Source organism: Microbacterium sp. NPDC056003, from assembly GCF_042274785.1.
Classification (GTDB): domain Bacteria; phylum Actinomycetota; class Actinomycetes; order Actinomycetales; family Microbacteriaceae; genus Microbacterium.
The window spans coordinates 1,879,467-1,933,534 of record NZ_JBHJXQ010000001.1 but is presented as its reverse complement, the minus strand read 5'-3'; the positions used below and the strand labels follow the sequence as shown (position 1 = coordinate 1,933,534).

Sequence of the window (54,068 nt, the reverse complement as noted above, 5' to 3'; positions counted from 1 at the left end):
CGTTCGGCACCGCGCTGATCTTCACCGTCGGCATCGTCTTCGGGCTGATCTGGGGCCAGCTGCTCGTCGGACTGTTCCTGGCGCTGGCCGTCTCGATCGGCTGGCTGATCGCCTACGAGTCGTGGCGCGGCCGCAACGTCGGTCTCGAGAACCGCGACGACGACGGCGCACAGCTGTAGCAGGTCACGCCTACCGCTCCCGGCGTGCGCGTCGTATCGTGAGCGCCAGGAGGTGATCTGAATGCAAGCCAGCGTGGGCGACCGCGTGATCATCCACGGCCGCATCGTCGGTGCGGCCGAACGTGCAGGCGAGGTCATCGAGGTGCGCGGTGACGGTGACACCCCGCTGCTCGTCGTCCGGTTCGACGACGGGCACGAGGCGATCCTCTCACCGGGCAGCGACTGCGAGATCCGCCACGAGTCCTGAGCGAGCGGCGATGGTCAGCCGAGCAGCTCGGGACGCGTCGGCTCCTTCCCGAGCACGTGCTCCGCGAGGAAAGCGAACACCGTCTCGTACCAGATGACGGCGTGCTGCGGCTTGAGGATCCAGTGGTTCTCGTCGGGGAAGTACAGGAACCGGTGCGGCATGCGACCGTCGTCGTCGGCGTGGTGCTCGGCGAGCTCCGACCACAGCCGCAGGCCCTCGCCGACCGGCACGCGATAGTCCTTGTCGCCGTGCACGACGAGCAGGGGTGTCCGGATGTCGCGCACGAACCGGTGCGGTGAGTTCTCGCCCATGGCCTCGGGCGTGAAGATCTCCTGCCAGTACACCGACATGTCGGTGGTGCCGGCGAACTGATCGAGCGCCCACAGGCTCGCGTGAGTCACGATCGCGCGGAAGCGGTCGGTGTGCCCGGCGACCCAGTTCGCCATGTAGCCGCCGAACGACCCGCCCATCGCGGCCGTGCGCTCGGCGTCGATGTCGTCGCGCGCCTCGACCGCGTCGGTGATGGCGAGCAGGTCGGTGTACGGCGCCACGCCCCACGCGTTCCACCCGCGGGCGATGAAGTCCAGGCCGTACCCGGTCGACAGCGCGGGGTCTGGCAGCAGCACGGCGTAGCCGCGCGCGACCGCGAGCAGCGGCGCCCAGCGCCAGCTCCAGGCGTTCCAGCTGCTGAGCGGGCCGCCGTGGATCCACAGCAGCAGGGGCGCGGGGGCGTCGGCCGAGGCGCCGTCGGGAAGCAGCAGCCAGCCGCGCACGCGGACGCCGTCCTCGGCGGTGGTCTCGACCTCGACGATCGAGCCGGGGCCTTCGGGAGGCGCGGCAGGCGTCGCGAGCGGGGTGACCGCGCCATCGCGCGCGATCCGCACCGGGTGCGGCGGTGTCACCCACGACGATCGCAGGGCGACGAGGTCGCCGGACGCCCGGTCGACCGACACGTGCGAGTAGGTGAAGTCGTCCGCGGTGAGCGCCTCAGGTGCGCCGCCGTCGAGCGGGATGCGGAACACGGGGCCGCGGCCGTCGTCGTCGGCGGTCGCGATGAGCGCCGCGTCGCCGGCGTCCCACGCGAGACTCGTCGCCCAGCGATCCCAGTCCGCGGCGAGGCGGCGCGGATTCGAGCCGTCGATGCCGGCCACCCACACCTCGGCGTCGGTGGGCCCCTCAGGGGTGGACTTGGCCGAGCGCAGGTACGCGACGGCCGATCCGTCGTGGCTGACGACCGGGCTGTCGAAGTCGACTCGCGCTTCGTCGAACAGCACCGTCTGGCCGCCGGTCCCGGTGTCGATCGACACGATGATGTACCGGCCGCCGCGCTGCTCGTGCCGCTGCATCGCTGCGATGAGCGTCGTGCCGTCGGGCGTGAGCGATGCACCGGCGATGTCGGCCGATCGGCCCGGACGCGGGGTGAGATCGCGCGGCCGGGGCAGCGTCGCGGGGTACGGCTTCTCGTCGGAGTCGGCGGCCTTGGGCGCGTGGGCCGCGGCGGCCGCGGCATCGGCCTTCTCCTCCGTCTCGGCGGCGGTGTCGGCCACCGCTGCGGCGATCGTGTCGGCGAGCGTGGCGGTGTCGAGGGAGAGCAGGTGCGGCTCGGCCGGCCCGAGGTCGTGGTCCCAGAACCGCACCGGGTAGGTCTCGTGCAGGATCGCCGAGACCTTCTTCTCCTTGCGGCGCGCCCGCAGGCGGGCCTCGGCCTCGAGAGTCTCGGCGCCGGGGAGCAGGGATGCCGAGACCACGATGCGGTCGGATGCCTCGGCGGTCGCGGCGACGGCGTCGACGCCGCCCGCGAGCCTCGTCACCGGGCGCGCCTCGCCGCCCGCGGCGGGCAGCAGCCATAGCTGGCCCGACTCGTCGTCGGCGTCGCCGTCGGCGTCGGGACGGGCCGATACGAAGAGCAGGTCGCCGCTCGCTGTGAACGCCGCTCCGGTCTCGCCCTTCGCCGAGCGCGTCAGCCGGCGGGGGGTGCCCGAGCCGTCGGCGGGGACGCTCCACAGCGAACGGTCGTAGCCGGTGCCGTCCTTCTTCAACGCCGCCACCGTCAGCACGGCGGCGCGGCCGTCCGGAGAGAGCGCCACCGCCTCGGTCCGGGGAAGCGCGATGAAGTCGTCGAGGGAGTCGAAGGGTGTCGCCATCCGTCCACGCTAACCCGCGGGCGTGCGGGCGTCAGCGCCAGAGGGTCAGCTTGTGGGGATTCCGCACGATGTACACGCCGGTGACGCGGTCGCCCGAGACCTCGAGCGTCATCACCGAGTCGGCCCGCCCATCGACCGTCACGAGGAAGGCGAGCCCGTCGGCCGTCACCGTCGGCTCGACCTGCGCCTCGGGCAGCAGGTGCGGCAGGCCGAGCAGGAAGCGGGCGACACGGTCGGCGCCGAGCACCGGGCGCCGTGCCGCCGAGACGAGGCCGCCGCCGTCGGCGCGCAGCACCACGTCGGGGTCCAGGAGGGCGACGAGGGCGGCGAGGTCTCCGGTCGTGGTGGCGGCGGCGAACGCCCGCGCTACGGCGTCGTGCTCTTCGCGCGTGGCCGCGCCGGCGCGGCGCTCGCGGACGCGGCGGCGCGCCTGCGAGGCGAGCTGGCGCGCGGCATCCGGTGTGCGCCCCACCGCCTCGGCGATCTCGGCGAACGGCACGCCGAAGACGTCGTGCAGCACGAACGCCACGCGCTCGGCCGGCGTGAGCGACTCGAGTACCACGAGCAGCGCCGTGGACACGGAGTCGTCCAGGGTCACGCGGTCGAGCGGGTCGAGCGGAGCGGATGCGGCGATCGCCGACTCCCCCGGCACAGGCTCGGGCAGCCATTCACCGACGTACGACTCGCGGCGCGCCCGCGCAGAGCCCAGCATGTCGAGGCACACCCGGCTCGCGACGCGCGTGAGCCAGGCACCGGGATTGCGGATCGCGGCGCGCTCCTCGCCGGTCATCCGGTACCAGCGCACGTACGTCTCCTGCACGGCGTCCTCGGCGTCGGTGACCGTGCCGAGCAGGCGATACGCGAGGCCGAGCAGGCCCCGCCGCTCGCTCTCGAGCTCATCGACGTCTTCCATGTCGGTCTCCTCCCGCATCATCGACGACGCTGCGACCCCGGATGTGAGCCCGCACCTCACATTCTGGGGCCGTGCATCGTCGGAGTGGCAGGAGCGCACACCAGCGCCGAAGGGAGAAGACCTGATGAGAGTCGCCGTCGCCGGAGGATCCGGCACCGTGGGAGGACCGACCGTCGACGCCGTCCGGGCGGCCGGGCACGAGCCGGTCGTGCTCACGCGCGGCGCCGGGGTCGACCTGATGAGCGGGGACGGAGTGGATGCCGCGCTCGACGGCGTCCACGCCGTGATCGACACCGCGAACGTCACGACGCTCTCGGCCGACGTCGCCACGGAGTTCTTCACGACGGCGACGGGGAACCTGATCGCGGCAGCAGGGCGTGCGGGCGTCGGACACGTGGTGCTGCTCTCGATCGTGGGCATCGACCGGATCCCGTACGACTACTACGCGGGCAAGGTCGCGCAGGAGGGCGTGGTCGAGGCATCCGCGGTTCCGTGGACGATCCTGCGGGCGACGCAGTTCCACGAGTTCGCCGGCCAGCTCTACGACCGGGCGAAGCTCGGCCCGCTCCACATCGCACCGCGCGCACGGGTGCAGCCGGTGGCCGCGGCCGAAGTGGGTGCGCGGCTCGCGGCGCTGGCCGCAGCCGCGCCTCAGGGCCGCGCAGACGACTTCGCCGGTCCGCGCGAGGAGCGGCTCGACGAGATGGTGCGCGCCTACGCGCGCCACCTCGGCAACCGCGGCTGGGTGCCGTCGATCAGCCTCCCCGGACCGCAGATGAAGGGCATGCGCGCCGGCGCGGCGCTGCCCGGGCCCGGCGCCGCGCTCGGCACCGAGACCTTCGCGTCGTGGCTCGCGCGCCAACCGGGGAAGGCGTAAGAGGGTGCGGCGCTCGCCTCCGTCGCAGGGGCGGGGAATGCCGGGCTCGGTCAGCGCGCCGGTGGGGGGCCGCTGCTCTCGCGCACGACGAGTTCGGTGGGGATCAGCGTCGTCTGGGACGGGGCATCCGGATCATCGATCTGCGCCAGCAGACGCTCCATCGCGATCCGGCCCACCTCGCGGAAGTTCTGGCGCACGGTCGTGAGCGGAGGCCAGAAGGCACGCGACTCGTCCATGTCGTCGAACCCGACCACGCTGACCTGATTCGGGATGTCGCGCCCGAGCTCGTGCAGCGCCTTCATGGCTCCGAGGGCCATCTGGTCGTTCGCGGCGAAGATCGCGGTGACGTCGTCGCGGCCGGCCAGCTCGAGGGCGGCGCGGTGGCCCGACTCGGTCGTCCAGTCGCCGTGGACGAGCGGCGGCGGGATGATGCCCGCCTGCTCGAGCGTCGCCCGCCACGACTCGACGCGGTGGCCCGCCGAGAAGGACGAGGTCGGCCCCGCGATGTGCCACACCTGACGGTGGCCGAGACCGAGGAGGTGCTCGGTCGCCTGGCGTGCACCGAGTGCCTGATCGGTGTCGACGACGGCGAAGCCCGAACCCGCGTTGGAATCGATGACCACGACGGGCAGTCCCGGCGGCAGCGTGATCTCGACCCGGTCGAGCAGGCTCGCCTCGAAGATGATGATGATGCCGTCGACGGCCTGTTCGCTGAGCCGGCGGTACGCGCCCGACACAGCACCCATCGTGGGATCCGGCACGGGCATGAGCGTCACGGTGTAGTCCGCGGCGGCGGCCTCGGTGGCGATGGCGTCGAGGGTGCGCACGTTGCCCAGCGTCTCGAGCGTGAACATGATCACGCCGATCGTGTGGAACCGCCCGTACTTGAGGGCGCGGGCCGCGCCGTTCGGACGGTAGCCCACGGCGCGCATGGAGGACAGCACGCGCTCGCGCGTGGCGTCGTCGACGTTGGTGAGCCCGTTGGCCACGCGTGACACCGTCTGCGACGACACTCCCGCGTGGCGTGCGACATCCGCCATCGACGCAGGTCGCCGCCGCGCGGCCTCGATGTACCCGTTCCCCGTCATCTCTCCCCGATCCGTTCCCCGTGTGCACCACAGTCTTGCATGGTTACGCAAACATGCTAGGCTCGCCCGCATCATGTTCGCGTAAACATGCCTGCAAGTCGACGAACGGACTTCGAGATGACGACGGCGTCAGCACCACCCACCGCACGCCCCCTCCCACGGCGGTCGTCGCGTGCGCGCCGCGATTGGCGCGGCTGGGCCTTCGTCGGCCCGTTCATGATCGTGTTCCTCGCGGTGCTCGTCGCACCGGTCGTCTACGCGCTCATCCTCACGCTCTTCCGCCAGCAGCTGGTCGGCGGCACCGCGTTCGTCGGTCTCGCCAACTACGCGCAGCTCTTCCAGGACCCGAAGTTCTGGGAGTCGCTCTTCCGGGTGACGCTCTTCCTGCTCGTCCAGGTGCCGATCATGCTCGCACTGTCGCTCATCGCGGCGCTCGCGCTCGACAGTGCGCGGCTCCACGGCACCGGGTTCTTCCGCATCGCGATCTTCCTCCCCTATGCGGTCCCCGGCGTGGTGGCTGCCCTCATCTGGGGCTTCATCTACGGCAACCAGTTCGGCCTGACGGGCTCGCTCAACGACCTGCTCGGCGCCGAGATCCTCCGCCCGTTCAGCGCCGACTGGGTGCTCGCCTCGATCGGCAACATCGTCACCTGGGAGTTCATGGGCTACAACATGCTCATCTTCTACGCGGCTCTCAAGGTCGTGCCGACCGAGCTGTACGAGGCCGCGGAGATCGACGGCGCCGGGCAGTTCCGCATCATCTCGGGCATCAAGATCCCCGCGCTGCGCGGATCGATCGTGATCGCGACGATCTTCTCGATCATCGGCAGCTTCCAGCTGTTCAACGAGCCCAACCTGCTGAAGAACCTGGCCCCCAACGTGATCTCGAGCTACTTCACGCCCAACATGTACGCCTACAACCTGTCGTTCGCCGGCCAGCAGTTCAACTACTCGGCCACCGTCGCGATCGTCATGGGTGTCATCACGGCGACCATCGCCTACATCGTGCAGTTGCGCGGCTCCCGACAGGAGGTGCGCTGACATGACCACGACCGCCACCCTCACGGCTCCCCCGCAGCGCCGCTCGTCGACCCGACGCCCGAACTACGTACGCCGCACGCCGTCGCGCCAGCGCAGGTCGATCGTCCTCACGATCGTCATGGCCGTGTTCGTCATCTACTCGATCGTGCCGCTCGTCTGGCTGCTCGTGAACGCCACGAAGGACCAGGGCGACCTGTTCTCCACCTTCGGACTCTGGTTCGGCTCCGACTTCAACCTGTGGCAGAACATCGTCGACACGCTCACCTACCGCGACGGCATCTTCGTCCAGTGGTTCGGCAACACGCTCCTCTACGTGATCGTCGGCGCCGGCGGAGCGACGCTGCTCGCCACGGTCGCCGGCTACGGCATGGCGAAGTACAACTTCCCCGGGCGGCGCGCGGTCTTCGCGGTCGTGCTCGGTGCGATCGCCATCCCGGGCACGGCGCTCGCCGTGCCGACGTTCCTGATGTTCAGCCAGCTCGGTCTCACCAACACGCCGTGGGCGGTCATCCTGCCGTCGCTCATCAGCCCGTTCGGCCTGTACCTGATCTGGACGTACGCGGTCGACGCGGTGCCGACCGAGCTGCTCGAGGCGGCGCGCATGGACGGGTCGGGCGAGTTCCGGACGTTCTTCACCATCTCGCTGCGTCTGCTCGCCCCGGGCATCGTGACCGTGCTGCTCTTCGCCGTCGTCGCCACCTGGAACAACTACTTCCTGCCGCTCATCATGCTGAGCGAGCCCACCTGGTACCCCCTCACCGTCGGCCTCAGCCAGTGGAGCGCGCAGGCCAGCGGCGTCGCCGCCCAGCCCATCTACAACCTGGTGATCACCGGCTCGCTTCTCACGATCGTGCCGATCGTCGTCGCCTTCCTCGTCCTCCAGCGCTTCTGGCAGTCCGGCCTGAGCGCGGGAAGCGTCAAGCAGTGACCGGGAGCTCACCGCTCGAACCCGCATCCGCTCCCACGGGCCCACAGCCCACCCGCTCCGCAACGCACTGAACCAATGAAAGGAACACCGATGTCGACAATCACACGGTCTCGTCGCCTCCGCACGGTCGCGGTGGCCACAGCATCCGTCTTCGCCCTCGGCCTCACCCTCGCCGGCTGCGCCGGCGGCGGCGACGGCCCGGCCGCCGGCGGCAGCGCCGACGAGCTCGAGGCGGCGCTCGAAGAGGGCGGCGAGCTCACGTACTGGTCGTGGACGCCCTCGGCCGAAGCGCAGGTAGCGGCGTTCGAAGAGGCCTACCCGAACGTGGACGTGAAGCTCGTCAACGCCGGCACCAACACCGAGGAGTACACGAAGCTCCAGAACGCGATCACGGCCGGCTCGGGTGCGCCCGACGTCGCCCAGGTCGAGTACTACGCCATCCCGCAGTTCGCGCTGTCGGACTCGCTCGTCGACCTCGCGCCGTACGGCTTCGGCGACCTCGAGGACCAGTACACCCCCGGCCCGTGGGGCGCGGTCACGGTGGGCGACGCCGTCTACGGCCTGCCGCAGGACTCGGGCCCGATGGCGATGTTCTACAACGCCGCGGTCTTCGACGAGTTCGGCATCGAGGTGCCGACGACCTACGACGAGTACGTCGCGGCAGCCGAGAAGCTGCATGCGGCCGACCCGACGAAGTTCATCACGTCCGACACCGGCGACGCCGGCTTCACGACGAGCATGATCTGGCAGGCGGGCGGGCGCCCGTTCTCGGCCGACGGCACCGACGTGTCGATCGATCTGCAGGACGAGGGCTCGAAGAAGTGGGCCGACAGCTGGAACCGCCTCGTCGAGGGCGGCCTGCTCTCCGACACGCCCGGCTGGAGCGACGAGTGGTACCGCGCCCTCGGCGACGGCACGATCGCCACCCTGCTCACCGGCGCCTGGATGCCCGGCGTGCTCGAGTCGTCGGTCGCGGACGCCGCAGGCGACTGGCGCGTGGCTCCGATGCCGACCTACGACGGCACCCCGGTGACCGCCGAGAACGGCGGCGGCGGCCAGGTCGTGCTCAAGCAGAGCAAGAACCCGGCCCTCGCGGCGGCGTTCCTCAAGTGGCTCAACTCGGACCCGGCCTCGATCGAGGTGTTCCTCGCGTCGGGCGGCTTCCCCGCGACGACCGCCGAGCTCGAGTCGGACGAGTTCCTCAACGCCGAGTCGGAGTACTTCGGCGGCCAGAAGATCAACGAAGTGCTCGTGGAGGCCGCGAAGAACGTGCCGAGCGGATGGCAGTACCTCCCCTACCAGGTGTACGCGAACAGCATCTTCGGCGACACCGTCGGCCAGTCTTACCTGAACTCCGGCGACCTCAACGAGGGTCTGCAGGCGTGGCAGGACCAGCTGGTCGACTACGGCAACCAGCAGGGCTTCACCGTCGAGTGACGCCTGGCGGAGGCGGCGGCCCTTGGGGACGCCGCCTCCGCTCCCCTGCCCTCCGGCGCACACCGCGCCCGCACGGACGACACGAGAGAACGGTTCGATGAGCGAGTTCCGCATCGGCGACGACGACTTCCTGCTCGACGGGAAGCCGCTGCGCATCCTGGCCGGGGCGCTGCACTACTTCCGGGTGCATCCCGACCAGTGGCGGGATCGCATCCGCAAGGCCCGGCAGATGGGCCTCAACACCATCGAGACGTACGTCGCCTGGAACGCCCACGCACCGCGCCCGGGCGAGTTCGACCTCACGGGGGGCCTCGATCTCGGCCGCTTCCTCGACGAGGTAGCCGCCGAGGGCATGTACGCGATCGTCCGGCCCGGCCCGTACATCTGCGCGGAGTGGACCAACGGCGGCCTCCCCGCCTGGCTCTTCGCCTCGGAGTCGGTGGGCGTGCGCCGCGACGAGCCGCAGTACCTCGCCGCCGTCGAGGACTATCTGCGCCGGCTGGCGCCGGTGCTGGTCCCCCGGCAGATCGACCGGGGCGGGCCGATCATCCTGGTGCAGATCGAGAACGAGTACGGCGCGTACGGCTCCGACCCCGTCTACCTCGAGAAGCTCGTCGACCTGAACCGCGCGATCGGCATCACCGTGCCGCTCACGACCGTCGACCAACCCGAACCCGCGATGCTCGACGGCGGCAGCATCCCCGGCCTGCACAAGACCGCGTCGTTCGGCTCTCGGTCGGTCGAACGACTGGCCACGCTCCGCGAGCACCAGCCGACCGGACCGCTCATGTGCTCGGAGTTCTGGGACGGCTGGTTCGATCACTGGGGGGCGCACCACCACACGACGTCCGTCGCCGACTCGGCGAAGGACCTCGACGATCTCCTCGCCGCGGGCGCCTCGGTGAACATCTACATGTTCCACGGCGGCACGAACTTCGGCTTCACGAACGGCGCCAACGACAAGGGCGTCTACCAGCCGATCGTGACGAGCTACGACTACGACGCCCCGCTCGACGAGGCCGGACACCCGACCGCGAAGTACTGGGCCTTCCGCGAGGTGCTGCGCCGCTACAACCCCGAGGCCGTCGCAGAGGCGCCGGCCGAGGCATCCGCTGCCCCCGCTCTTCGCACCCGGCTCACCCGCACCGTTCCACTCTCTGCCGTGGCCGACGCGCTCGGCGACTGGTCGACGCACGCCGACGTCCCGACGATGGAGGCCCTCGGCCGCTACGAGGGCCTCGCGATGTACCGCACCGAGATCGACGCGACCGGTCCTGCTGTCCTCGAGTTCGGCGAGGTGCGCGACCGCGCGCTCGTGTGGCTCGACGGGCGCCCGATCGGCGTTCTCGCCCGCGACCACCACGACCGCACGCTCGCCCTTCCGGCCGACGCGCGCGGCACGCTCGAGGTGGTGCTCGAAGACCAGGGCCGCGTCAACTACGGCCCGCGCATCGGCGAGCCGAAGGGCCTCATCGCCCCCGCTGCCCTCAACGGCCGCCCGCTCGGGCCATGGCGCGCGGCAGCGCTCGATCTCACCGACCTGACGGCGGTGCGGGATGCCGCGTCCCCGATCGATCCGGCGCTGCCGGCGATCCCGGGGGCGACGTTCGCCGTGGGGGCGTTCGCGCTCGATCAGCCCGCCGATCTGTACCTTGCGACGCGCGCATGGGGCAAGGGCTCCGTCTGGATCAATGGGTTCCACCTCGGCCGCTACTGGTCGCGCGGACCGCAGCACACGCTCTACGTGCCCGCGGGGGCGCTGCGCGCGGGCACCAACGAGATCATCGTGCTCGAGCTGCAGTCCGGCTCCGCGGACGTCGAGTTCGTGCCATGGCCCGACCTGGGGCACACCGACTTCTGAGCGGGTCGCGGGCGCGGCATCCGCTCGGCCGGCGTGCGTGCGCCGGCGCTACATCTCCTCGTGGATCTCGGGATCGCCGTCCCACAGGCGACCGCGCTCGAGCGCCGAGATCGCGGCGACGTGATCGTCGGAGAGCGTGAATCCGAACACGTCGGCGTTCTCGCGCTGACGGTCCGGGTCGCTCGACTTGGGGATCGGGGTGCTGCCGAGCTGCACGTGCCACCGCAGCACGATCTGCGTGGGCGTGACGTCGTGGACGACGGCGAGCTCCTGAAGCAGCTGCTCGGTGAGCAGCTCGCTCCGGCGGGCCAGGGGGCTCCAGCTCTCGGTGCGGATGCCGTGCTCGGCGTGGAACGCGCGCAACGCCGCCTGCGGGAAGTAGGGGTGCAGCTCGACCTGGTTCACGACGGGCGTGACGCCGGTGGCGTCGATGAGCTCGGTCAGCATCGCCTCGGTGAAGTTCGACACCCCGATCGAGCGCACCAGGCCGCGCTCGCGGGCCTCGATCATCCCGCGCCAGGTGTCGACGTACCTGCCGACGCTCGGATTCGGCCAGTGGATGAGCTGCAGGTCGATGCGATCGAGCCCGAGCAGTCCCAGCGAGCCCTGGATGCTGTCGATCGCCTGCTCGAACCCATGATGACGACCGGGGATCTTCGAGGTGACGATGAGCTCGTCGCGGGCAACCGGGCTGCGGCGCACCGCCTCGCCGACCTCGTGCTCGTTCTCGTAGTTGACCGCCGTGTCGAGCAGCCGGTACCCGGCGCCGACGGCCTCGACCATCGCCTCGATCCCCTCCTCACCGCGGAGGTTGTAGGTGCCGAGCCCGAGTTCGGGGAAAGCGGTGCCGTCGTTCAGGGTCACGCTGGGGATGGCGATCATGGATCCATCCTGCCGTGCTCCGGGCGCTGCCGGGCGGAGGTCTCTGCAGCGGCGTGGGGGCGTGATGTCGACGGGCCTGCGGTTGCCGGTGTCGGCGCCCGCGGCTATCGTCTCGGCGGGCGCACGCCGCACACGAGACGGAGGACGACGATGACCGACGCACAGAGCGAGCAACGCGACGAAGCGGATGCCGCGGCCCCGCCGCGGTCGAGAGTCACGGCGAAGGAGTTCCACGACTCCCCCGGCGTCGAGGACTGGCGGGTGCTGTTCTGGGGTGCGCACGTCCACTACTCGACGTCGTCGTTCGCGCAGGCCGCTGCGCTGGTCGCCGCGATCGCCGAGGTGGTGGACGAGGTCGGGCACGAGCCCGACGTCGACGTCCGGCCGCACGGCGTCACCGTCCGCACGTTCTCGCGTATGGACGGCGCGTTGAGCCCGGTCGATGCGGAGCTCGCGGCCGCGATCTCGCGAGCAGCCCGCGGGCTCGGCCTCGAACCCGATCCCTCGCACCTCCAGACGGTCGGCATCGCGGTCGCGGAGGGAGAGGGGGTCGACACGCGTCCCTTCTGGGCGGCTGCGCTCGGCTACGAGAACAACGGCGACGAGGACGCGACCGACCCGCTGCGCCGTGGCCCTCACCTGTGGTTCCACCCGCTCGATCCGGCCAAGCCCGGGCGCGGGCGCACGCACATCGACGTGTCCGTCCCGCGCGACGTCGCCGAGGCCCGGGTGGCAGCGGCCGTCGCCGCGGGTGGACGGATCGCGCGGTCGAACGCACCCCACTGGTGGACGATCGCCTCGCCTGACAACCACGGCATCGACGTCGCCGCGTGGGCCGACTTCGAGGACGGCGAGGAGGGCTGAGCGCCGAGCCGGCTCCGTCCCGGACGGGTCCGTCCGCGACGGGTCCGGCCGCGGACTCCCTGAGGGGGAGGCCGCGGCCGGATCCTCGACGTCAGCGCCGAGCTTCGATGATGAGGTTGAACGGCGTCTCCGCGACGACTCGCACCCGCGAGAAGCCCGCTTCATGGAGCACATCGGCGAGGCGCAGCCGCCCGGCCTGGGCACCGAGGACGAGCTGCCCGCCGTCGTACAGGGAGTGCGCGGTGCAGATCATGCTCGACGCCGCGTAGTACGTCTGCGCGACCACCGAGAGGTTGTCCTCGAGACGGTCAGCCGCGTTCGGTTCGACGAGGAGCAGCGTGCCCTCGGGAGTGAGCGCCTCCGCCGCGTGCCGGAGGACGCCGACGGGGTCGCCCATGTCGTGCAGCGAGTCGAAGAAGCAGATCAGGCCGAATCCCAGCGGCTCGTACTCGTCGGCGCGGACGTGCGAGAACACGGCGCGATCCTGCACACCTGCTTCGCGGGCGTTGCGACGAGCCTCCGACACGGACGGCGCGTGGTTGTCGTACCCGTGGAATCGCGAGTTCGGGAACGCCTCGGCCATGAGCACGGTGGTGTGCCCGTGGCCGGCGCCGACATCGGCGACCGCGATGCCGCTCTCGAGCGCGTCGACCACGCCCTCGAGCGCGGGCAGCCACTGCGACGTCAGGCTCGCACGGTAACCGTTGCGATAGAACGCGGCGGTGCCGTGCGCCAGTCGGGGGTCGTGATCCCCCCACGCCACGCCTTCGCCGGTGCGAAAGGAGTGGAGTGCCTTCGCCTCATCCGACCACATCGCCGCGGGCACGTTCCATGCGGGCGGCAGGTAGACCGCACTCGATTCGTCGGCCAGCACGAGCGCCTGCTCGGGGGTCAGCTCGAACGTCGCGTTCTCGGCGTGGTAGACCACGTACCCGCCGGCGGCCTGCGAGGCGAGCCAGTCGCGCACGTAGCGCTCCGCGCAGTCGGTGCGGGCCGCGAGTTCGGCGGAGGTCAGGGGCCCGCTCTCGGCGAGCGCGCGGTACAGCCCGAGCCGTGATCCGAGGCTCACCATCACGCCCAGGTAGCCTGCGGCGAGGTCGTCGACGGCCTTCAGCACGAACGCCTGCAGGGCGGTCTCATCCACGGTTGTCGTTGTCATAGGTCGGTCCTTCCGGGTCCGTTTCGATCGGTGTCCTTCCATGCTCGGGATGCCGCGTCCCCGCGTTCAGGGGCATCCGCACCCTCGTTCGGTCCATTCGTGCCACCATGTGGAATCGAGGAGGATCCATGGCCGCCGAACGCACGCTGAGTGTGTCGGTCATCGCGTTGCCCGACACCGGGGTGGCCACGATGTTCGGTGTGCTGGACGTGCTGAACTCCTTCGCGCTCATGGGGATCGGCGGCACCGACGCCCCGCCGCCGTTCCACGCGACCATCGTGGGCGCCGACGCCGGGCCGCTCATGGGCGTGAGCGGTGTGCCGGTTCCCGTCGCCGAGAGCGTCGCCGACATCGACGAGACCGACATCGTCATCGTGCCGTCGATCGTCCTCGGCCCTGGCGGCTGGAAGCGGGACAGGTACCCCGAACTCGTCGCCTGGGCCCGGCGCATGCACGCGCAGGGCGCTCTGCTGTGCTCGGCATGCTCGGGCATCTTCCTGCTCGCCGAGACCGGGCTCTTCGACGGCCGCGATGTGACCGTGCACTACGACTACGCCCCGCACCTGCAGACCGCGCACCCCGAGGTGCGCATCCACCCCGAACGTGCACTCATGGTGGCCGGCGATCGAGACGAGCTCATCACTTCGGGCGCCTCGACGACGTGGCACGACCTGGTGCTCTATCTGACCGGGCGGTTCGCCGGGGCATCCGTCGCTCAGGAGGCCGCCCGCGTGTTCGCCCTGCAGTGGCACCAGGACGGCCTCGCCCCGTACATGGTGTTCACCGGCAGATCCGGTCACGGCGACGCCGTCGTCGCCGACGCGCAGGACTGGCTGCGCACCCATTACTCGGTCGCCACCCCCGTCGAGCAGATGGTGGTGCGATCAGGACTGGCCGAGCGCACGTTCAAGCGACGCTTCACCGAGGCGACCGGAGTCAGTCCGCTCGCCTACGTCCAGCGCATCCGCGTCGAGGAGGCCAAGCGTCGCCTCGAACGCACCGAGGAGTCGGTCGAGGCCGTGGGCTGGCACGTCGGCTACGAGGACGCCGCCTTCTTCCGGAGGCTCTTCAAGCGGGTCACCGGGCTCACGCCCGCGGCGTACCGCAAGCGCTACCGGGTGCCGCTCATCACGACCCCGGAGTGATGAGCGAGCGTGAGGCTGCCGGAGCGCCGGTCGTCACCCCGACATCCCCTTCAGGCCCGGCGTCGCCGCGACGTCGACGTCCGCGGCATCCGCTCCCCTCTCGTCGTCGGTGTGCAGAGACGGCGGCGCCGTCGCGTAGGCCTCGGACAGCTGGCGGTAGGGCTTCGACGTGAACGCCAGGAGCACGACGACCAGCAGCACGGCGCTGGCACCGACGAAGGCCAGCGCGATTCCCCTGGCCTCGCCTGGTCCGAGCAGCCAGCCCAGGGAATCCTGGCCGGCGGCCGAGTCCATGTACGGGATGAGCCAGAACTGCGCGAGCGGGCCGACGAGGAAGGCCGAGATCGGCGCAGCTGCCGACTCGACGCTGGCGGCGAACCCGAAGACGCGACCCTGCTTCTCGAACGGCACGACGCGCTGCACGATCGTCTGCTCGGACGCCTCGGCGATCGGCATCAGGCACATGAAGACGAGGATGCCGAGGGCGTACAGCCACCAGACCTCGCGGATCGCGAAGGTCATGCCGAGGACCGCGATCCCGACGTTGACGAGCAGCATCGTGCGCACCGGGTTCTTTCCGAGGCCGAACTTGGCCACCAGCCCGCCTCCGATGACGAAGCCGATGCTGGTGATGCCGAGGATCACGCCCCAGATCTCGACCGAGAAGAGCTCGAGTCCGTACGGGTCCATGAGCGCCATGAAGACGCCGCCGACCAGGTTGTTGAAGGTCGAGAACAGGATCAGTGCAAGAAGGCCGGGAACCACCAGGACGGCGGGGATCACGCCCCTGAAGCCGGCTGATCGGGATGCTGCGCCCTCGACGTGCGCGACACCGCGCTCGGGGATCGGGACGAACAGCAGGTGGGTGAGCGCGATCGCCGTCGCCACGATGGCGATGACGACGGTCGGGCCCATGCCCAGAAGGCCGACCGACAGACCCGAGAACACGCTCGTCACCATGAATGCGATGCCCTGCACCGCGCCGACCAGACCATTCGCCCGATCCCGCCGGTCGGAGGGGACGAGAAGCGTGACCGTGGTCGACAGGGCGATGTTGCGGAGGTTCTCGACCACGCCGCCGATCAGGATGACGCCGGCGAACACCCAGAACCACGGGCCGCCCCAGTCGATGAGCACGCTCTCGGGAAAGGCCAGGTAGAGCGCGCCGGCGATCAGGTAAGTCGAGAGCGTCACAACGCTCGAGAACACCATGACGGCCTTCTTCTTCATGTGATCGACGAGCACGCCGAACACCACGCCGAGCACCGCGACGAGCAGCATGTATGAGCCGCCGATGATCGCGGTGGCCAGCACGGACCGTGTTTCGAGGTAGGCCCAGAATGTCAGCGCCCACCACAGATAGCTCGAGGTGACGTTGGCCACCGCCGTGTTGGCGAGCACCTGGTAGAACGCGCGCATCGTGTGCGGGCCGGGGCGTACCTGCACGGCGTCGTCGCTCTCCTGCGTCGCAGCGGACGGCTGGCTCATGGGTTTCCTTCTCGCGTGTCGTGGGGCGGCGCCGGCGGAGCGGTAGGCTCGATGTGGACACCGTGCACATCGATGTTCACACCGTACACATCACAGGGGGGCGATGCAATGGTCGCGGCGACGCAGCCCTATCATCACGGCGACCTCCGACGTGCACTGGTCGACCAGGGTCTTCAGCTCGCGCGCACAGGCGGCCCGGCGGCGATCTCGCTGCGCGAAGCGACGCGCGGAGTCGGCGTCTCGCCCAACGCCGCGTACCGGCATTTCGTCGATCGCGACGATCTCGTCCGGGCGGTCGCCGCCGAGGCGCAGACCGCCCTCGCCCGCGCGATCCTCGAGCGCGTCGACGCGACCCCCTCCGGACTCTCGGCCGCTGAGGCATCCGTCGAGCGCCTCCGGCGCGTGGGCCTGGCGTACATCGACTTCGCCCGCGCCGAGCGCGGCTGGTTCGAGCTGGCCTTCGCGACGCAGGATCCGCAGCCCGGCGAGGGCATCGTGACCCTCGACCACGAGGTCGTCGCCCCGTTCCAGCTGCTCCTCGACACGCTCGACGCGATGGTCGACACGGGTGCGCTCTCCGCCGAGCGGCGCCCCTACGCCGAGTGGGCGTGCTGGTCGGCCGTGCACGGCTTCGCCGACATCGCCGTCCACGGCCCGGTCCAGTGGCAGCCCGCACCTGTCATCGACGCCCTCGCGGCGGCGGTCGTCGAAGCGGCGATCGTCGGGGTGCGGGGCACGACCGAGCCGGTCGGCGCCGCACCGGCCGCGTCTTGAGCGGCCGCGGCATCCGCTCGCCCTTGCCTCCCGCCCTCCCTGGGGACGACACTCGGAGTGGACGAGGAGAGCGAATGACAGGTGACCGCCCCGGCGCCGTGCGGCGAGCGCTGTGGTGGGCCGCCGACTACCTCTACGCCGCCCGGCGACAGTTGACGGTCGTATCGCTGCCGTGGACCTTCGGCCGGCCACGGCCCGCGCCCGCCGCCTGGGCGCACGGATCGCCGGGCCTGCCCGAGGTCGTGCTGCTGCCCGGGGTGTACGAGCACTGGACGTTCCTGCGGCCGCTCGGCGACGCGCTCTCCGCCGCGGGGCACCGGATCGTCGTCGTGCACGGACTGGGCATGAACCGCCGCAGCATCCCCGACACGTCCGAGCGGCTGGGGCGGCTCCTCTCTGCGCGACCCGCACCGGCGAGCGGACGCGTCTTCGTCGCGCACAGCAAGGGCGGACTGATCGCCAAGCACCTGCTCGTCACGTCCGGCGCCGCCGGAGCCGCCGCCGTCGAGGCGACCACAGGCGGCGATCCCGCGGAAGCCGCGGCGAGCGCGACGCCCGAGACCGGCGGACCGCCGATGGGAGTGCTGGGGCTGGTCGCGGTCGCCACGCCCTTCGGGGGCGCACGCCGCGCCCGCCTGTTCGTCGACCCGAGCATCCGCGCGTTCCTCCCGGGCGACGAGACCATCGTGATGCTGGGGCGCGAGACGTCGATCAACGGGCGCATCGTGTCGGTGTTCGGACCCTACGACGCCCACATCCCCGAGGGGAGCGCGCTCGAGGGCGCCACGAACGTCGCGGTGCCCACGGCCGGCCACTTCCGGGTACTCGGGTCGCCGAAGACGCATGCCGCCGTGCTGGAGGGCATCCGCCTGCTCACCGCCGGGTGAGCACCCGACCGTCGTCGCGGTCGAGGATCAGCCGGGTGCCGGCGGCCGACTGCCGGGCGGGCGCGCGACCGCGAGGCGGTCGAAGGATCAGCCGGATACCGCGGCCGGCCGCCACACGAGCGTGTGGCCCGTCGCCTGGAACGCCTCGTTGCCGGCCAGCTTGCCCGTCGTCGTGGTCTCGATCACGAAGCCCATCGCCTCGTAGAACGCCCGCGCGCTGTTGCCGTCGAGCACCTCGAGCTCGACCGGGCCGGTCGCACGGTCGAGCACGTGCTGCACGAGCGTGCGCCCGATGCCCCGGCGATAGAGCGCCGGGTCGACGTACGCCCAGGTGATCTCGCCCGGCGAGCCCGCGATGAAGCCGGCGACCCGCCCGTCGACCTCGGCGACCCACACATCGTCGTCGAACAGCCCCTCATTCTCATAGGTCGCCTCGAGTCGGAGGTACGCGTCGAGCAGTCCGGCGCCGCCGAGCTCGTCGAGACGGGCCGCATCGTGGATGCGGCAGATGTCGGCCCAGTCGCGTTCCTCGTAGGGACGGATGGTCACGGTCATGCGAAGTCTCCTGTCGATCGGGGGGCGAGCGAGCCGGTCGGGTGCGTCACGACCGCCAGGCGCGCAGGATCTCGACGTGCCGCAGCAGGAACGCCCGCTCGTCGAGGCGCTTGCGGCGCAGCCAGCCGGTGACCTCGTCGTTGCTCTTGCTCGCGTTGCAGGATCGGCACGCGGGCACCACGTTCTCGAATGTGTAGCGCCCGCCCCGCGAGATGGGCAGCACGCAGTCGCGCTGGAAGGGTCCGATGGTCAGCCCGCAATACGCGCAGGCGCCCCACGCCTCGACGATGGCCTCCCATTCGTCGACCGTCAGGTCGTTGTCGGCCGCGGCCACGCGACGTGCGCGACGGCGGGACGCGCGGGCTCTGCGGGACTGACTGACGGCCACGCGACGAGCGTACCGAGGCTGCCGGACAGCGGTGGGGAGGGATGCCGCGGGCCGCGGCATCCCTCCCTCCGATCTCTCTCTTCGACAGCCTCGTGAGCAGCCGCTCGCGGTCGGACGCTCTCATGGTCCGTCCAGGCTCCACTGCGGGTTCGTCCAGACCGGCGAGGCAGACTCGGTGCTTTGCGTCCGACCCGAGGATGCCCAGCGCCGCGTCGCCGGCGCGCAACACCGAAGGATTCAGCGTTTCCCCCATGCCCCAGAAGCACTCCGTCGCGCCCGCGCGCGCACCCCGTTCCCGTCGCCGCACCTCGCTCCTCATCGCGGCAGGACTCGTCGTCGGCGTCGCCGGCGCGAGCGCCCTCGCCGCCACCACCCCCGCCCTCGCCGCCCAGACGGCCGCCGCCGCACTCGCCCCGGTCACCGCCGCCACCCCGGCCGTGCTCGCCGCGACCCCCGGCGCGACGACGCTGCGCGAGGTCGGCGACGACGCCCGCGACGCCGTGGGTGCAGCGCGCGCGGCCTTGGCCGACGCCGGCGCGCTCGGGGCGGACATCGCCGCGGCGAAGCTCGACCTCGGCGTGGTGAACACGTCGGTCGACACCTCTCCCCTGCTCGACGCCATGGACGAGCTCGACGACATCGAGCTCATGCCGGTGCTCCTGCTGCCCGAGGTGACCGAGAAGCTCGTCGATGCCACCGACGACGTCGAGAACCGCGTGCGCGTCCTGCGCGACCGCCTCGACACGGCGCGGGAGAAGAAGGCCGCCGAGGAGGCCGCCGCCGCAGCCGCCGCGGCAGCCGCGGAGGCGAAGCGCAAGGCGGCAGAGGCCGCCGCCGAGGCCGCCCGCATCGCGGCGGCCGCGAACACCCCCGAGGGCGCCAAGGCGACCGCACGCTCCATGGCGTCGTCGCAGTACGGCTGGGGCGCCGACCAGTTCTCGTGCCTCGAGTCGCTGTGGACCAAGGAGTCGGGCTGGAACTACCAGGCCTACAACGCCTCCAGCGGCGCCACCGGGATCCCCCAGTCGCTGCCGGGGAACAAGATGGCGAGCGCGGGCGCCGACTGGCAGACCAACGCCACCACTCAGATCGCGTGGGGCCTGCAGTACATCGCCGCGGCGTATGGCACGCCGTGCAGTGCGTGGGGCCACTCGCAGGCGACCGACTGGTACTGAGCCGGACGCTTCAGGCGTCGCTGTCGCCGGCCGGGTGCGTCTCCTCGGCGACGTCGCGTCCGATGCCACCCGGCTGCTCGCGCCGGGTGCCGCGGGTGAGGGCGGCCTGCGCCCGTCGCCGGTCGCGCACACCCGTGACGATCGTCACGATCCCGTAGACGAACAGTCCCGCGACCACGACGGGCAGCGCCCACGCCCGCGCTTCACCGGTGACGACGCTGTTGATCCAGCCGATGTAGGGCACGGAGTACCAGAGCTTGCCGACGATCTGCACGCCGCGCACGGGGTCGGCGTCATCGGCGTCGTTCGCATCGCCGCGGGTGATGAGCAGGGGTTCGCCGTCGGCCGCCGCGCCGATCCCCACGACGCGGTGCGTGACGACGTCGGGCTTGCCGGACTCGAGCTGGTAGGTGATGACGTCGCCCAGGCCGATCTCGCTGATGTCGGCGGGCTTCACCACGACGAGGGTCCCCGGTGAGTACTGCGGCACCATCGACCCGGTGAGCACGGTGTACGGCTTCGAACCGCTCACGAGCGGCACGATCACGACGACGACAGCGAGCAGCGCGACCAGGGCGAGCACGGCCCAGGACAGGGCGGTCAGCAGCATCCGTGGGACGGACACGCGCTCCTCGGCGGAGCGACGATTGCCCGAGCGGGATGCCGCGGCCGGGGCATCCGTCACCGAATCGGTGCGCTCATCCGAAGGACGGCTGACGGCGTCGAGGGTGGTCATCGAGAGAGTGTTCATGCGCATGCCAAGCTCTTGGTGAAGAAGATCACGAGGAAGTACGACGAACGGAACGAGAGGTTCGCGACGGCGACCACCGTTCCCTGTGCGTTGCGGACGGACACGTAGGTCTCCGCCGTCTCGACGCCGCGGGTCGCGGGGTTCGAGAGTGTGAGGGTCTTGCCGTTCGGCGAGATGCTCGCGGGGAAGGCCGCGCCCGTGTCGTCACGCGTGACGGTGTACGAGCCGGACGGCAGGCCATTCGGAAGCGTCAGGACGACGTTGCCGCCATTCGTGGAGCACGCGGCCCAGCCGGTGCTCGCCATGGTGAGCTCGGCCTGTTCCTGAGCGGTCCAATTGTGCTGCGCGGCGGTCGCCGTCGTGGTGAGGGTGAGGGTCGGTGCGGGCGCGCCCTGACCGGCGGGGGTGTGGGTGTCGGTGTCGGCGACGACGAGCTTGATGCAGGCGTACGTGGTGCCGCCCGCAGCGACGGGCGCGGTCGAGGACCACGAGGAGGACGCGAGCGCGCTGCGCGCGGTGACGCCGGCGTACGTCGCATCGGTGTGGCAGACGCTCGCGGACGCGGTCAGCGCGACCTGTACGGTGGCGGCGGCAGCAGGACCGAAGCCGGATGCCGCGGCCACGGCCACGGAGTGGGATGCCCACGGCGTCGACCCGCTGTTGACGAGCGGGGCGGCGTAGTACTGGGTGGTCTCCCATCCGACGAAGCTCGTCGACGACGCCGCGGACGCCGGGGCGACCGAGAAGGGCGAGACGGCGAAGGTGCTCGCCGTGGCCGTGAGCGCGACGGGCGCGGTCACCGACCAGTACGCGACGGCCGAGAGCGGCGCGATGACGACCAGTCCGATCGCCGCGATCAGCGCGGTGAGGATCTTCGCTCGCTTGGTCATGGGGAGGGCCTTCTGGGTGCGGTGGGCGTGGGGCTGGTCAGGGGGCGATCTGCGTGCCGGTGAGCGTGACGCTCACCGCGGCAGACTGGCCCTGCGTGCCGTTCGGCGCGTTCGGGTCGAGGCTCTGCCAGATGCACAGGGTGCGGGTGGCACCGACCGCCAGCGCAGTCGGGACGGCGATCGTGGTGGCCGCCGTGGTGGCTTGCCAGCGGCCGCTGCCGGCGGGCCACGTCGCGGGCGGAGTGGCCGCGCACGCACCCGTCTGGACGCTGACCGTCAGGACAACGCGGGTGGCGAGGCCGCCGGTGGCGGTGAAGGCGGAAGCCAGGCTGAGCGGCACGTCGCCGGTGTTGGCGATGGAGCGCGACGCGATCAGCTGCGCAGGCCCGCCGGGGTAGACGCCCGAGTTCGAGCCGCCGGTGCCGGTGATCGTCAGCGCCGCCTCGCCCGTCGACACCGAGACGGTGGGCGTCTGGGTGCTCGAGACGAATGCGCTGAGCGTGCCGGGTGCCAGCACGACCGCGACCGCGACGACGCCGGCGAGGAGTCCGGCGACCCCGAGCGGGGCCTTGACCTTGCTGCGCGGCATCCGTCTACCCGATCTGTGCGAGGTGTGAGTGGGGAGCTGGCGGGAGAGGCCGGGCGCGATTCGGGTTCGCACCCGGCCCTTCCCTGTCTGGGCAGCAGGCTCAGGACGCGCCGTTGGCGGTCTGCGTGACCGTCACGGTGGTCGCGCCGAGGTTCCAGGCCTGGTTCATCGTGGCGGCAGCCGTGTCGCTGGAGGCGCTGGTGCCGAAGGGCCAGCTCAGCGTGAAGACGAGCTTGCCGTCGGCCGTGCCGCTCGCGACGGTGAAGGCGCTGCCGGTGATCGCGGTGCTGTTGTAGGTGCCCGCGACGCTCGAGGTGAGGTGTGCGGGGACGGCCGCGTAGCCGCCCCAGTTGATGGCGCCGGCGGCGGTGAGGTTCGTGCCGTTCGCCTTGGTCTGGAAGGGCACCGTGTAGATGACGGTGTCGCCGGGGACCATCTTGAACGAGGCCAGCGTGCTGGTGATGTCGGTCGTCGTGCTGCCGCGCTTGACCTGCCAGGTGGCGCCCGAGGTGAGCGCGACGTTCAGCTCCCCGGTCTGGATCGTGGCCGAGCTGACCTGCGCCGAGCCCTGCCAGTAGGCGAGCGACCCGCCGCCGCCGAGCAGCAGTGCGATTCCGGCGGCGATGGCGATCGTGCCCTTCGTGGACTTCTTCATGATGTTCCCCCCAAGGGATGTGTGCGGGTCTGGGGCCCGTCTGGTCTGGGGCTCTGCGGTGTTGCGCGGCCTGATGGGAACAGTCTGGAAAAGCGACCGCGTCGTTCACGCACGGGATCCGCAATGTTTCCGCAAGAGAACCCCGAGGGTTCGGGCGAAGCGCAAGACGGAGGACGGTGATTGCTCAGGACGGCGATCGCGCGGGGTTTCCGGCGCGTTCTGCGGCGGATTCGCCGACCTCGAGATCAATCACGAAAAGATAACGCCGAACCCTTGTCGCCGTTACCTTCTCGTTATAGAGTGCTCTCAACGGTCAGCTGTTTTGCTGTGGCAGCTGCCGGCATGTGATTGCAGGACACTCTTGGTGCAAGGGACAAGGGCCGGTCGGGAGCCTCTCTGACCGGCCCTTACTCTCGCCCGTTCCGGGCGTTCGTTTCGAGATCGCTCGCGGCTCGGGTCAGACTCCCCCGCCGCCTCCGCCACCGCCTCCGCCGCCGGCCGAGCCGCCTCCGCTCGATCCGCCCGACGTCGACGACGACGAGGCCGTGCTCGACGAGAGGGTCGAGATGCCCGTCGAGAACGCGGCTGCGTTGAAGCCGCTCGAGCCCGAGTACCACCCCGGTGAGTTGCCCTCGCCGTAGAGCACGGCGAGCTGGCGCGCCCACTCCTTCTCCTGCCCGAACACGACGGCGTACGGCAGCAGGGTCTCGTACAGGCGCAGCATCGCCCGAGGATCGGTCGTGTCGACCTGCACCCGCTCCGCACCCTGCGGCGACTGGAGCATGCGGATACGGTCGGCTTCGGCCCATTCGATGAACAGCTTGAGCCCGGCGAGGTGATCGCGCGTCTCCGCGCCGGCGGCCGTCAGCGGCTTGCGCGCGACCATGCCTCCGACGATGACCGTCACGAGCACCGACGCGATGATCAGCACGATGGGCACCCACGGGGTCACCATCGCCTCCAGCGCGGCGAATCCGGTCAGGAAGACGACCACGGTCGCGGCGATCGCGGCGAGAAGGGGCCACACCCGCACCCGGGCCGGCACCGGACGCCGCAAGCCGCGATTCACCAGCTCCTGGTTCGCCGCTTTCAGGATGCCCTGCGCGGCCGACGAGAAGCGCGTGTCGGAGCGGCCGAACTCGAACTGCTCACCGACCATCCCCGACGGGAAGAGGCCGTCGAGCAGCATCCGCCCGTCGCCGTCCGCCCGCGACGGGTCGACCAGTTCGGCGCGCAGCTTCACGCCGCCGAACATCTTGCGCTCGCCTTCGACGATGCGGATGCTGCCCACCACCGCCTGCTCGAGGACTTCGGCGGGAATCGCCTTTGTCATGAGGCCCAGCAGCACCGCGCTCTCGAGTGCGTCGACGGCGCGGGGCGGCGAGTACTCGGCGATGATCACCGGGCGACCGGGCTCGTCGCGCAGGTGGCGCGCCCGCGTCACGCCGGCGAACACCGCCGCGGCACCGACGCCGAGTGCGGCGATCCCCTGTAGCCAACCCCACGGCGACGCAAGCGGGGAGGGGTCGAACGCGGTGAACGTGCCGGCCTCGAACCCTATCGCGACAGTCATCGTCTGGTACGGAGCAACAGGAGAAGCGGATGCCTCGACCGCGCCGTCGACGACCGCGATGCGGCAAGTCAGGGTGGACCCCTCGTAGCCGACGTAACAGGCCTGAGCGCCCGTGAGCCGGTCGGCGAGCTCCGCCGGCATCGTGACCCGCGCGCTCACCCGCCCGAACGGCTGCTGCCACTCGGTGCCGTTGACGTTCCAGTAGAGCTCGTCCACACCGGTGTCATCGAAGAACCGCGTGACGTTCTGCAACGTGTACGTGAAGACGTACGTCTGGCGACCGTGGACGTAGTCGCCGGCGCGCGAGGTCATGACGTAGTAGTCGTCGACGGACTCCACCTCGCTCTCGCGCCGCGCTCCGTCGCCGTCGGTGATCGAGACGAGCTGCGGATGCAGCGGAGCGCCGAGGTACGAATCGGGTATCCGCCGCTGCATCCCGCGGTTCTGGTCGACATCGGGGAACACGGCGACGAACCGCTCGACGACGGTGAGCACGCTCGTGCCGTCGTCAGCCCGGTCGAGTCGATACTCCACGTCGAGACTCTCGAACGAGAAGTCGTTGACGTCGGCATGCGCGGGCGACGCGGCGATGCCGACGATCGCGCCAGCGCCGAGCAGGAGCGCGAGCAGCCAGACCGCGAGCGCGCGTCCGACCGGACGCGCCCTCCGGGACACGGATGAGACAGTCCCCATGCGCCCCAGCCTAGGGGTCGGCTTTGGTCGTACTCTTGTCGTCATGACGGATCGCCGCCTCGCTATCGACGCCTGGGAGAGCCTGTTCCGGGCACAGCACGAGGTGTTCGGCGACATCAATCAGGACTTCCACGACGACACCCTGAGCCAGGCCGAGTACGACGTCCTGCTCACCGTGACGCGCGCCGAGAACATGACCGCACGGCTGCGCGACGTCACCGCGAACATGCTCATCAGCCAGCCGAGCGTGTCGCGGCTGGTCGAGCGCATGGCGACGCGCGGCCTCATCGAGAAGTGCGCCGATCCCGACGACGGCCGCGGCGCGCTGGTGCGCGCAACGGACGCCGGAGCCGCGATCTTCCGCAAGCTCGCGAGCGCGCACGGCAGGGCGATCGCCGAGCGGATGTCGCTGCTCAGCGACGAGGAGCTCGCGCAGCTGCGCGACCTCACCGGCAAGCTCCGCAAGCGCCTCCCCGAGACCTGACCGAGCCTCGCTGACCCCCTACGGGGTGCGCCGGGTCGCTGACCCCCTACGGGGTGCGCCGGCGGAGGGTCGACGACGCGAGGATCAGTGAGCCGACCAGGAATGCCACGACCACCAGCAGCGGGCCGTACACGTCCCACCCCTCGTCGCCTGCGGTCACCGCGTTGATCGCGTCGATCGCGTAGCTCAGCGGCAGCACGTTCGAGATCGCGTACAGCGCCTCAGGCATGTCCTCGCGAGGCATGAACAGCCCGCCTAGCAGGATCTGCGGGAAGACGATGAGCGGCATGAACTGCACCGCCTGGAACTCCGTGCGTGCGAACGCACTCGCCAGCAGCCCGAGGGCCATCCCCAGCACGGCGTCGGTCACGGCGACGAGCCCGAGCTGCCAGACCGGTCCGTCCGTCCCGAGACCGCACACCCACACGGCGAACGACACCGTCACGACGGCCTGCAGCATCGCCATGCACCCGAAGGCGAGCGCATACCCGACGATGAAGTCCGCCTTGCCGAGCGGGGTGGTCATCAGCCGCTCGAGGGTTCCCGACCGGCGCTCCCGCAACGTGGTGATCGACGTGATGAGGAACATGATGATGAAGGGGAAGAGCGCCAGGATCGGCGGCCCATAGATGTCGAAGACGCCCTTCTGGTCGCTGAAGAGCCACGCGAAGAGCCCGACCAGCAGGCTCGGTGCCACGAGCATGAGGGCGATCGAGCGAGGGTCGTGGCTCAGCTGACGAAGGATCCGCGCCGCGGTCGCGAGGGTGCGCGTGCCGTTCATTCGCCCGGCTCGTCTCGCGCCTCGCGCCGGGTCGACGGCCGGTGCTCGGCGGCGCCCGCGGCATCCCGCTCGATGAGCGCGAGGAACGCCGCATCCGGATCCGTCTCTCCCGTGTCGGCGATCAGCCCCTGCGGAGTGGTGTCGGCGATGATGCGGCCCCCGCGCAGGAGGATGAGCCGATCGCAGCGCAGCGCTTCGTCCATCACATGACTACTGACGATGATCGTGGCGCCGGTCTCGGAGATGCCGCGGAACATGTCCCAGAGCTCAGCACGCAGCACGGGGTCCAGGCCGACGGTCGGCTCGTCGAGCACGATCAGTTCGGGCGTCCCGAGCATCGCGACCGCGAGCGACACACGACTCTCCTGCCCGCCGCTGAGCGAGTCGACGGTCTGCTTCGCCTGGCCCTCGAGCCCGACCTTCTCGATCACGCGTCCCACGTCGGACCGCGGGGCGCCGATCACCTGCGCGAAGTAACGGAGGTTCTGCTCGATCGTCAGGTCGCCGTACACGGACGCGGCTTGTGTGTCGTAGGCGACCCGACGCCGCTGCGCCGTCGTTCCCGCGGGCGATCCGAGCACCGTGACGGTGCCGCCCGCCACCTTCTGCACGCCGACGATCGACCGCATGAGCGTGGTCTTGCCGGAGCCCGACGGGCCCATCAGACCGGTGATCTGCCCGCGCGGGATGTCGAAGTCGAGGCCGCGGAACACGTCGGTCGAGCCGCGGCGCACTCGCAGGCCGCGCACCTCGACGGCGTGGCCCGGCGCTTTATTCACCACGCGATGAATTATTCGCCCGGCCTGCCCGCCCGTCAAGGGCTAGGAGCTCGGATTGGTCGCCTTGCCGTCGAGCCAGAGCATGTCGGACGGATCGGAGTGCACGGTGCCGGTGCCCACGTGCTTCGCGCTGATCTGCGGTCCCTTGGTGATCACGTGCACGAGAGCCATCGCGTGACCGCGCCCGAGCCCGTAGTCCTCACCCAGCCACGTCACGATCTCCCCCGCCTTGGTGCCGGGACCGAAGCCCCTCTCGGAGGCGAGTTCGATGAACTGGCGCGGAGTGAGTCCCGTCTTCTCCTCGACGTTGTCGAGATATGCCTGGAACGTCATGTCTTCCTTCCGTGTCGTCGTCAGTCGTACAGGTGGTGCTGGACGGTCGGGCCGACGCGCTCGACGATGTCGTCGAGGGATGCCTCGGCCAGGCCCGGCAGGCGCAGCACGTAGCGCGCAATCAGCATGCCCGCGATCTGCGACCCCGCAAGGGTCGCGCGGAGCTCCGCGTCGGGCACCTCGAGCGTCCGGGCGATGCGCCCGATGAGCTCTCGCGAGAGGAACCCCGCGACGAGGGGTGTCGTCAGCTTGTTGCCGATCGCCGTCCGCAGCAGTGCCACACCGCGTCGCCTCGCCTCGGGCACCTCCCACGTCTCGAGGACGTAGCGCACGATCCGCTCGCCCACCTCATGTCGCGGACCGGCGAGGATCTCGGGCAGCGCGAGGTCGGGCCGCATCGGCGCGTCGATGACGGCGCCGAAGAGGTCGGCCTTGGTGCCGAAGTGGTGGTGGATCAGCGCCGAGTCGACGCCGGCGCGCGCCGCGATCCCGCGGATCGTCGCGCCGTCGTAGCCGGCGCTGCCGAACTCCTCGATCGCGGCCGCGAGGATGCGGTCGCGCGCGTCCGACTCGCCTGCCCGGGGTCGACCGCGGCGCCGCTTCGGCGCGGGAACGACGTACTCCACCACGCGCTCAGCCTACGACCGCCCCTCCGACACGGGCCACCGCGCGGCGGAGGGCACGGAGCAACGGCATCCGCTCACCAGCGGTTGTGCACCTCTTCCGCCCAGCCGGTGATGCCGTCGAACGCGATCTCCTCGCCCTCGGCGGTGCGGAACGTGCCGCTCCACGTTCCGAAGCACTGATCGGTGCTCGATGCGACGACGCCGAGATCGGTGCGAGTGCGCTTGTCGTAGAAGGGCGCGAAGGATGCCTCGAGCCCCCCGCCCGACACCCGCCACGGCTGCCGCCAGCGCCAGAGGTCGTAATCCCAGGCGAGCTCGTCATGGATCTTGTGAAGCCGGCCGTCGATGAGCATCGAGTTCTCGGTCGAGCCGGTTCCCTCGGTCCACCTGCCGCCGACCTGGATGCCGATGACCCGACCATCGGAGACGCCGGAGCCCGCTCCCCAGTTCCAGCGGATGTCATAGGGCCAGCGGCCGCGGCCGTGGTCGAGCACGGCCCAGGACTCCCCGGCCGGCACGTCGAAGACCTCGCCGTCGAACGCGACGCGTCCCGACGCCGGTCGCGCGACATCCTTCACGGTGTACTGGAACCGACGCCTGCTCCACGGCACGACGACGGCGAGGCGCTCGTGGGCCTCCGGCAGCTCGGCGACGACGTCGAAGGACGCACGGTGCGTCGCCGCGCGCAGCCGGGTGCCTCCGTCGACCTCGTCGATGTCGATCGCCAGATCCTTCGCCCGCGCTCGGGACGGACCCTGCTCGAGGCTCGACGGCAGCGTCGCCCGGCCGAGTACGGCCGAGACGTTCGTGCCGATCGCGCGCTGCGTCGCGCGGTCGAACACCCACACCTCGCTGACCGCCGCGTAGTCGATCGACGACACTGTCAGCGCCATGATGTGCGTCGGGGTGATGACGTTCCAGTACTCCCACCGCTTGTTGCGGCCCCACCCGCGCCCGATTCCGCGGGTGTCGACGAGCGGCCGCCTGGCCCATCCGATCGCGTCGGGATTCAGCTCGCCGTTCGGGAGCGTCAACGGCACCGGGGTGGTCAGTTCGCGTTCGGACACGGCTCGATCCTAGGCACGCACGACACCGCCCCGCGGCCGGAGGGCTGCGGGGCGGTGGCCGGCGTCAGAAACCGGGATCACCCGGGTCACGGGTAGCCGGGGATGGCCGGGTCGTCGCTGTGCGCTCACTGCTCGATCGGCTGCGGCTCCTCGCGGCTCTCCTGCGCGGTGATGGTCTGTGCTCCGGCGCCGGCTCCGGCGCTGGAGCGGACCTCGATCTTGCGCGGCTTGGCCTTCTCGCTCACCGGGATCGTGACGCTCAGCACACCGTTGCTGTAGTCGGCGGTGATGCTGTCGGTGTCGATGCCTTGACCGAGGTTGAGCTGCCGCAGGAAGCTCACGGCCTCGCGTTCGCGGGTGATCCACTTCACACCTTCGCCCGTGGTGAGCGACCGCTCGGCGCGGATCGTCAGCAGCTGCCCGTCGACGTCGATGTCGACCGATCCGGGGTCGATTCCCGGCATGTCGGCGGTGAGCACGTAGTGGTCGCCGTCGCGGTAGAGGTCCATCGGCATGCGGCGGGGTCCGCGGCGCCCCTCCATGAGGCTCGACGCGAGGCGGTCGAAGTCGCGGAACGGGTCGTACGTGGCCATTGTCTACTCCTTCTGTTGCGATGTGGGGGTTGATCTGAGAGTTGAGTCGAGTCGACTCAACTAATCACAGATTAGCACTCTCACATCGAGAGTGCCAGCCTCTTCATCGCCCGAAGGATGTCGGTCAGCACTCGATGACGTTCACCGCGAGGCCGCCCTCGCTCGTCTCCTTGTACTTGTGCGACATGTCGATCCCGGTCTGGCGCATCGTCTCGACGACCGCATCGAGAGAGACGTAGTGCGAGCCGTCGCCACGCAGCGCGAGCCGGGCCGCCGTCACCGCCGTGGACGCGGCGATCGCATTGCGCTCGATGCAGGGGATCTGCACGAGGCCCCCGACCGGATCGCACGTAAGGCCGAGGTGGTGCTCCATCGCGATCTCCGCGGCGTTCTCGATCTGCCGGTTGGTGCCACCCATCACGGCGGTCAGCCCGCCCGCCGCCATCGCGCACGCCGATCCCACCTCGGCCTGACAGCCGCCCTCCGCCCCCGAGATCGACGCGTTGGCCTTGAATAGCGAGCCCAGGGCGCTGGCCGTGAGGAGGAATCGGCGGATGCCACGGCGACGGTTCGCTTCGGCGACTGCCGCGTCATCCCACCCGGACGTCTCGTCCGGCGCCGCGGCGTGCCCGTCGTAGCCGAGCAGCGCACTGCCCACGAGCTCGCCGTACGGAGTGACGGCGTTGCCGGCGCCGAGACCGGAGTCGGCGAGGAACCGCCACCAGTACATCGCCACGGCGGGAAGGATGCCGGCCGCCCCGTTCGTCGGAGCGGTGACGACGCGGCCTCCCGCGGCGTTCTCCTCGTTCACGGCGAGCGCGAACGCACCCAGCCACTCGCCCGGAAGCTCACGGCGTCCGTCCGACTCGGCCTCGTCGAGCTGCACGCGGATGGCTCCGGCCCGGCGCTTCACCTGAAGCATGCCGGGAAGCACGCCCTCGGCGTGGAGTCCCGCGTCGACACACCCCGCCATGGCGTCCCAGATGGCATCGAGCCCGCTGGCGATGTGCTCGTCATCGCGCAGCGCCTCCTCGTTGATGCGGGCGAGCTCGGCGATCGTCAGCCCGTGTTCGTCGCACAGTGCGAGCAGCTCCTCGGCCGACCCGTAATCCAATGGGAAGCTCGCCGTCCGTACGCGCGGCGGCTCGCCTTCGCGCCGGATGAATCCGCCGCCGACCGAGTAGTAGGTCTCGCGCAGCACGAGTCCGGGGCCGTCGGCGGCGTGCTCGAGGGCGGTCGCGGCGGCACCTGCACCGAGCGCGTAAGCGGCACCGGTCTCGCGGACGGCGGCGGTCGCGGCATCCGCTCCGATCCGTCTCGGGCGTCCGCCGCGTGTCGTCGACCAGGCTTCGAGGGTCATGGCGTTCGGATGCCCGGGCAGCCGGGTGCGCGGCTCGAAGACGACGTCGTCCTTCGCGAAGGGGATCGGGTGCGTCCCCGCCAGCGGCAGCTCCGCACCCTCGCGCCACGCGGCCCACGCCGAGCGCACGGCGTCGGGATCGACGGTCTCGGGTTCGAGGCCCATGAGTCCGGCGACGACGGCGTCGGGCGTGCCATGGCCGATGCCCGTGGCGCCCAGCGAGCCGTACAGAGTGCACGTCACGCGAGCGACGGAGTCGAGGAGGCCCTCCTCGCGCAGACGGACGACGAAGTCGAGGGCGGCCCGCATGGGACCGACCGTGTGGGAGCTCGAGGGTCCTACACCGATGGAGAACAGCTCGAACGCCGAGACGTAGGCGCTCACTCCTCCAGGCTACGCGGTCGCGCCGACAGAATGCCCCCCGTGATCACATCGAGATGAGCACGATGTCTCAGGCACCACCCTCGACGTGCGCACAGTGGCGCAGCGGCTCAATCGTGTGTGAAGAAGCCCACCGCGGCCCGGCGGAAGTCGCGCGACCCCGGGGCATTGAAGTGGTGACGGTCGGGCAGCTCCACGAAGTCTCCGTGCGGTGTCGCCGCGGCGAGCGCGCGCGACCGCTCGAGGATCGCATCCTCCGAGCCGGTCGCGAACAGGATCGTCTGCTGCGGCGGCCGATCGGGATCGGGATCGGCGTCGCCGAGGCGCATGCCCTCCGCCAGCGCGACGAGGGCGCGCAGATCGTTGCCTGGCACCCGCTCGGCCAGCGTCACGTAGTTGCGCGTGACCTGGTCCTCGACGGGCGTGCCGTGTTCGGCGTAGGCGCGGGCCTGCTCGATCTGCAGGCGCGCGAGCGGGCGTCCGTCGGGGATGCCGCCGAGCACGGCCCGCTCGACGTGCTCGGGCGCGTTCACCGCGAGCTGCCACCCGACGCGCGCGCCGAGCGAGTAGCCCGCATAGAACACCGAGGCGAGGAGGTACGTGTCGAGCACGGCCACCAGGTCGGCCGTGAGTGCATCCATGCCGTACGCCTCGGGCTCGTGCGGCTTGTCGCTGAGACCGTGACCGCGCTGATCCACTCCGAGCACGCGGAAGCCCGCGCGGGTGAGGTCACGGACCCAGCCGGTGTTCACCCAGTTGTCGCGGCAGCTCGACGCGAACCCGTGCACGCACAGCACGGTCGGGCCGCCGTCATCCTCTCCCCACGAGTACGTGGCCAGGCGGTGCCCCTCCGCCGACATGACGAACTGCGGGGCGGGCATCTCGGTGAGGGCGGGGAACGCGGCATCCACTCGCCCATTCTTGCGCGGGATGCATGCCGCGTCGCCACCTCTACGGACGCTGGAACGCGATCAGCCCGACGGTGTTGCCCTCGGGGTCCCGCAGGAACGCCTGCCATTCGTCGTGTCCGGCCGGGCCGAGCGTGTCGTCCTCGTGACGGAAGATGACGTGCGGATGCGAGACCACCTCGGCGAGGCCGCCGAGGCGCTCGATCACCTCGTGGACGTTGGGCACGCGCAGGTAGATCAGGGACGACGGCGCGTTCCGGTCGAGCAGCAGGCGCACCCCGTCCAGGTCGAAGAACAGCAGTCCGGGCGGATCGAACCGCGCTGTCGGCTCGGTCTGGAGCAGCGCGGAGTAGAAGTCCGCTGCGCGGTCGAGATCGTCGGCATGCTGAGCGATCTGCACGAGTTCCATGGCGGACATTCTCACGCGAGCGGATGCCGCGCACCAGCGCCCTCGTGGCCCTCGACCGAGCCGCGCCGGACGTCACGCCTCTTCCGGTCGGCGGTGGCGTGCGCAAGAGTAAGCCTCATCGAGCAAACCGGAGGTCGATCATGCTCTTCGCTCTCTACATCATCCTGCTCCTCGGCGGCATGTATCTGGTGGGCATCTCGTTCGCGTCGCCCATCCTGCCGGGCCTGGTGTTCATCGCCGGGATCCTGTGCATCACCGCCGCGGTGGCTGTGCCGATCACGATCCAGCGCGCCGACAGCGGCGTGCATCGCTCGCGCGACTGAGTCACGAATCACGCCCGCCGAACGCAGCGGACGCGGATAGTACAGCCTCCCGGCCTCGCAGGGTATAGGTCGGTGCGAATGGTCAGCACCTTGTTAGCGTGACGGACGCATGACGAGCACCGCGTACCCCGGCGGCGCTCACAACGGAGGAGGAATCATGCTCTGGACAATTCTCGGACTCATCATCATCGGCCTGATCGCCGGACTGCTCGCCCGCGCGATCATCCCCGGAAAGCAGAGCATGGGCATCCTGATGACCATCGTGCTCGGCATCGTCGGATCGTTCGTCGGAGGGTTCCTCGGGTTCGTGCTGTTCGGCGCCGACCCCAACGGCGGCTTCCTGCAGCCGGCCGGCATCATCGGGTCCATCATCGGCGCGATCATCGTGCTCGGCCTGTACGTCTTCTTCGCGCGTCGCCGCAGCACCAGCACTCGCTGACGCAGGGCACTCACGGGGCCGGCTCCCATCGGGGCCGGCCCCGTCGCCGTGTGCGGGCGGCGGACCGCTCGACGCCGGTGGGTCTGCCGAAAAAAGCCTCCGACTTGCCTTTTTCTGCTTTCGGGCTATGGTGAGGGGCATGTCAGCTCCCATCGTTCCCTCCGCTCCGCAGCGCGGCACCGCCGTCGACGCGGCGCGGACGGCGATGGAACTCGCGGGAGCGCGGCACGAGGTGCTGCCGCCCCGGATGCCCCGCGGAGCTGATGTGCTCTACCGCTCCTTCGCCCGCGCTGCGCCGCCCTGAGTCCCGGTTCGATCCCGGCCATCCGGCTATCCAGCGCGTCGCATCTGCGGCGCGTTTTTTCGTACCCGAAGGAGGCACCCATGCCCATCGCATCGTCGCTCCCCGCACGCCCCGGACACTCGGCTCCCCTGCCCGTGACGTGGTCGCCGGTGGCATTGAACGCCCGGCTCGACGCCGAGCGGGCCCTGCACGCCGCACCCCGGCTCCCCCTCCGCATCGTCGCCGAGGCCCGCCTCACCGTCGGTCGGATCATCTCGCAGGTCGAGAGGCGCGAACTGACGCAGGGAGACGCGACCGAGCTGCTGCGCGACGTGGCGCACCGGCTCGCCGAGGCGCGGCTCGTCGAGGAGGCAGCGCACGCCTCCAGGGCCGACGCGCCGCTCCACCTGGGTTGAACGCGACCCATCCGGCCTCGCAGGGGCCGCCGACCGATACTCCACTGAAGAAAGCAGGACCACCATGCTCGCCGATAACGCAGCCCCCACCCTCGCGGAGCCTCAGCTGGATCTCAACGGGATCCGCCGCGCACTGGACACCGAGCTTCAGCGGCGCGAAGCCATCGTCGAGGAGCTCGCCCCTCGCGCCATCCCCAACGTCGACCCCGTCGCGTACATGACCGCCGCGGCCACGCGTCGTGAGATCGACCAGATCCGCGCGGCGCTGGGCAGGCTGGATGCAGGCACCTTCGGGTCCTGCACCCGCTGCGGCGGAGCGATCGCCGCGGGACGCCTGGAGGTCCTGCCCCACGCCGAGACCTGCATCGATTGCCAGAGCCATGTCGAAAGCTGAACCCGCCTCGTCGCCGCACCCATCGGGCACCGGTGCGCTCCGCGCGCTTCAAGCTCAAGGCGCTGCTCGCGGGACTCCCCGCCGCGGTGGACAGCCTGCGCGGCGGACGCTCCAGGGAGCGCGCCGCGCGGCATCCCTCCTCCCCTTCCGACCGCGTCGCCGCGAAGTGGCACGCGCTCGGGTGAGCCCCGCCCGCGTCCGTGCCGGCGCCCGATGAAGTGCGCCGGCACGGCGATTCCGTGAGGCCCGGGGATCAGCCCTCGGATTCGGCGACGAGGTCGGTGGCCGGCTCGGCCCCGGCCTTCCGTCTTCCGAGCGGGATCGTCGTGAGCAGTCCCACGACGAGCGCCGCGATGCCGACCCATGCGGCCACCGCAACGCCCTGGGTGAGCGCTTCGCGCGCGGCGTCGGCGATCGCGACGGTCGCCGGGTTCTCGGCGAGCTGAGCGATGAGGGCGCCCGCCGAGTCGGCGACGCCGTCGACGAGCCGGCCGATCGCGGGATCGGCGGCGATCTCGTCGCTGAGCCGCGGCTCGGTTCCCGCGCGCAATGTCGTGAAGAGCGCGGTTCCGAGGATGGCGATGCCCAGCGCCGAACCGACCTGACGGGCGGTGGACTGGGTCGACGAGGCCTGACCGGACTTGTCGAGAGGCACGTCGACGAGGATGAGCTGGGTCAGCTGCGCGGTCGCGAAGCCCACGCCCATGCCGTAGAAGAAGAGCGGGACACCGGTGACCCACGTGGACGAGTCGGGGCGGATGAGCAGCGCCATCACCGCCAGCGACACGATCTCGAGCAGGATGCCGAGCCGCACCATCTGCACCGGCGAAAGACGCTTGGACAGCGAGTGGACCGATCCGCTCGCCACGAACGAGCCCACTGCAAGTGGGAGGAGCGCGAGCCCGGCCTGGAGCGCGTCCATGCCCAGCACGTACTGGAACCACAGCGGGAGCGACAGGATCAGCCCGAACTCGCCGAGTGACACGGTGAGCGCGGTGACGTTGCCGTTGCTGAACGTCGGGATGCGGAACAGCGTGACGTCGAGCAGCACCGACCTGCCCGCGGCGACGCGCGATCGCTCGCGCAGGACGAGCGCTCCGAGCACGACGACCGCGAGCGCGAAGAGCACGGGGATGATGCTGAAGCCGCCGAGGCTGACCGGGGCGGTCTCGGACGCCTCCCACCACCCGTAGGACCGGCCCTCGATCAGGGCGAACACGAGCAGGCCGAATCCGACGATCGAAGCCGCCGCACCGATCCAGTCGGTGCGGTGGTGAGCCACCCGCCGAGGACCGGCCCGACCGCTGCCATCGAGCCGATCGTCGAACCCCAGACGGCGAACGCGATGCCGCGCTCGCTGCCGCGGAAGGTCGCGTTCAGCAGCGCGAGCGTGGTGGGCAGGATCATGGATCCGCCGACTCCCTGGAGCGCGCGGGCGGCGATCAGCCATGTGCCGGTCGGTGCGAACGCGCAAAGGATGCTCGCCCCGACGAAGAGGATGAGACCGATGACGAGGAGTCGTCGTCGGCCGATCCGGTCGCTCATCGTGCCCCACACCATCAGGAGTGCGGCGAACACCAGCGTGTAGACCTCCTGAACCCATTGCACCTGTGTGGTGCTGAGGTCGAGCGAGGAGATGATGTTGGGCATCGCCACGGAGACGATGGTCGCGTCCATGATGATGAGGGCGACGCCCAGCGAGATCGCGGCGAGGCCCCACCAGCGCAGGCGATGGAAGCGGTCGGTGTCGTGCGTCACGAACGTAGAGAATACTCCTCGTTTCCGACACCGTGTCGGCACCTCTTCCAGGCGGCGCTGACGAGCCCCGATTTCGCGGATCGCGATGGAGGTGACAGACTGTCGGTATCTTTCCGACACTCTGTCGGTATATCTCCACCACGTTGAAGGGTCCCGTGTTCCTCGCTCTGCGCGAGCTGCGGTTCGCCCGCGGCCGTTTCACCCTGATGGGCATCGTGATCGCGCTGATCTCGCTGCTCGTCGTCATGCTCTCGGGCCTCCTGGTCGACGAGCCCACCGCGGCGCTTGACCGTCGTCGCAGCCACGAGGTCGTCCAGCTCCTGGCCGACCGGGCGCACCAGTCCGGTGTGGCCGTGGTCATGGTCACCCATGACCGTGACGTGCTCGAGCACTGCGACAGCGTTCTCGAGATGGTCGACGGCCGTCTCGGCGCTCCCGCCCTCGTCGCCTGACCCGAGTGTGCGTGCCCGCGGGGGCATCGCGGGCAGAGGGCCGCAGAGGCCGGTGTCTCAGAGGTTGTCGCGCGCGGCCGGGTCGTCGGCGAGTCGGTCCGCCTCGCGCGCCACGGCCTCCTGCTCGGCCTCGCTCAGCGGCGGGAGGCCGACTTCGTCGGCCGGAATGCCCGCATACGGGTCTGCGCCGGGGAACTCGTGATCGAACGAGCCCGCGATGACTCCGCCCGGCGGAACCTCGTCGCCCGCTGCGCCCAGCAGGGTCTCTTCCCCCGGAGCCTGATCCGGCACGTCGTCTCCGAGGTGCTTGCGATGCGACTCTTCAGCCATGTTCACTCCCGCTCGTGCAGACGACACCGCAGACGTTCGGAGACTACACCGGGCGGCTCCGGTTCGCGCTACCGAAACCCGCGATCGCGCCCGTGTGCACGAGCGCGGATGCGGGACACGACAGCGCGAACCCGCGACGGGCAGGCGGACAGACCCGACGGCGACACAAGAAAAGCTCCGGAGGACCGGAGCTTCTCTTGATCACTGTCTCAACACAGTGCGCGCCCGAAGGGACTCGAACCCCTAACCTTCTGATCCGTAGTCAGATGCTCTATCCATTGAGCTACGGGCGCTCGGCCCGCACTCCCGCGCGGGCCAGCGTCCAGAATACCCGACGGCGCGCCAGGGAGCGAATCGAGCATCCCTGGGCGGAGATCCCGGGCGTGTCCAGCCATCCATGGGCGCCCTCGTGCGGCGGAACGCACACGTCGTCCCGTTCGAGGAGCGCCGGCCGCTCCGACGGATGACCCGCCGAGTCGAGCTCCATGGCGCCGAGCGTACGCGGCTCCCCGACGTCAGGCGTCGAGTTCGCTCACGTCGATGCCCGCCACCCGCGGCGACGGCGTCGCCTCGACAGGGTCGCCGTCGGCCGCCTCCCCCGCCTCCGCGGCGCGACGCCGGTGGGCAGCGAGCCGCGGGAGATCCACGAGGCGCAGCGACTGCATTCGGGCAGCCCGCAGCCTCTCGTAGTCGGGGTCGAGGTCGGGGCGCATGCCTTCGACGTTGAGCCGGCGCTCCAGATTCGCCTCGACGTCGCCCCACGCGGCATCCCTCGCCTGCTCGACCAGCGTGCGCACGGCGTGGGGATCCTCGGCGATGCGCCGGAGCTCCTTCGCCACTCCGACGTACTGCTTGTAGCGCTTGCGCAGGTTGCGGGTGTCGCGGTCGCGGTAGTCGTGCGTGCCGTCCGGATCGGTGAACTTCCCCCACGCCTTCTTCCGCTGGCGCTTGGCCAGGTCGGCGGCCTCCTCCTGCTCCACGGCGAGCGCGACGAGGGTGTCGTGCGCGAAAGGCGCGACGCGCGCGAGGTCGAACGCCTCGTCGTGGGCGATCGTCTCGACGAGGATGTGGTTGCGCACCGCCAGCCGCGCCGCGGCGCACGCGATGGACACGCCTTCGGCGATCGCCTCCGCAGTCTTGCCCATCACTCCTCCTCCATCGAGGCTAGCGTTCACCGGCGCTCCGCGAGTCCGCGAGAATCGATGAGCACGGTCGATGGAGACGAGAGGGATGACATGGCGCGGATGCAGCGGCTCGAGGTGCGCGGCAGGACGACGGTGATCACCGGCGCGGCGAGCGGCATGGGTGCCGAAGTCGCCCTCGAACTCGCGCGGCGCGGGGCGAGGCTCGCCCTCATCGATCGCAACGCGGACGGCCTCGAGGCGACGCTCGCGCGACTCACCGGAACGGGCCACACCGTGCACGTGGTCGACCTGACCGACGATGAGGCGGTGTTCTCGCTCGCGACGGCGGTCGAGGCATCCCACCCGCATGTTCAGGCGGTGATCACGTGCGCCGGGTCATCCATGCTCGGCGACATCGATCAGCTCACGATGGACGAGATGCGCTGGCTCATGGACGTGAACCTCTGGGGAACCGTCAACATCACCAAGGCACTCCTGCCGGCGCTGCGCCGCGAGCCCGCCGCGCACATCACGCACCTCGTGAGCATCTACGGGCTCGCCGCCCCTGCAGGCCGCATCCCGTACGCGATGAGCAAGTTCGCCGTGCGGGGGTTCACCGAGGCACTGCGGCACGAGCTCGAGCGCACGAACGTGAGCGTGGGCGCGATCTACCCGGCGGGGGTCAAGACCGGCATCATCGGTCGCGGGCGCTTCGCGGCCGCCATCGACCCGGCTGTCGCCGAGCGCGCCGCCGCCGCGCAGGCCGCGATGTACCATACGGAGCCCGTAGACGCCGCGGCGCGCATCGTGGAGGCCACGGTGCGGCGGCGGGCGCGGGTCATGATCGGGCGCGAGGCCCGCCTCGTCGATGTGCTGACCCGCCTCACACCCACGGGCTATTGGGCGCCGATGCGCCGCCCGCTGCGCGAGGCGATCGACACCACGACGCCGGTGCGCTGATCAGACCGGCTTCGTGTACTGCGCCCGGCCGAAGCCGAGGATGAAGTAGCCCACGAAGGCGAACAGCCACAGCAGGAAGAACGACCAGGCACCGCCCTTGCCGAAGCCCTTGCCCACGCGCACGGCGACGACGATGGACCACACGATGTTCACGATCGGGATCAGGTACAGCAGGCTCAGCCACGCCGAGTAGCCGGCGATCTTCACGAGGATGACGATGTTCACGATCGGGATGATGGCCAGGATGCCGGGGTACCCGGCCTTGCTGAACACCTTCCAGAGCGCGACGGCGACGAGGATGTACCAGATCAGTCCGAAGATGCCCGTGCCGCCCCAGAGGCTGGTGAGGTCGGCGGTGTCGGTCACTGCGTTGGCGAGGGTCATGCGCCTCAGCATAGGGCTGCCGGTACGCGTGGATGCGTATCAATCGCGGGCCCTGCGCGCAACCCCCCCAGGCGCATCCCGACCGTCCGCCTAGCGTTGAGGGAAGCAGGGCGCGGTACTCGTCGGGGGGTCGCGCCGCTTTCGGGAACTGCGACGCGGGGAGGTGCCGACCGGGGGGCCGGCACCTCCCTCATCTCGTCTGAGGCGCGCCGGTTCAGCCGATCGCCGCCATGCGCCAGGATGCCTCGGCGAGGGCCGCGCTGGGTGAGCGCGAGCTGGTGCTCCGCGCCGGCGAATGAGTGCGCGTCCAAACCGATCCGGGGTGTGATCCGAACAATCGGGCATCGCGGCACTCGCCGCCAACGAACAGGAGAACGCCATGCGCTCGTCACCGAACCGCCTCGTCGCCACGATCTTCGGCGCCGTATATCTCGTCGTGGGAGCTCTCGGCTTCGCCGTCACAGGCGGCGTGGGCTTCATCGCGACCGAGGGCAACCTGCTCCTCGGAGTCTTCGAGGTCAACCCGCTCCACAACATCGCTCACCTCCTGATCGGTGCGGCGCTCCTCGTCGCAGGCCTCAGCAACGCCCGCGCTGCGAAGGCCGTGAACATCGCCGTCGGAGCGGTCTACCTGCTGCTGGGCGTCGTCGGGTTCTTCCTGGTCGACACGGCGCTGAACATCCTCGCGCTCAACACGGCCGACCACTTCCTGCATCTGGCGAGTGCGCTGGTGCTCCTCGGAGTGGGTCTCGGCGCGGAGCGTGGCGTGCGCGCCGGCGCCTCGGGCCGGACGGCCTGACGGGGAAGACCATGACCACCGCGATCCCGACTGCCGACGCAGGCCCGGACGCCTCTCCGCGGGCGCGGTCGATCCGCGCGGGGTTCCGCGGCGTCGTGCCTTCCAGTGCTGCTGTCGCGGCGTGGGGCGCGGGCCTCATCGAGCTCGCGCTGGGCGCGGGAGCCTTGACGAACGGAGGTGCCGCCCGGGGGGCCGGCGCCGTCCTCGTCGCTCTCGGCGCCGCCGCGCTCGTATGGGGGGCTGCGACGCTCGTCCGCGGACGAATCATCGTCCCGCGGACGGGCGTCGCGGCAAGCCTGGCCGGTCTCGCCGCAGCCGTCGCGGCGCTCGCGGCCGATCCCGTGCGAACGAGTCTCGCGGCGATCGGTGCGCTCGCCGTCCTCCTTCTCGCCACCGCTCTCGCGTGCGCCTCACGCGTGCGCAGACGTGGAGGGCGAGCGGATGCCGCTCCCCCGCGCGTCTGGGCGATCCTTGCGGCCTCCGTCGTCGTCGCCGCGCTGGTGACACCGGCGCTGGCGGCCACGGACGCGGGACGCAGCGCCGTGCCCCACGGGCGGCACGGGATCACAGACCCCGGGCATCACTGACGGATTCTCGGCCCGCCGCAGCATGGAGGGTGCCACCGACTCCCTGCGCCGCGATGACCTGCGGCGCGCCGGATCAGCCGATCGCCGCGATGCGCCAGGATGCCTCGGCGGAGGCGCCCGGCTCGAGCACGATGAGGCCCGCGTCGTACGCGTAGTTCGGCGCGTTGAAAGCGTCGGGAGCGCAGGTCATCGGCTCGACCGCCAGTCCCAGCCGGCTCAGCGCGGCGTCGGGCTTGTCGGCGGTGTGGATCTGCACCCACGGGCACGCGGCATCCCACGCCATCTCGACACCGGAACCGGAGTCGTCGGTCACCCGGACCGTCGCGACGCCGTGCTCGTCTCGGGCCAGACCCGTGTACGCGTGGTCGATCTCGACCGCGCCGATGCGGCGCGCCGAGCGGAAGTCGAAGCGCTCGGGCTCGTCGGCATCGACCGCGACGAGGTCGGTCGGAATGAGCCGGTCGGGCGTGACCGCCAGCACTTCGGCCGCCGGGAGCTCGAGGGTCCACTCGTCGACGAGCCCTTCCCCCGCGACGAGGTACGGGTGCGGCCCGGTTCCCCAAGGCGCGGGCTCGCTGCTGTCGTTGCGGGCGATCACGGTCTGGGTCAGACCGTCGGGGCCGAGCGAGAAGGTGGTGGTGACGATGATGCGCCAGGGATACGCGGTCTGTGGCTGGACGACGGCGGCGAGGGTGACGTGGTCGGGGCCTTTGTCGATCGCCTCGAAGTCCAGCCACGCGGCGAGGCCGTGCAGCGCGTGCGAGCGCGCGGGCTCGGAGAGGGCGAGCTGGTGCTCGGAGCCGCCGAAGGTGTATCGGCCGTCGACCACGCGGTTCGGCCAGGGGGCGAGGGTCGCCCCGCGGTAGGAGGGGCGCACCTCGTCGGCGTCGAACGGCACGACGAGGTCGCGGCCGTTGTACGTGAGCGAGCGGAGCGTCGCTCCGACGCTGGCGATGACCGCCTCGTAGTCGCCCGCGCGGAGCGCGTGCTGGATGCCGGACGAGGGAGTGCGTGCCATGGGTCGAGATCCTCAGATGATGTGTGGGGAGAGTCCCAGTATCCCGCGACGGAGCGAGGGCCCGCGACCAGCGTCGCGGGCCCTCGCCGTCGGGTCACTGGCAGGTGGCGGCCGCGACCGTCACCGTGGACGAGTAGGTGAGGCCGCCGGAGGCCTCACCCGTGATCGTCACGTCGTGCGCGGCGATCGACGCCGCACGGGTCGTGAACGAGGCCGACGCGGTCTTGCCCGCGGCGACCGTGACGGTCTTGCTGCCGTAGGCACCCGCGATCGCGACCGTGGCCGCGACGTCGTCGGCGTTCTTCACGCTGACGATCTCGGTGATCTTGCCCGCGATGCAGCGCGTCGACGCCGTCGCGGACAGCTGGAGGCCGAGCGACACCGCCGCCGACGTCGACGGGCTCACAAGCCCATCGGAGTAGCCGTCGTAGTGCGCCGTGACCGAGCCGACACCCGCCGGGACCGTCACGGATGCCGAGCCGTCCTCGAGGTCGACCGTCTCGGTCCACGATCCGCCCGAGAAGGTGACCGTGCCGACGACGTCGCCGCCATCCTCCGCGGCCACCTCGGCGGTGACGGTGCGGTCCTCGGCTGTCAGCGTCGTGGTCGAGGACACGGCCTCGACCTCCGTCCAGGCGTGCATGGCCTCGAGCACCGACTGCGTGACGCTCACGAACGCGCCGTGACGCGGGCTCGCCGGGAGGCCGCCGACGGGGCGCACGGCCCAGTCGGCGCGCTGCGACAGACGGTCCGACTGCTGGCTCGAGGCGATGGCCCGCTCGTTCGTCAGGAACGCGCGGTAGCCGCCCGATCCGTAGTTGTCGACGAGGAACACGTAGCCGTCGCCCTGTGCGTTGTTGTTCGGATCTCCGGCGTTGAGCTTGACGATCTCCGGGCCCTCGCCCGCCTGGCCGGTCTCGAGCGTGGTCATGCGCGTGTCGGTCAGCTGCCACGTCGTGTTCGGGTCGGCGGTCCAGCTGGACTGCGTCGTGGGTGCGGTCACCACCTTCGAGCGCTCCATGAAGATGTCCTTGCCCGCCTCGAGGATGCCGGCGGCGCCGCTCTCCTCGTTCTTGGTGAACCGGTAGTAGTAGTCGCCGATCTTCGTGACGGTCGAGTCGATGCGCGCGTACCCGGTGTCCTGCCACGTGGCGGGCGGGTAAGTGAACGTCTGGAAGTCGCGCGTCAGCACGTAGAACATGCGGGCGTAGAGCTTGTCGCTGTTCGTGTGGGAGGCGTCGGAGTACAGGCGCGAGGCGAAGAACACCACGTACGACTGCAGCTCGTCGTCCCAGTACGCCTCGGGCGCCCACGTCATGCCGGCGGCCGGCTGGTTGACGGTGATGCCGGTGTTCTCGCCGTTGGTTCGATCCCAGTGCACGAGGTCGGTCGACTCCCAGACCTCGATCTTCAGGCTTCCGTTCGACTGCGCAGGGCCCCAGCCGGTCCCGCAGCTGATGCAGAGGTCGGTCGCGACCATGTAGTACTTGTCGCCGTCCTTGGAGCGGAGGATGTACGGGTCGCGCAGGCCCTTGGTGTCTGCGGTCGACGTGATGACCGGGTTGCCGCCGTTCACGGGCGAGAAGGTGAAGAAGTCGTTGCCCGACGTCGCCGCCTGGTAGATCTTCTCGTCGCCGTCGGACTTGAAGTACGCCGACGCGTAGCCGGCGTCCGGCGCCCAGCGGCCCTGCTCGGCGATCGTCACATCGAACGAGCGCTCCGCGGTCTGGCCGTTGAGCGTCGCGTGCGCGGTGAGCGTCACCTCGACATCGCCCTCGCCGTAGGCGGGACGTGTCACGAGCCCGCCGCCGCGGAACGGGTCGGCCGCACCGACGGCGGGCGCCTGGTACGCGGCATCCGTCGCCGTCACGACGGCGGGGTTCGACGACGTCCACGTGATGTCGGCGCCGTTCACCGCGCCCTTCGTGGCGAGCGGAAGGTGCTCGGTCGAGCGGTCGGCCAGCGTGATGGCGTCGAGATCGGCCGAGACGCTCGGGGCGAGCACGGTCGCGTCGAACGTGAGGGTGGTGCCGAGCGATGTCGTCGCCGTCAGAGTGACGGGTGTGTCGTCGACGATCGACCGCGAGACGACGCCCGTGGTCGAGATGACGGCAGGGTTCGACGACGACCACGTGAGAGCGACACCGTTGACGGACGCGCCGAGGGTGAGGTTGCTCGACACCTGGTCGAGCGATGGGTTGGCCCCCAACATGTTCGCCAGCACGTCGCCGCGCAGCAGAGCCGCGGTCGCGGCCGTCTTGTCCTCGGCGCTCGGCATGCTGCTCGTGACCTCGTCGGCGGTGAGCGCGACGTCCCAGAACTTCACGTCCGAGACGTCGGCCCGCAGCAGCGAGTCGCCCTGGTAAAGCGGACGGCCGAGGTAGCCGAGCACGTTGCCGCTCGGGATGATGGAGCTCAGGGAGCGGGTGTGGGTGAGCGTCGAGATGACGACGCCGTCCCGGTAGAGGGTGAGGGTGCTGCCCGACCCGACCATGGTGAGGGTCGTGAACCCGGCGTTCAGTCCGCCGCCGGCCGGCATGCGGTTCTCGCCGTTGTTGCCGTCGGTCTTCACCCGGATCGCCGCGAGCACCTGGTTGGTGTATCCGCCCTGCGCCGAGCGCGGGCTCAGGAAGATGTGGTTGCCGAGCTGGGTCGTGTTCCAGGCACCCACGCCGTCGCCGATGACCCAGCCGAAGCTGTTCGCCGCGGTCTGCGTCGACACCGTGTACTCGACCGTGAAGTCGTTGTCGGTCGCCGTCACCAGTCCCTTGGGCAGCGATGCGTATCCGTCGGCGCGGAACCGCAGCACGTCATCGGAGCCCGCCTCCGCGAACGACGCGTCCGTCAGCCCCGACAGCGTCGCGTGACGGCCGTTGCCCGAGACGTCGAGCAACGACGTACCCGCGTGGGACATGTCGTAGTGCGCGCTCGGCGCGGGGACGTCTGCGGCGTTCGCGGCCAGCGGGGCGGTGAGGCCCATGACGGACACCGCGAGGACCGCGGCGACGGATGCCGCGACCCCGCGGCGCACGGAGCGCCGGCGCGATGCGCGAGTGGATGGTGTCGGTTGTGGTCTCATCGGTGAGGCCCCCCTCGGGTCGGGTGGTGGTGGCTGCTCAGAAGCCCTGAGCGAGTCGGTAGTACGCCTGGTTCCACCGCAGCTCGCGCTGGAAGCCGCGTACGGTGGTGTCCTCGTCGATCACGACGAGTTCGGTCTTGGCGATGTCGGCGAAGTCGCGGAACACGTCGATGCCGACCGCGGTCGTCATGACGGTGTGGTGCGCGGCGCCGGCGGCGAGCCAGCAGGCGGCACTGGTCGCGAAGTCGGGAGCGGGCTCCCACACCGCGCGGCCCACAGGGAGCTTGGGCAGGTCGGGCGCATCCACGTTCTGCACGACGTTCGCCACGAGGCGGAAGCGGTCGCGCATGTCGCTCATCGCGACGACGAGGGCGGGTCCGGCGTCGGCCGTGAAGACCAGGCGCACCGGGTCGTCCTTGCCGCCGATGCCGAGCTCGTGCACCTCGAGACGCGGCTTGGTCGTCGTCAGCGTCGGCGACACCTCGAGCATGTGGGCGCCCAGGATGCGCTCGGAACCGGGCACGAGGTCGTACGTGTAGTCCTCCATGAGCGACGCCCCGCCGGGCAGGCCTGCGCCCATGACGTTGGCGACGCGCACCAGGATCGCGGTCTTCCAGTCGCCCTCCGCGCCGAAGCCGTAGCCCTCCGCCATCAGGCGCTGCACCGCGAGACCGGGCAGCTGCTTCAGAGCGCCGAGGTCCTCGAACGACGTGGTGAAGGCGCCGAAGCCGCCCTCCTCGAGGAAGGAGCGCAGACCCAGTTCGATCGCGGCGCCGTCGCGCAGCGACTGGTGACGCTCGGCACCGGGCCGGAGCTCGTCCGCCACGTCGTACGAGTCGAGGTACACCTGCACGAGCGCATCGATGTCGGCGTCGCTCGCCGCCTCGACAGCCTCGACCAGTTCGTTGACGCCCCACGTGTTGACCTGCACGCCGAAGCGGATCTCGGCCTCGGTCTTGTCGCCCTCGGTGACGGCGACGTAGCGCATGTTGTCGCCGAAGCGGGCGAGCTTCAGCGTGCGCACCGCGGCCCAGCCCGCGGCGGCGCGCTGCCAGTCCTCGACCTGCTGCACCACGGCCGGGTTCGACACGTGGCCGACGACGGTCTTGCGGGCCACGCCCAGGCGCGTCTGGATGTACCCGAACTCGCGGTCGCCGTGCGCGGCCTGGTTGAGGTTCATGAAGTCGAAGTCGATGTCGCCCCACGGCAGCTCGACGTTGGCCTGCGTGTGCAGGTGCAGCAGCGGCTTCTGCAGAGCATCGAGGCCCGAGATCCACATCTTCGCCGGGCTGAACGTGTGCATCCAGGCGATCACGCCGATGACGTCGTCGCGGCCGTTGACCTCGAGCGCCAGGCGGCGGATCGAGTCGGAGTCCTTCAGGACCGGCTTCCACACGACCGTGACCGGCAGCCCGCCGAGTCCATCGGCGACGGCCTGCGACTGCTCCGCCACCTGACGCAGCGTCTCCTCGCCGTAGAGGGTCTGGCTGCCTGTGACGAACCACACCTCGTACGAATCGAGGCTGGTGGCGAGAGGCTGACGGGTCATGGGGAGTCCTTCTGGGTCTTTCGAGGTGGGGGGAGGTGTGGTCAGAGGGCCGGAACGGCGGCTCGCTCGACGGCGAGTCCGGCGCGATAGCGCGAGAGGTAGGCGGCGAACCCGGGGACGTCCTCGGGGTCGGGCTCGACGACGTCGAACTCCGCATCGGCGAACACGCGGTCCCGCAGGTAGGCATCGAGGGGGAGATCGGATGCCTCGGCGAGGTAGGCCGCGAGAACCGCGATGCCCCACGCGCCGCCCTCGGACGCCGTCTCGGCCACCGCCACGGGGGCGTCCAGAGCACCCGCGAGGAACCGCTGGGCGACGCCCGCGGTGCGGAACATGCCGCCGTGCGCGAACATGCGGTCGAGGGCGACGCCCTCGCCGTCGAGCACGCGCATGCCGAGCGCGAGCGTGCCGAAGACACCGTAGATCTGGGCGCGCATGAAGTTCGCGAGCGTCAGACGGCTCTCGGGCGTGCGCACGAAGAGCGGGCGGCCCTCCGGAAGGTCCGCGATCGGCTCACCGGCGAGATGGTTGTAGGCGAGCAGGCCGCCCGCGTCCGGCTCGCCGTCGAGCGCCTCGCGGAAGAGCGCCTCGAAGACGTCGTCCGCGTGGAGCTGTCCGCCGCTGACGGTGGCGAACCGGTCGAACAGGCCCACCCACGCCGCGAGTTCGCTCGCCCCGTTGTTGCAGTGGACCATCGCCACCGGATCACCGGCCGGGGTCGTCACGACGTCGAGCTCGTGATGCACCCGCTCGAGCGGCCGCTCGAGGACGACCATCGCGAAGATGCTCGTGCCGGCGCTCACGTTGCCCGTGCGGGGCGCGACGGAGTTCGTGGCGACCATGCCGGTGCCGGCGTCGCCCTCCGGCGGGCACAGCGGGATCCCCGGCTTCAGAGCGCCGCTCGGATCGAGCAGGGCCGCGCCTTCGGCCGTGAGCTCGCCGGCCGACCCTCCGGCGACGACGACCTCGGGAAGGAGGGTGGCGACCTCGAGTCCGTACGCGCGCTCGGAGATGAGACGGTCGAACTTCTCGAGCATGCGGGTGTCGTAGTCACGCGTCTCTGCGTCGATCGGGAACATGCCCGACGCGTCGCCGATGCCGAGCACCTTGCGCCCGGTGAGCTTCCAGTGCACGTAGCCGGCGAGCGTGGTGAAGAAATCGACGTCGGTGACGTGCGGCTCCTCGTCGAGCACGGCCTGGTAGAGGTGCGCGATCGACCACCGGAGGGGGATGTTCACGCCGAAGAGCTCGGAGAGCACCGCCGCCGAGCGATCCGTGTTGGTGTTGCGCCAGGTGCGGAACTCGGTGAGCAGCTCGCCGTCGGCGTCGAACGCGAGGTAGCCGTGCATCATGGCCGAGACGCCGAGTGCGCCCACGGTCTCGAGTGCGACGTCGTGGCGGTCGCGGACGTCCGCGACGAGGTCGGCGTAGGCCGCCTGCAGGCCGGTCCACACGTCGTCGATCGCGTAGGTCCACAGGCGGTCGACGAACCGGTTCTCCCACGCGTGGCTGCCCACGGCGAGCACGTTTGCCGGATCGTCCGCGAGAACGAGGCAGGCCTTGATGCGTGTGGAACCGAGCTCGATGCCGAGCGCCGTGCGGCCGTCGATGATGGCCTGGGCCACGGTCGCCGGGTCGGCCGGCCGCGAAGCGGATGAACCTGGATCGTCCGGAGTCATGCCTGGTCCTCCGCGTCGCGACGCTCGTCGCTCGACTGCCCGTACACGTTCTGGTACCGGTCGTAGAGACGGTCGATGGCCTCCTGCGGGATCGGGATCAACGGTCCGGCCTCGCGTGCGTAGTGCACGGTGCGCGCGACGTCCTCGACCATGACCGCGGCCTTCACCGCGTCCTTCGCCGAGACGCCGATCGTGAAGGGACCGTGGTTCTGCATCAGCACCGCGCGGGATCGGTGGCCCGTCAGGGTCTCGACGATGCCGCGCCCGATCGAGTCGTCGCCGATGATCGCGAACGGTCCGACCGGGATCGGCCCGCCGAACTCATCGGCCATCGCGGTGATCACGCAGGGGATCTCCTCGCCGCGCGCGGCCCACGCCACGGCGAAGGTGGAGTGGGTGTGCACCACTCCCCCGACCTCGGGCATGTGGCGGTACACGTACGCGTGGGCGGCGGTGTCGCTCGACGGACTGCGGTCGCTGCCGGGCGTGCCCGGCACGACGTTGCCGTCGAGATCGCACAGGATCATGTTCTCGGGCGTCAGGTCGTCGTACGACACCCCCGAGGGCTTGATCACGAACAGGTCGGCGCCGGGCACGCGGCCCGAGACGTTCCCGCCCGTCCAGACGATGAGGTCGTACCGCACCAGCTCGGCGTGCAGCCTCGCCACGTCGGCGCGCACCGCGTCGATCGCGGCCTGGAGCCCGGCATCCATCAACTCGCCCTCCGCCTCGTCAGCACGCGCTGCAGGAGGACGAACACCAGCAGGACGCCGCCTGTGATGATCGTCAGATACTCGGGGTTGATGGTGCCGTCCTTCGTGATGATGAGGCGCATGGCCGCGATCACGAACACACCGACGACCGAGCCGAGGATGTAGCCGTATCCGCCGGTGAGCAGCGTGCCACCGATGACGACCGCGGCGATCGCGTCGAGCTCCCAGCCGATGCCGGTGACGTTCTGAGCCTTGCCGCCGACCTCGGCGGTGTAGACGACCGCCGCGAGGCCGGACAGCGCGCCGGAGATGATGTAGATCCCCACGCGGGTCTTCGCCACGGGCAGGCCCATCAGTCCGGCCGAGCCTTCGTTGCCGCCGATCGCGTACACGGTGCGCCCACTGCGGCTGCGGTGGAGGTAGAACATGCCGCCGAGCACGACGAGCACCGCGATGATGAGGCCCGGAGTGACGGTCAGGTCGTTGACCTTGGGCCCGTCGTAGAGCTTCCAGTCGGTCGCGAGCAGGTGGATCGGGGAGTCCTCCGGCGCCTGCACGGGCGTGGTCGAGAGGATCGACGCCAGTCCGCGGGCGAGGAACATCATCGCGAGTGTGGCGATGAACGGCTGCACGTTGAAGTACTGGATCATGACGCCCGCGAGCGCACCGAACAGCGCTCCGAACAGGATCATGAGCACCATCGAGGCCCAGCCGTTGATGCCGATGTTCATCAGCATCACGCCGGCGACCGAACTGAACGCGACGACCGCGCCGACCGAGAGGTCGATGCCGGCCGAGACGATGACGATCGTCATGCCCACGGCGAGGATGATCGTCGGCGCGAAGCTGATCAGCAGGCTCGACATCGTGCCGGCGTGGAACACGCGACCGTACGCGACCTCGGCGTAGATGAGCATGCCGAACAGCAGGACGAGCGCGGCCAGCGTGGGGATCAGCGTCTGATTGCGCTCCCACAGCCGCGCCATGCGACCACGGCGCGCTGCGCGCTTGCCCTCAGGGAGGTCGGGAACCGGGGGGATTGCTTCGACAAGCGTGCCTGAGGCGCTCATGCGACGGCCTCCTTCGAGACGGATGCGGTCTGCTCCACGGTCGGCGCCGGTCCGCTGGGCGGGGTGCCCGGCGACTTCCGACGCACGAGCGCCCACGAGCGCACGCGCTCGGACTGGAGCAGCACGAGGACGATGATGACGATGGCCTTGAACGCCGGCGTCGCCGCAGCGGGGATTCCGAGGAACAGCACGGTCTTGTTCAGGGTCGCGATGAGGAGCGCTCCGACCGTGGAGCCCACGATCGAGAACTTGCCGCCGGCGAGCGACGTGCCGCCGATGACCACCGCGAGGATGGCGTCGAGCTCCATCAGGTTGCCCGTGCCGCCGACGCTCACCGTCATCACTTCCGAGACGCTGAAGAGACCTCCGACCGCGGCGAGCGCGGCGGAGAGGATGTAGACGCCGAACAGGATCGGACGGGGACGGATGCCGGCGAGCCGGCTCGCGTGCGGGTTGATGCCGATCGACTCGATCATGAGGCCGAGCGCCGTGCGCCGCATGGCCAGGGCGATGAGCACGACGATCGCGATCGCGAGCACGAAGCTCGTCGGGATCCCGAAGATCTGCCCGTTTGCGAGGAGGCGGAACGGCTCGTTCGTGGCGTTGGTGTTCTGGCCCCCGGTGATGACGCGTGCGATGCCGCGCGCAGCGAGCATCATGATGAGCGTCGTGATGAAGGGCTGAAGCCCGATGACCGACACCAGGAATCCGTTGATGGCACCGAGCACGATCGCGAGCGCGAGCGCGAGCCCGACCGCGGTCAGCATGGCGCCGATGGGCGACGACCCGTTGAGGCTCGAGAGCGTCTCCATCGCGACCGCGCCGCCGACGGCCATCATCGACCCGACGGAGAGGTCGATGCCTCCCGTGGCGATGACGAACGTCATGCCCAGCGCGATCATGATGATCGGCGCCGAGACGCGCAGGATGTCGAGGACGTTGCCTGTGAGCATCCCCGTCGTCGGGTTGACACTGACGGCGAGGTACGCCGGGTTCTTGAGCGTGTTGATGAGCAGCAGCAGCGCGATGCCGACGATGGCCCAGAACCAGGGCGTGCGCAGTGCGATTCTGACGCGGTTCATGACGCGCTCCCTTCCTGGTCGGCGGATGCTTCTCCGGCGGCGACCTCTTCGGAGAGGGCTTCGGCGGTCCTCTCGGCCTGATCGCCCGTCTCGCTGGCGATGACGGAGACGATGCTCTCGGCGGTGACGTCCGGTCCGTTGACGACCTCGCCCACCTTCTGGTGGTCCTTGAGGATGACGATCCGCTCGGAGAGCCGCACGACCTCCTCGAGCTCGGATGAGACGAAGACGACGCTCATGCCGCCCTCGGCCAGCTCGGCGACGGTCTCCTGGATGTCGGCCTTCGCGCCGACGTCGATGCCACGGGTCGGCTCGTCGAGGAGGAGAAGGTCGGGGTTGGTGGCGAGCCACCGGCCGAGCAGCACCTTCTGCTGGTTGCCGCCGGAGAGGAGACGGATGGGACGGTCCGGGTCGTTCGGCCGCACGCTGAAGCGCTCCATGTAGGTCTTGACCAGCTGGTCGACCTCACGGGCCGGAACGCGACGGAACCACCCGCGTCGCGCCTGGACGGCGAGCATGATGTTCTCGCGGACGCTCAGGTCGCCGACGATGCCGTCGTCACGGCGGCTCTCGGTCGAGTAGGCGATGCCGTGGGCGAGCCCGGCGACGGGCGAGTTCAGCGAGACCTTCTTGCCACGGAGCCGGATCGTGCCCGTGTCGGACTTGTCGGCGCCCGCGATGAGGCGGGCGAGCTCGGTGCGGCCGGCTCCGAGGAGCCCGGCGAAGCCGACGACCTCACCCGCGTGGATGTCGAGGTCGGTGGGTTCGATCGCGCCCTTGCGGCCGAGGTCTTCGGCGGCGAAGAGCGGCGTGACGCTGCGGTCGCGCTGCTGAGTCTGCCGGTTGGAGCCGAGGGCCTTGAGCGACTCGAAGTCCTTGCCGATCATCTTCGAGATGAGCTGCGTGCGGTCGAGGTCGCGCTTGAGGTACTCGCCGACGAAGGCACCGTTGCGCAGCACCGTGATGCGGTCGCTGATCGCGTAGACCTGGTCGAGGAAGTGCGAGACGAAGAGGATCGCGACGCCCTGGTCGCGAAGCCGGCGCATGACGTCGAAGAGCACCTCGACCTCGTTCGCATCCAGGCTCGAGGTGGGCTCATCGAGGATCAGCACCTTCGAGTCGGTGACCATCGCGCGGCTGATGGCGACGAGCTGCTGGAGCGCGATGGAGATCGACGACAGCGGCGCGCGGGGGTCGAGGTCGCCCAGGCCCATGCGGGCGAGCGCCTCGCTGGCCTTGGCGTGGGTCTTGCGCCAGTTGATGCCGGTCCAGTCTCGGACCTCGTGTCCGAGCATCACGTTCTCACCGATGGTGAGGTTCGTGCAGAGGTTGACTTCCTGATAGACGGTGGAGATCCCCGCAGCCTGAGCGGAGGCGGTCCCGTTGAAGTGCCGCACCTGGCCGGCCACGACGATCTCGCCGGAGTCGATCTGGTAGACGCCGGTGAGCGCCTTGATCAGGGTGGACTTCCCGGCACCGTTCTCACCCATCAGGGTGTGCACTTCGCCGGGAAGCAGCCGGAAGCTGACGTCGTCGAGTGCCTTGACTCCCGGGAAGGTGATGGACGCGTTGCGGACCTCGACGATCGCAATCGGTTCAATCATGGCTGCGTGGATCCTTTGCTGCAGGGCGGGGGTTCTGGTGGAAACGAGCACGAGCGGGGGCCGCCGGAACGGCGACCCCCGCTCGCATCACTTCTCGCTTCGTCGACAGAGTCGGATCAGAAGCCCTTGCCCTCGTCGATCGCGGCCTGAGCGGCCTCGGGCGAGTCGAACGTCTCGCCGGGGACGATGATGTTCTTCTCGACGCTGTCGCCCGCCAGTGCGGAGTTGACCGCGTCGACGGCGAGGTCGCCGAAGAACGGGTTGTACTGGGCGACGAAGCTCAGCTCACCAGCGGCGAGTGCTTCGAGGGCCGGGGTGGTGCCGTCGATCGTGGCGATCTTGACGTCCTCACCCGGGACCAGGCCGGCGGCCGTCACGGCAGCGGCCGCGCCGATGCCCATCTCGTCGTTCTGAGCGAACACGAACTGGAGGTCCGGGTTCTCCTTCAGCACGGTCTCGATGACCGACTTGCCCTCGTCAGCGGTCCAGTTGGCCGTCTGCGCGCCGATCTTGTTCCAGCCCGAAGCGCCCTCGATGGCCGCGTCGAAGCCCTCGTTGCGCTCGTTGACGACCGAGAGGCCGGGGACGCCCTCGAGCGTGAAGTAGTTCGCGCCCTCGGGGAAGGTCTCGACGGCCCACTCGCCGACGGTGCCGGCGACGTTGACGTTGTCGGGTGCGATGCGCGTGACGTAGAGGTCCTCGCTGGCGTCGACACCACGGTCGAGCAGGATGACGGGGATCTCAGCCTCCTGGGCGAGCTCGAGCGAGTCCTCCCAGCCGGAAGCCTCGGTCGCGGTGAGGAGGATCACGTCGACCTCGTCGTTCACGAACGTCGCGAAGGCGTCGATCTGCGACTTCTGGTCGGTCGGGCTCGCCGCGGGAGCGTACTTCAGGTCGAAGCCCGCGTCCTGCGTGAACGCGTCCTTGATCGCCTGCTCGTTCGCGTTGCGCCAGCCGCCCTCGGGGCCGACCGCGACGAAGCCGACCGTGGTCAGTTCGCCGTCGCCGCCCGCGTTGCCGCCGTCGCCGTTGTCGCCGCCGTCGTTGCCGCCGCCTGCGCAGCCGGCAAGACCGAGGGCGAGCGCCCCCGCGCCGACGAAGCCGATCAGGCCGAGCATCCG

The 54,068-nt window shown here is 70.3% G+C and carries 59 protein-coding genes and 1 tRNA gene (2 of these 60 cut by a window edge); 23 read left to right on the top strand and 37 right to left on the bottom strand.

Features of this window, described 5'->3' with window-relative positions; all coding sequences use genetic code 11:
• On the top strand, window positions 1-179 hold the 3' portion of the coding sequence (locus tag ACFC1W_RS08760; protein ID WP_241112133.1) for a hypothetical protein. 46 nt of this gene lie to the left of the window's left edge; only the last 179 of its 225 coding nucleotides appear in the window; its start codon lies beyond the left edge, outside the window; its stop codon occupies window positions 177-179.
• 61 nt (window positions 180-240) lie between these two features.
• The gene (locus tag ACFC1W_RS08755) at window positions 241-426 is read left to right on the top strand and encodes a DUF1918 domain-containing protein (RefSeq protein ID WP_241112134.1); all 186 of its coding nucleotides are present in this window, start codon (window positions 241-243) and stop codon (window positions 424-426) included.
• Between the two features lie 14 nt (window positions 427-440).
• Here the strand turns inward: ACFC1W_RS08755 and ACFC1W_RS08750 are convergent, their stop codons facing one another.
• Window positions 441-2,570 carry a S9 family peptidase gene (locus ACFC1W_RS08750; protein ID WP_375991091.1) on the bottom strand — a complete coding sequence of 710 codons (2,130 nt, stop codon included), beginning with the start codon at window positions 2,568-2,570 and terminating at the stop codon, window positions 441-443.
• Window positions 2,571-2,601: 31 nt separating this feature from the next.
• On the bottom strand, window positions 2,602-3,483 hold the full coding sequence (gene sigJ / locus ACFC1W_RS08745; RefSeq protein WP_375991088.1) for an RNA polymerase sigma factor SigJ: 882 nt from the start codon (window positions 3,481-3,483) through the stop codon (window positions 2,602-2,604).
• A 124-nt stretch (window positions 3,484-3,607) separates the two neighbouring features.
• On the opposite strand from sigJ, the gene ACFC1W_RS08740 reads away from it, so the two are divergent.
• Window positions 3,608-4,360, top strand: coding sequence for an SDR family oxidoreductase (locus tag ACFC1W_RS08740; RefSeq protein ID WP_375991085.1), 753 nt, complete (start codon window positions 3,608-3,610; stop codon window positions 4,358-4,360).
• A 50-nt stretch (window positions 4,361-4,410) separates the two neighbouring features.
• On the opposite strand, the gene ACFC1W_RS08735 is transcribed toward ACFC1W_RS08740, so the two are convergent.
• Window positions 4,411-5,448: a LacI family DNA-binding transcriptional regulator gene (locus ACFC1W_RS08735; protein ID WP_375991082.1), complete on the bottom strand. Its 1,038-nt coding sequence runs from the start codon at window positions 5,446-5,448 to the stop codon at window positions 4,411-4,413.
• 117 nt (window positions 5,449-5,565) lie between these two features.
• On the opposite strand from ACFC1W_RS08735, the gene ACFC1W_RS08730 reads away from it, so the two are divergent.
• From ACFC1W_RS08730 to ACFC1W_RS08715, 4 genes are all read left to right on the top strand, one after another.
• Window positions 5,566-6,489 (top strand): carbohydrate ABC transporter permease, encoded by a 924-nt coding sequence (locus ACFC1W_RS08730; protein ID WP_375991079.1) that lies wholly within the window; start codon window positions 5,566-5,568, stop codon window positions 6,487-6,489.
• A 1-nt stretch (window position 6,490) separates the two neighbouring features.
• Window positions 6,491-7,417: a carbohydrate ABC transporter permease gene (locus ACFC1W_RS08725; protein WP_375991077.1), complete on the top strand. Its 927-nt coding sequence runs from the start codon at window positions 6,491-6,493 to the stop codon at window positions 7,415-7,417.
• 90 nt (window positions 7,418-7,507) lie between these two features.
• Window positions 7,508-8,854 carry an ABC transporter substrate-binding protein gene (locus ACFC1W_RS08720; protein WP_375991074.1) on the top strand — a complete coding sequence of 449 codons (1,347 nt, stop codon included), beginning with the start codon at window positions 7,508-7,510 and terminating at the stop codon, window positions 8,852-8,854.
• A 97-nt stretch (window positions 8,855-8,951) separates the two neighbouring features.
• Window positions 8,952-10,715, top strand: coding sequence for a beta-galactosidase (locus tag ACFC1W_RS08715; protein WP_375991071.1), 1,764 nt, complete (start codon window positions 8,952-8,954; stop codon window positions 10,713-10,715).
• A 48-nt stretch (window positions 10,716-10,763) separates the two neighbouring features.
• Here ACFC1W_RS08715 and ACFC1W_RS08710 read toward each other — a convergent pair whose 3' ends face one another.
• A complete protein-coding gene (locus tag ACFC1W_RS08710; protein ID WP_375991069.1) occupies window positions 10,764-11,597 on the bottom strand; it encodes an aldo/keto reductase in 834 nt (277 codons plus the stop codon).
• Window positions 11,598-11,747: 150 nt separating this feature from the next.
• Between ACFC1W_RS08710 and ACFC1W_RS08705 the strand changes: the two genes are divergently transcribed.
• A complete protein-coding gene (locus ACFC1W_RS08705) occupies window positions 11,748-12,461 on the top strand; it encodes a VOC family protein (RefSeq protein WP_375991066.1) in 714 nt (237 codons plus the stop codon).
• Window positions 12,462-12,552: 91 nt separating this feature from the next.
• Here the strand turns inward: ACFC1W_RS08705 and ACFC1W_RS08700 are convergent, their stop codons facing one another.
• Window positions 12,553-13,620, bottom strand: a complete 1,068-nt coding sequence (locus tag ACFC1W_RS08700) for a methyltransferase domain-containing protein (protein WP_375991063.1) — start codon at window positions 13,618-13,620, stop codon at window positions 12,553-12,555.
• 128 nt (window positions 13,621-13,748) lie between these two features.
• Between ACFC1W_RS08700 and ACFC1W_RS08695 the strand changes: the two genes are divergently transcribed.
• Complete coding sequence (locus ACFC1W_RS08695; RefSeq protein WP_375991060.1) at window positions 13,749-14,765, top strand: GlxA family transcriptional regulator; 1,017 nt, start codon at window positions 13,749-13,751, stop codon at window positions 14,763-14,765.
• A gap of 33 nt (window positions 14,766-14,798) precedes the next feature.
• On the opposite strand, the gene ACFC1W_RS08690 is transcribed toward ACFC1W_RS08695, so the two are convergent.
• The gene (locus ACFC1W_RS08690) at window positions 14,799-16,253 is read right to left on the bottom strand and encodes an MFS transporter (protein ID WP_375991057.1); all 1,455 of its coding nucleotides are present in this window, start codon (window positions 16,251-16,253) and stop codon (window positions 14,799-14,801) included.
• A gap of 108 nt (window positions 16,254-16,361) precedes the next feature.
• On the opposite strand from ACFC1W_RS08690, the gene ACFC1W_RS08685 reads away from it, so the two are divergent.
• Entirely contained in the window at window positions 16,362-17,027 is a 666-nt protein-coding gene (locus ACFC1W_RS08685; protein ID WP_375991055.1) for a TetR/AcrR family transcriptional regulator, read from the top strand.
• Window positions 17,028-17,101: 74 nt separating this feature from the next.
• A complete protein-coding gene (locus ACFC1W_RS08680; protein WP_375991053.1) occupies window positions 17,102-17,914 on the top strand; it encodes an esterase/lipase family protein in 813 nt (270 codons plus the stop codon).
• Window positions 17,915-18,001: 87 nt separating this feature from the next.
• Here ACFC1W_RS08680 and ACFC1W_RS08675 read toward each other — a convergent pair whose 3' ends face one another.
• Together ACFC1W_RS08675 and ACFC1W_RS08670 are read right to left on the bottom strand one after the other, a co-directional pair.
• A complete protein-coding gene (locus tag ACFC1W_RS08675) occupies window positions 18,002-18,469 on the bottom strand; it encodes a GNAT family N-acetyltransferase (protein ID WP_375991050.1) in 468 nt (155 codons plus the stop codon).
• A 46-nt stretch (window positions 18,470-18,515) separates the two neighbouring features.
• A complete protein-coding gene (locus ACFC1W_RS08670) occupies window positions 18,516-18,857 on the bottom strand; it encodes an HNH endonuclease (protein WP_191764077.1) in 342 nt (113 codons plus the stop codon).
• Between the two features lie 251 nt (window positions 18,858-19,108).
• On the opposite strand from ACFC1W_RS08670, the gene ACFC1W_RS08665 reads away from it, so the two are divergent.
• Window positions 19,109-20,032 carry a phospholipase gene (locus ACFC1W_RS08665; protein WP_375991047.1) on the top strand — a complete coding sequence of 308 codons (924 nt, stop codon included), beginning with the start codon at window positions 19,109-19,111 and terminating at the stop codon, window positions 20,030-20,032.
• Window positions 20,033-20,042: 10 nt separating this feature from the next.
• Here the strand turns inward: ACFC1W_RS08665 and ACFC1W_RS08660 are convergent, their stop codons facing one another.
• The 5 genes from ACFC1W_RS08660 to ACFC1W_RS08640 all read right to left on the bottom strand — a co-directional run bounded on the left by ACFC1W_RS08660 (window position 20,043) and on the right by ACFC1W_RS08640 (window position 25,183).
• Window positions 20,043-20,768 (bottom strand): signal peptidase I, encoded by a 726-nt coding sequence (locus ACFC1W_RS08660; protein WP_375991044.1) that lies wholly within the window; start codon window positions 20,766-20,768, stop codon window positions 20,043-20,045.
• An 11-nt stretch (window positions 20,769-20,779) separates the two neighbouring features.
• Entirely contained in the window at window positions 20,780-21,673 is an 894-nt protein-coding gene (locus ACFC1W_RS08655) for a hypothetical protein (protein WP_375991042.1), read from the bottom strand.
• A 37-nt stretch (window positions 21,674-21,710) separates the two neighbouring features.
• Complete coding sequence (locus ACFC1W_RS08650; RefSeq protein WP_375991039.1) at window positions 21,711-22,262, bottom strand: hypothetical protein; 552 nt, start codon at window positions 22,260-22,262, stop codon at window positions 21,711-21,713.
• A gap of 100 nt (window positions 22,263-22,362) precedes the next feature.
• Window positions 22,363-22,917: an alternate-type signal peptide domain-containing protein gene (locus tag ACFC1W_RS08645; RefSeq protein ID WP_375991036.1), complete on the bottom strand. Its 555-nt coding sequence runs from the start codon at window positions 22,915-22,917 to the stop codon at window positions 22,363-22,365.
• Window positions 22,918-23,374: 457 nt separating this feature from the next.
• Window positions 23,375-25,183, bottom strand: a complete 1,809-nt coding sequence (locus ACFC1W_RS08640; RefSeq protein ID WP_375991033.1) for a DUF2207 domain-containing protein — start codon at window positions 25,181-25,183, stop codon at window positions 23,375-23,377.
• A gap of 43 nt (window positions 25,184-25,226) precedes the next feature.
• On the opposite strand from ACFC1W_RS08640, the gene ACFC1W_RS08635 reads away from it, so the two are divergent.
• The gene (locus ACFC1W_RS08635; RefSeq protein ID WP_375991031.1) at window positions 25,227-25,667 is read left to right on the top strand and encodes a MarR family winged helix-turn-helix transcriptional regulator; all 441 of its coding nucleotides are present in this window, start codon (window positions 25,227-25,229) and stop codon (window positions 25,665-25,667) included.
• Between the two features lie 46 nt (window positions 25,668-25,713).
• Here ACFC1W_RS08635 and ACFC1W_RS08630 read toward each other — a convergent pair whose 3' ends face one another.
• The 9 genes from ACFC1W_RS08630 to ACFC1W_RS08590 form a co-directional block, all read right to left on the bottom strand.
• Window positions 25,714-26,448, bottom strand: coding sequence for an ABC transporter permease (locus ACFC1W_RS08630; RefSeq protein ID WP_375991028.1), 735 nt, complete (start codon window positions 26,446-26,448; stop codon window positions 25,714-25,716).
• Window positions 26,445-27,230 (bottom strand): ABC transporter ATP-binding protein, encoded by a 786-nt coding sequence (locus tag ACFC1W_RS08625; RefSeq protein WP_375991026.1) that lies wholly within the window; start codon window positions 27,228-27,230, stop codon window positions 26,445-26,447. Before ACFC1W_RS08625 ends, ACFC1W_RS08630 begins: the two co-directional genes overlap by 4 nt.
• Before the next feature lie 39 nt (window positions 27,231-27,269).
• A complete protein-coding gene (locus ACFC1W_RS08620) occupies window positions 27,270-27,560 on the bottom strand; it encodes a DUF4287 domain-containing protein (protein ID WP_375991023.1) in 291 nt (96 codons plus the stop codon).
• A 20-nt stretch (window positions 27,561-27,580) separates the two neighbouring features.
• Window positions 27,581-28,189: a TetR family transcriptional regulator gene (locus ACFC1W_RS08615; RefSeq protein ID WP_375991021.1), complete on the bottom strand. Its 609-nt coding sequence runs from the start codon at window positions 28,187-28,189 to the stop codon at window positions 27,581-27,583.
• 71 nt (window positions 28,190-28,260) lie between these two features.
• The gene (locus ACFC1W_RS08610; protein ID WP_375991019.1) at window positions 28,261-29,253 is read right to left on the bottom strand and encodes a DUF2804 domain-containing protein; all 993 of its coding nucleotides are present in this window, start codon (window positions 29,251-29,253) and stop codon (window positions 28,261-28,263) included.
• A 125-nt stretch (window positions 29,254-29,378) separates the two neighbouring features.
• Window positions 29,379-29,846: an Hsp20/alpha crystallin family protein gene (locus tag ACFC1W_RS08605; protein ID WP_191764103.1), complete on the bottom strand. Its 468-nt coding sequence runs from the start codon at window positions 29,844-29,846 to the stop codon at window positions 29,379-29,381.
• Between the two features lie 124 nt (window positions 29,847-29,970).
• Window positions 29,971-31,590 carry an L-serine ammonia-lyase, iron-sulfur-dependent, subunit alpha gene (locus ACFC1W_RS08600; RefSeq protein ID WP_375991016.1) on the bottom strand — a complete coding sequence of 540 codons (1,620 nt, stop codon included), beginning with the start codon at window positions 31,588-31,590 and terminating at the stop codon, window positions 29,971-29,973.
• 107 nt (window positions 31,591-31,697) lie between these two features.
• Entirely contained in the window at window positions 31,698-32,498 is an 801-nt protein-coding gene (locus ACFC1W_RS08595) for an alpha/beta fold hydrolase (RefSeq protein WP_375991013.1), read from the bottom strand.
• Between the two features lie 40 nt (window positions 32,499-32,538).
• Window positions 32,539-32,904 (bottom strand): VOC family protein, encoded by a 366-nt coding sequence (locus tag ACFC1W_RS08590; protein ID WP_375991010.1) that lies wholly within the window; start codon window positions 32,902-32,904, stop codon window positions 32,539-32,541.
• A 140-nt stretch (window positions 32,905-33,044) separates the two neighbouring features.
• Between ACFC1W_RS08590 and ACFC1W_RS08585 the strand changes: the two genes are divergently transcribed.
• From ACFC1W_RS08585 to ACFC1W_RS08560, 6 genes are all read left to right on the top strand, one after another.
• The gene (locus tag ACFC1W_RS08585) at window positions 33,045-33,227 is read left to right on the top strand and encodes a hypothetical protein (protein WP_191764108.1); all 183 of its coding nucleotides are present in this window, start codon (window positions 33,045-33,047) and stop codon (window positions 33,225-33,227) included.
• 157 nt (window positions 33,228-33,384) lie between these two features.
• Window positions 33,385-33,666: a GlsB/YeaQ/YmgE family stress response membrane protein gene (locus ACFC1W_RS08580; RefSeq protein WP_375991469.1), complete on the top strand. Its 282-nt coding sequence runs from the start codon at window positions 33,385-33,387 to the stop codon at window positions 33,664-33,666.
• A 139-nt stretch (window positions 33,667-33,805) separates the two neighbouring features.
• Complete coding sequence (locus tag ACFC1W_RS08575; protein WP_375991007.1) at window positions 33,806-33,970, top strand: hypothetical protein; 165 nt, start codon at window positions 33,806-33,808, stop codon at window positions 33,968-33,970.
• 80 nt (window positions 33,971-34,050) lie between these two features.
• Complete coding sequence (locus ACFC1W_RS08570; protein WP_375991004.1) at window positions 34,051-34,365, top strand: hypothetical protein; 315 nt, start codon at window positions 34,051-34,053, stop codon at window positions 34,363-34,365.
• Between the two features lie 64 nt (window positions 34,366-34,429).
• On the top strand, window positions 34,430-34,759 hold the full coding sequence (locus ACFC1W_RS08565; RefSeq protein WP_375991002.1) for a TraR/DksA family transcriptional regulator: 330 nt from the start codon (window positions 34,430-34,432) through the stop codon (window positions 34,757-34,759).
• Between the two features lie 32 nt (window positions 34,760-34,791).
• Entirely contained in the window at window positions 34,792-34,944 is a 153-nt protein-coding gene (locus ACFC1W_RS08560) for a hypothetical protein (RefSeq protein WP_375990999.1), read from the top strand.
• A 68-nt stretch (window positions 34,945-35,012) separates the two neighbouring features.
• On the opposite strand, the gene ACFC1W_RS08555 is transcribed toward ACFC1W_RS08560, so the two are convergent.
• On the bottom strand, window positions 35,013-36,041 hold the full coding sequence (locus tag ACFC1W_RS08555; protein ID WP_375990997.1) for an MFS transporter: 1,029 nt from the start codon (window positions 36,039-36,041) through the stop codon (window positions 35,013-35,015).
• Window positions 35,966-36,517 (bottom strand): MFS transporter, encoded by a 552-nt coding sequence (locus ACFC1W_RS08550; RefSeq protein ID WP_375990995.1) that lies wholly within the window; start codon window positions 36,515-36,517, stop codon window positions 35,966-35,968. The genes ACFC1W_RS08555 and ACFC1W_RS08550 overlap by 76 nt, the downstream gene beginning before the upstream one ends.
• A 155-nt stretch (window positions 36,518-36,672) precedes the next feature.
• Between ACFC1W_RS08550 and ACFC1W_RS08545 the strand changes: the two genes are divergently transcribed.
• Complete coding sequence (locus tag ACFC1W_RS08545) at window positions 36,673-36,969, top strand: hypothetical protein (protein WP_375990993.1); 297 nt, start codon at window positions 36,673-36,675, stop codon at window positions 36,967-36,969.
• A gap of 57 nt (window positions 36,970-37,026) precedes the next feature.
• Here ACFC1W_RS08545 and ACFC1W_RS08540 read toward each other — a convergent pair whose 3' ends face one another.
• From ACFC1W_RS08540 to ACFC1W_RS08530, 3 genes are all read right to left on the bottom strand, one after another.
• Window positions 37,027-37,299 carry a hypothetical protein gene (locus tag ACFC1W_RS08540; RefSeq protein ID WP_375990990.1) on the bottom strand — a complete coding sequence of 91 codons (273 nt, stop codon included), beginning with the start codon at window positions 37,297-37,299 and terminating at the stop codon, window positions 37,027-37,029.
• Window positions 37,300-37,519: 220 nt separating this feature from the next.
• Window positions 37,520-37,592, bottom strand: a tRNA-Arg gene (locus tag ACFC1W_RS08535).
• A gap of 222 nt (window positions 37,593-37,814) precedes the next feature.
• On the bottom strand, window positions 37,815-38,444 hold the full coding sequence (locus ACFC1W_RS08530) for an asparagine synthase (RefSeq protein ID WP_375990988.1): 630 nt from the start codon (window positions 38,442-38,444) through the stop codon (window positions 37,815-37,817).
• A gap of 57 nt (window positions 38,445-38,501) precedes the next feature.
• On the opposite strand from ACFC1W_RS08530, the gene ACFC1W_RS08525 reads away from it, so the two are divergent.
• Window positions 38,502-39,383, top strand: coding sequence for an SDR family NAD(P)-dependent oxidoreductase (locus tag ACFC1W_RS08525; protein ID WP_375990986.1), 882 nt, complete (start codon window positions 38,502-38,504; stop codon window positions 39,381-39,383).
• On the opposite strand, the gene ACFC1W_RS08520 is transcribed toward ACFC1W_RS08525, so the two are convergent.
• Window positions 39,384-39,767, bottom strand: coding sequence for a DUF5684 domain-containing protein (locus ACFC1W_RS08520; protein WP_375990983.1), 384 nt, complete (start codon window positions 39,765-39,767; stop codon window positions 39,384-39,386).
• A 379-nt stretch (window positions 39,768-40,146) separates the two neighbouring features.
• Between ACFC1W_RS08520 and ACFC1W_RS08515 the strand changes: the two genes are divergently transcribed.
• A complete protein-coding gene (locus ACFC1W_RS08515; protein ID WP_375990980.1) occupies window positions 40,147-40,566 on the top strand; it encodes a DUF4383 domain-containing protein in 420 nt (139 codons plus the stop codon).
• 11 nt (window positions 40,567-40,577) lie between these two features.
• Entirely contained in the window at window positions 40,578-41,153 is a 576-nt protein-coding gene (locus tag ACFC1W_RS08510) for a hypothetical protein (RefSeq protein WP_375990978.1), read from the top strand.
• Between the two features lie 73 nt (window positions 41,154-41,226).
• Here the strand turns inward: ACFC1W_RS08510 and ACFC1W_RS08505 are convergent, their stop codons facing one another.
• From ACFC1W_RS08505 to ACFC1W_RS08465, 9 genes are all read right to left on the bottom strand, one after another.
• Entirely contained in the window at window positions 41,227-42,171 is a 945-nt protein-coding gene (locus tag ACFC1W_RS08505; protein WP_375990975.1) for an aldose 1-epimerase family protein, read from the bottom strand.
• Window positions 42,172-42,265: 94 nt separating this feature from the next.
• Window positions 42,266-45,202 carry an immunoglobulin-like domain-containing protein gene (locus tag ACFC1W_RS08500; protein ID WP_375990973.1) on the bottom strand — a complete coding sequence of 979 codons (2,937 nt, stop codon included), beginning with the start codon at window positions 45,200-45,202 and terminating at the stop codon, window positions 42,266-42,268.
• An 85-nt stretch (window positions 45,203-45,287) separates the two neighbouring features.
• The gene (gene araA, locus ACFC1W_RS08495; RefSeq protein ID WP_375990971.1) at window positions 45,288-46,799 is read right to left on the bottom strand and encodes an L-arabinose isomerase; all 1,512 of its coding nucleotides are present in this window, start codon (window positions 46,797-46,799) and stop codon (window positions 45,288-45,290) included.
• A 41-nt stretch (window positions 46,800-46,840) separates the two neighbouring features.
• Window positions 46,841-48,478: a xylulokinase gene (locus tag ACFC1W_RS08490; protein ID WP_375990969.1), complete on the bottom strand. Its 1,638-nt coding sequence runs from the start codon at window positions 48,476-48,478 to the stop codon at window positions 46,841-46,843.
• Window positions 48,475-49,191 carry an L-ribulose-5-phosphate 4-epimerase gene (locus tag ACFC1W_RS08485; RefSeq protein WP_375990967.1) on the bottom strand — a complete coding sequence of 239 codons (717 nt, stop codon included), beginning with the start codon at window positions 49,189-49,191 and terminating at the stop codon, window positions 48,475-48,477. Before ACFC1W_RS08485 ends, ACFC1W_RS08490 begins: the two co-directional genes overlap by 4 nt.
• Window positions 49,191-50,261: an ABC transporter permease gene (locus ACFC1W_RS08480; RefSeq protein WP_375990964.1), complete on the bottom strand. Its 1,071-nt coding sequence runs from the start codon at window positions 50,259-50,261 to the stop codon at window positions 49,191-49,193. The genes ACFC1W_RS08485 and ACFC1W_RS08480 overlap by 1 nt, the downstream gene beginning before the upstream one ends.
• On the bottom strand, window positions 50,258-51,343 hold the full coding sequence (locus tag ACFC1W_RS08475; protein ID WP_241112179.1) for an ABC transporter permease: 1,086 nt from the start codon (window positions 51,341-51,343) through the stop codon (window positions 50,258-50,260). The genes ACFC1W_RS08480 and ACFC1W_RS08475 overlap by 4 nt, the downstream gene beginning before the upstream one ends.
• Window positions 51,340-52,947 (bottom strand): sugar ABC transporter ATP-binding protein, encoded by a 1,608-nt coding sequence (locus tag ACFC1W_RS08470; RefSeq protein WP_375990961.1) that lies wholly within the window; start codon window positions 52,945-52,947, stop codon window positions 51,340-51,342. Before ACFC1W_RS08470 ends, ACFC1W_RS08475 begins: the two co-directional genes overlap by 4 nt.
• A 116-nt stretch (window positions 52,948-53,063) precedes the next feature.
• Window positions 53,064-54,068, bottom strand: the 3' portion of a protein-coding gene (locus ACFC1W_RS08465; protein WP_241112181.1) for a substrate-binding domain-containing protein. Its footprint extends 15 nt past the window's final position; 1,005 of the gene's 1,020 nt are visible here — the last part of the coding sequence; the start codon falls outside the window, past its right edge; the stop codon is at window positions 53,064-53,066.

Coding starts and splice junctions, on each gene's coding strand:
- ACFC1W_RS08480 (WP_375990964.1), bottom strand. CDS start 50,261: ATGAGCGCCTCAGGCACGCTTGTCGAAGCAATCCCCCCGGTTCCCGAC.
- ACFC1W_RS08695 (WP_375991060.1), top strand. CDS start 13,749: ATGGCCGCCGAACGCACGCTGAGTGTGTCGGTCATCGCGTTGCCCGAC.
- ACFC1W_RS08525 (WP_375990986.1), top strand. CDS start 38,502: ATGAGCACGGTCGATGGAGACGAGAGGGATGACATGGCGCGGATGCAG.
- ACFC1W_RS08665 (WP_375991047.1), top strand. CDS start 19,109: ATGCCCCAGAAGCACTCCGTCGCGCCCGCGCGCGCACCCCGTTCCCGT.
- ACFC1W_RS08490 (WP_375990969.1), bottom strand. CDS start 48,478: ATGACTCCGGACGATCCAGGTTCATCCGCTTCGCGGCCGGCCGACCCG.
- ACFC1W_RS08735 (WP_375991082.1), bottom strand. CDS start 5,448: ATGACGGGGAACGGGTACATCGAGGCCGCGCGGCGGCGACCTGCGTCG.
- ACFC1W_RS08690 (WP_375991057.1), bottom strand. CDS start 16,253: ATGAGCCAGCCGTCCGCTGCGACGCAGGAGAGCGACGACGCCGTGCAG.
- ACFC1W_RS08485 (WP_375990967.1), bottom strand. CDS start 49,191: ATGGATGCCGGGCTCCAGGCCGCGATCGACGCGGTGCGCGCCGACGTG.
- ACFC1W_RS08530 (WP_375990988.1), bottom strand. CDS start 38,444: ATGGGCAAGACTGCGGAGGCGATCGCCGAAGGCGTGTCCATCGCGTGC.
- ACFC1W_RS08605 (WP_191764103.1), bottom strand. CDS start 29,846: ATGGCCACGTACGACCCGTTCCGCGACTTCGACCGCCTCGCGTCGAGC.
- ACFC1W_RS08475 (WP_241112179.1), bottom strand. CDS start 51,343: ATGAACCGCGTCAGAATCGCACTGCGCACGCCCTGGTTCTGGGCCATC.
- ACFC1W_RS08520 (WP_375990983.1), bottom strand. CDS start 39,767: ATGACCCTCGCCAACGCAGTGACCGACACCGCCGACCTCACCAGCCTC.
- ACFC1W_RS08680 (WP_375991053.1), top strand. CDS start 17,102: ATGACAGGTGACCGCCCCGGCGCCGTGCGGCGAGCGCTGTGGTGGGCC.
- ACFC1W_RS08675 (WP_375991050.1), bottom strand. CDS start 18,469: ATGACCGTGACCATCCGTCCCTACGAGGAACGCGACTGGGCCGACATC.
- ACFC1W_RS08705 (WP_375991066.1), top strand. CDS start 11,748: ATGACCGACGCACAGAGCGAGCAACGCGACGAAGCGGATGCCGCGGCC.
- ACFC1W_RS08575 (WP_375991007.1), top strand. CDS start 33,806: ATGTCAGCTCCCATCGTTCCCTCCGCTCCGCAGCGCGGCACCGCCGTC.
- ACFC1W_RS08580 (WP_375991469.1), top strand. CDS start 33,385: ATGCTCTGGACAATTCTCGGACTCATCATCATCGGCCTGATCGCCGGA.
- ACFC1W_RS08540 (WP_375990990.1), bottom strand. CDS start 37,299: ATGGCTGAAGAGTCGCATCGCAAGCACCTCGGAGACGACGTGCCGGAT.
- ACFC1W_RS08640 (WP_375991033.1), bottom strand. CDS start 25,183: ATGGGGACTGTCTCATCCGTGTCCCGGAGGGCGCGTCCGGTCGGACGC.
- ACFC1W_RS08470 (WP_375990961.1), bottom strand. CDS start 52,947: ATGATTGAACCGATTGCGATCGTCGAGGTCCGCAACGCGTCCATCACC.
- ACFC1W_RS08755 (WP_241112134.1), top strand. CDS start 241: ATGCAAGCCAGCGTGGGCGACCGCGTGATCATCCACGGCCGCATCGTC.
- sigJ (WP_375991088.1), bottom strand. CDS start 3,483: ATGGAAGACGTCGATGAGCTCGAGAGCGAGCGGCGGGGCCTGCTCGGC.
- ACFC1W_RS08660 (WP_375991044.1), bottom strand. CDS start 20,768: ATGACCACCCTCGACGCCGTCAGCCGTCCTTCGGATGAGCGCACCGAT.
- ACFC1W_RS08510 (WP_375990978.1), top strand. CDS start 40,578: ATGACCACCGCGATCCCGACTGCCGACGCAGGCCCGGACGCCTCTCCG.
- ACFC1W_RS08700 (WP_375991063.1), bottom strand. CDS start 13,620: ATGACAACGACAACCGTGGATGAGACCGCCCTGCAGGCGTTCGTGCTG.
- ACFC1W_RS08635 (WP_375991031.1), top strand. CDS start 25,227: ATGACGGATCGCCGCCTCGCTATCGACGCCTGGGAGAGCCTGTTCCGG.
- ACFC1W_RS08515 (WP_375990980.1), top strand. CDS start 40,147: ATGCGCTCGTCACCGAACCGCCTCGTCGCCACGATCTTCGGCGCCGTA.
- ACFC1W_RS08645 (WP_375991036.1), bottom strand. CDS start 22,917: ATGAAGAAGTCCACGAAGGGCACGATCGCCATCGCCGCCGGAATCGCA.
- ACFC1W_RS08685 (WP_375991055.1), top strand. CDS start 16,362: ATGGTCGCGGCGACGCAGCCCTATCATCACGGCGACCTCCGACGTGCA.
- ACFC1W_RS08740 (WP_375991085.1), top strand. CDS start 3,608: ATGAGAGTCGCCGTCGCCGGAGGATCCGGCACCGTGGGAGGACCGACC.
- ACFC1W_RS08585 (WP_191764108.1), top strand. CDS start 33,045: ATGCTCTTCGCTCTCTACATCATCCTGCTCCTCGGCGGCATGTATCTG.
- ACFC1W_RS08730 (WP_375991079.1), top strand. CDS start 5,566: ATGACGACGGCGTCAGCACCACCCACCGCACGCCCCCTCCCACGGCGG.
- ACFC1W_RS08570 (WP_375991004.1), top strand. CDS start 34,051: ATGCCCATCGCATCGTCGCTCCCCGCACGCCCCGGACACTCGGCTCCC.
- ACFC1W_RS08720 (WP_375991074.1), top strand. CDS start 7,508: ATGTCGACAATCACACGGTCTCGTCGCCTCCGCACGGTCGCGGTGGCC.
- ACFC1W_RS08710 (WP_375991069.1), bottom strand. CDS start 11,597: ATGATCGCCATCCCCAGCGTGACCCTGAACGACGGCACCGCTTTCCCC.
- ACFC1W_RS08565 (WP_375991002.1), top strand. CDS start 34,430: ATGCTCGCCGATAACGCAGCCCCCACCCTCGCGGAGCCTCAGCTGGAT.
- ACFC1W_RS08505 (WP_375990975.1), bottom strand. CDS start 42,171: ATGGCACGCACTCCCTCGTCCGGCATCCAGCACGCGCTCCGCGCGGGC.
- ACFC1W_RS08725 (WP_375991077.1), top strand. CDS start 6,491: ATGACCACGACCGCCACCCTCACGGCTCCCCCGCAGCGCCGCTCGTCG.
- ACFC1W_RS08715 (WP_375991071.1), top strand. CDS start 8,952: ATGAGCGAGTTCCGCATCGGCGACGACGACTTCCTGCTCGACGGGAAG.
- araA (WP_375990971.1), bottom strand. CDS start 46,799: ATGACCCGTCAGCCTCTCGCCACCAGCCTCGATTCGTACGAGGTGTGG.
- ACFC1W_RS08590 (WP_375991010.1), bottom strand. CDS start 32,904: ATGGAACTCGTGCAGATCGCTCAGCATGCCGACGATCTCGACCGCGCA.
- ACFC1W_RS08620 (WP_375991023.1), bottom strand. CDS start 27,560: ATGACGTTCCAGGCATATCTCGACAACGTCGAGGAGAAGACGGGACTC.
- ACFC1W_RS08650 (WP_375991039.1), bottom strand. CDS start 22,262: ATGCCGCGCAGCAAGGTCAAGGCCCCGCTCGGGGTCGCCGGACTCCTC.
- ACFC1W_RS08655 (WP_375991042.1), bottom strand. CDS start 21,673: ATGACCAAGCGAGCGAAGATCCTCACCGCGCTGATCGCGGCGATCGGA.
- ACFC1W_RS08630 (WP_375991028.1), bottom strand. CDS start 26,448: ATGAACGGCACGCGCACCCTCGCGACCGCGGCGCGGATCCTTCGTCAG.
- ACFC1W_RS08750 (WP_375991091.1), bottom strand. CDS start 2,570: ATGGCGACACCCTTCGACTCCCTCGACGACTTCATCGCGCTTCCCCGG.